53 protein-coding genes and 1 pseudogene (1 of these 54 cut by a window edge) are annotated in these 57,364 nt (G+C 71.7%); 37 read left to right on the top strand and 17 right to left on the bottom strand.

Annotated features, from left to right (window positions below):
• The 4 genes from E1264_RS00620 to E1264_RS00605 form a co-directional block, all read right to left on the bottom strand.
• Positions 1-2,953, bottom strand: partial view of a BTAD domain-containing putative transcriptional regulator gene (locus tag E1264_RS00620; RefSeq protein WP_132168401.1) — the 5' portion only. The gene continues 245 nt to the left of window position 1, outside the view; the window shows 2,953 of its 3,198 coding nt (coding positions 1-2,953); it begins with the start codon at positions 2,951-2,953; its stop codon lies beyond the left edge, outside the window.
• A gap of 39 nt (positions 2,954-2,992) precedes the next feature.
• A complete protein-coding gene (locus E1264_RS00615; protein WP_243710672.1) occupies positions 2,993-3,829 on the bottom strand; it encodes an HAD-IB family hydrolase in 837 nt (278 codons plus the stop codon).
• Positions 3,830-3,937: 108 nt separating this feature from the next.
• The gene (locus E1264_RS00610) at positions 3,938-4,126 is read right to left on the bottom strand and encodes a hypothetical protein (protein WP_132168397.1); all 189 of its coding nucleotides are present in this window, start codon (positions 4,124-4,126) and stop codon (positions 3,938-3,940) included.
• Between the two features lie 124 nt (positions 4,127-4,250).
• Positions 4,251-4,979, bottom strand: a complete 729-nt coding sequence (locus tag E1264_RS00605) for a sigma-70 family RNA polymerase sigma factor (protein WP_243710671.1) — start codon at positions 4,977-4,979, stop codon at positions 4,251-4,253.
• A 248-nt stretch (positions 4,980-5,227) separates the two neighbouring features.
• Between E1264_RS00605 and E1264_RS00600 the strand changes: the two genes are divergently transcribed.
• The 8 genes from E1264_RS00600 to E1264_RS00565 all read left to right on the top strand — a co-directional run bounded on the left by E1264_RS00600 (position 5,228) and on the right by E1264_RS00565 (position 13,951).
• Entirely contained in the window at positions 5,228-6,589 is a 1,362-nt protein-coding gene (locus E1264_RS00600; protein WP_132168395.1) for an antibiotic biosynthesis monooxygenase, read from the top strand.
• Between the two features lie 17 nt (positions 6,590-6,606).
• Positions 6,607-6,867: a glutaredoxin family protein gene (locus E1264_RS00595; protein ID WP_132168442.1), complete on the top strand. Its 261-nt coding sequence runs from the start codon at positions 6,607-6,609 to the stop codon at positions 6,865-6,867.
• A 300-nt stretch (positions 6,868-7,167) separates the two neighbouring features.
• A complete protein-coding gene (locus tag E1264_RS00590; protein WP_132168393.1) occupies positions 7,168-7,911 on the top strand; it encodes a redox-sensing transcriptional repressor Rex in 744 nt (247 codons plus the stop codon).
• Between the two features lie 52 nt (positions 7,912-7,963).
• On the top strand, positions 7,964-9,505 hold the full coding sequence (locus E1264_RS00585) for a glutamyl-tRNA reductase (RefSeq protein WP_132168391.1): 1,542 nt from the start codon (positions 7,964-7,966) through the stop codon (positions 9,503-9,505).
• Between the two features lie 50 nt (positions 9,506-9,555).
• Positions 9,556-10,476, top strand: a complete 921-nt coding sequence (hemC, locus tag E1264_RS00580; protein ID WP_132168389.1) for a hydroxymethylbilane synthase — start codon at positions 9,556-9,558, stop codon at positions 10,474-10,476.
• Positions 10,477-10,589: 113 nt separating this feature from the next.
• On the top strand, positions 10,590-12,140 hold the full coding sequence (locus E1264_RS00575) for a bifunctional uroporphyrinogen-III C-methyltransferase/uroporphyrinogen-III synthase (protein ID WP_279489378.1): 1,551 nt from the start codon (positions 10,590-10,592) through the stop codon (positions 12,138-12,140).
• A gap of 17 nt (positions 12,141-12,157) precedes the next feature.
• Positions 12,158-13,150 carry a porphobilinogen synthase gene (hemB, locus tag E1264_RS00570; protein ID WP_132168385.1) on the top strand — a complete coding sequence of 331 codons (993 nt, stop codon included), beginning with the start codon at positions 12,158-12,160 and terminating at the stop codon, positions 13,148-13,150.
• Between the two features lie 138 nt (positions 13,151-13,288).
• Complete coding sequence (locus tag E1264_RS00565; RefSeq protein WP_132168383.1) at positions 13,289-13,951, top strand: bifunctional DNA primase/polymerase; 663 nt, start codon at positions 13,289-13,291, stop codon at positions 13,949-13,951.
• A 27-nt stretch (positions 13,952-13,978) separates the two neighbouring features.
• Here E1264_RS00565 and E1264_RS00560 read toward each other — a convergent pair whose 3' ends face one another.
• Positions 13,979-15,709, bottom strand: a complete 1,731-nt coding sequence (locus E1264_RS00560; RefSeq protein ID WP_165963896.1) for a serine/threonine-protein kinase — start codon at positions 15,707-15,709, stop codon at positions 13,979-13,981.
• Between the two features lie 144 nt (positions 15,710-15,853).
• Here E1264_RS00560 and hemL point away from each other — a divergent pair, with 144 nt between their 5' ends.
• Entirely contained in the window at positions 15,854-17,152 is a 1,299-nt protein-coding gene (hemL, locus tag E1264_RS00555) for a glutamate-1-semialdehyde 2,1-aminomutase (protein ID WP_132168379.1), read from the top strand.
• On the opposite strand, the gene E1264_RS00550 is transcribed toward hemL, so the two are convergent.
• Both E1264_RS00550 and E1264_RS00545 read right to left on the bottom strand, forming a co-directional pair.
• A complete protein-coding gene (locus E1264_RS00550) occupies positions 17,149-18,015 on the bottom strand; it encodes a dihydrodipicolinate synthase family protein (protein ID WP_207935633.1) in 867 nt (288 codons plus the stop codon). The two genes, hemL and E1264_RS00550, sit on opposite strands and share 4 nt — an antisense overlap.
• A gap of 5 nt (positions 18,016-18,020) precedes the next feature.
• Positions 18,021-18,941, bottom strand: a complete 921-nt coding sequence (locus E1264_RS00545; protein ID WP_132168375.1) for an EamA family transporter — start codon at positions 18,939-18,941, stop codon at positions 18,021-18,023.
• A 75-nt stretch (positions 18,942-19,016) separates the two neighbouring features.
• Between E1264_RS00545 and E1264_RS00540 the strand changes: the two genes are divergently transcribed.
• The 8 genes from E1264_RS00540 to E1264_RS00505 all read left to right on the top strand — a co-directional run bounded on the left by E1264_RS00540 (position 19,017) and on the right by E1264_RS00505 (position 26,302).
• On the top strand, positions 19,017-19,943 hold the full coding sequence (locus tag E1264_RS00540; RefSeq protein WP_132168373.1) for a LysR family transcriptional regulator: 927 nt from the start codon (positions 19,017-19,019) through the stop codon (positions 19,941-19,943).
• Between the two features lie 101 nt (positions 19,944-20,044).
• Entirely contained in the window at positions 20,045-20,683 is a 639-nt protein-coding gene (locus tag E1264_RS00535; RefSeq protein WP_132168371.1) for a histidine phosphatase family protein, read from the top strand.
• 79 nt (positions 20,684-20,762) lie between these two features.
• Positions 20,763-21,353: a TlpA disulfide reductase family protein gene (locus tag E1264_RS00530; RefSeq protein ID WP_243710670.1), complete on the top strand. Its 591-nt coding sequence runs from the start codon at positions 20,763-20,765 to the stop codon at positions 21,351-21,353.
• Between the two features lie 33 nt (positions 21,354-21,386).
• Positions 21,387-22,130, top strand: a complete 744-nt coding sequence (locus E1264_RS00525) for a cytochrome c biogenesis protein CcdA (RefSeq protein ID WP_132168369.1) — start codon at positions 21,387-21,389, stop codon at positions 22,128-22,130.
• A gap of 1 nt (position 22,131) precedes the next feature.
• Positions 22,132-23,745 carry a cytochrome c biogenesis protein ResB gene (locus tag E1264_RS00520; protein ID WP_132168367.1) on the top strand — a complete coding sequence of 538 codons (1,614 nt, stop codon included), beginning with the start codon at positions 22,132-22,134 and terminating at the stop codon, positions 23,743-23,745.
• Between the two features lie 15 nt (positions 23,746-23,760).
• Positions 23,761-24,786 (top strand): c-type cytochrome biogenesis protein CcsB, encoded by a 1,026-nt coding sequence (ccsB, locus tag E1264_RS00515; protein ID WP_243710669.1) that lies wholly within the window; start codon positions 23,761-23,763, stop codon positions 24,784-24,786.
• Between the two features lie 128 nt (positions 24,787-24,914).
• Positions 24,915-25,949 (top strand): hypothetical protein, encoded by a 1,035-nt coding sequence (locus E1264_RS00510; protein WP_132168365.1) that lies wholly within the window; start codon positions 24,915-24,917, stop codon positions 25,947-25,949.
• Between the two features lie 50 nt (positions 25,950-25,999).
• Positions 26,000-26,302 carry a hypothetical protein gene (locus tag E1264_RS00505; protein ID WP_132168363.1) on the top strand — a complete coding sequence of 101 codons (303 nt, stop codon included), beginning with the start codon at positions 26,000-26,002 and terminating at the stop codon, positions 26,300-26,302.
• A gap of 196 nt (positions 26,303-26,498) precedes the next feature.
• On the opposite strand, the gene E1264_RS00500 is transcribed toward E1264_RS00505, so the two are convergent.
• The gene (locus E1264_RS00500) at positions 26,499-26,702 is read right to left on the bottom strand and encodes a BldC family transcriptional regulator (protein ID WP_131964461.1); all 204 of its coding nucleotides are present in this window, start codon (positions 26,700-26,702) and stop codon (positions 26,499-26,501) included.
• Positions 26,703-26,983: 281 nt separating this feature from the next.
• Between E1264_RS00500 and E1264_RS00495 the strand changes: the two genes are divergently transcribed.
• The 19 genes from E1264_RS00495 to E1264_RS00405 all read left to right on the top strand — a co-directional run bounded on the left by E1264_RS00495 (position 26,984) and on the right by E1264_RS00405 (position 47,398).
• The gene (locus tag E1264_RS00495; protein WP_132168361.1) at positions 26,984-27,958 is read left to right on the top strand and encodes a threonine/serine dehydratase; all 975 of its coding nucleotides are present in this window, start codon (positions 26,984-26,986) and stop codon (positions 27,956-27,958) included.
• 19 nt (positions 27,959-27,977) lie between these two features.
• The gene (locus E1264_RS00490; RefSeq protein WP_132168359.1) at positions 27,978-28,217 is read left to right on the top strand and encodes a DUF4229 domain-containing protein; all 240 of its coding nucleotides are present in this window, start codon (positions 27,978-27,980) and stop codon (positions 28,215-28,217) included.
• On the top strand, positions 28,214-28,915 hold the full coding sequence (locus tag E1264_RS00485; RefSeq protein ID WP_132168357.1) for a demethylmenaquinone methyltransferase: 702 nt from the start codon (positions 28,214-28,216) through the stop codon (positions 28,913-28,915). Before E1264_RS00490 ends, E1264_RS00485 begins: the two co-directional genes overlap by 4 nt.
• Before the next feature lie 145 nt (positions 28,916-29,060).
• On the top strand, positions 29,061-30,332 hold the full coding sequence (locus E1264_RS00480) for a geranylgeranyl reductase family protein (RefSeq protein WP_132168355.1): 1,272 nt from the start codon (positions 29,061-29,063) through the stop codon (positions 30,330-30,332).
• A gap of 177 nt (positions 30,333-30,509) precedes the next feature.
• Complete coding sequence (locus E1264_RS00475) at positions 30,510-30,869, top strand: NADH-quinone oxidoreductase subunit A (protein WP_131964456.1); 360 nt, start codon at positions 30,510-30,512, stop codon at positions 30,867-30,869.
• Position 30,870: 1 nt separating this feature from the next.
• On the top strand, positions 30,871-31,416 hold the full coding sequence (locus E1264_RS00470; RefSeq protein WP_132168353.1) for an NADH-quinone oxidoreductase subunit B: 546 nt from the start codon (positions 30,871-30,873) through the stop codon (positions 31,414-31,416).
• 1 nt (position 31,417) lies between these two features.
• The gene (locus E1264_RS00465; RefSeq protein ID WP_132168351.1) at positions 31,418-32,164 is read left to right on the top strand and encodes an NADH-quinone oxidoreductase subunit C; all 747 of its coding nucleotides are present in this window, start codon (positions 31,418-31,420) and stop codon (positions 32,162-32,164) included.
• Positions 32,161-33,507, top strand: coding sequence for an NADH-quinone oxidoreductase subunit D (locus E1264_RS00460; RefSeq protein ID WP_132168349.1), 1,347 nt, complete (start codon positions 32,161-32,163; stop codon positions 33,505-33,507). The genes E1264_RS00465 and E1264_RS00460 overlap by 4 nt, the downstream gene beginning before the upstream one ends.
• Entirely contained in the window at positions 33,504-34,283 is a 780-nt protein-coding gene (gene nuoE / locus E1264_RS00455; RefSeq protein ID WP_132168347.1) for an NADH-quinone oxidoreductase subunit NuoE, read from the top strand. Before E1264_RS00460 ends, nuoE begins: the two co-directional genes overlap by 4 nt.
• A complete protein-coding gene (gene nuoF, locus E1264_RS00450) occupies positions 34,280-35,578 on the top strand; it encodes an NADH-quinone oxidoreductase subunit NuoF (RefSeq protein ID WP_132168345.1) in 1,299 nt (432 codons plus the stop codon). Before nuoE ends, nuoF begins: the two co-directional genes overlap by 4 nt.
• Positions 35,575-38,109, top strand: a complete 2,535-nt coding sequence (locus E1264_RS00445; protein WP_132168343.1) for an NADH-quinone oxidoreductase subunit G — start codon at positions 35,575-35,577, stop codon at positions 38,107-38,109. The genes nuoF and E1264_RS00445 overlap by 4 nt, the downstream gene beginning before the upstream one ends.
• Complete coding sequence (gene nuoH / locus E1264_RS00440) at positions 38,106-39,443, top strand: NADH-quinone oxidoreductase subunit NuoH (protein WP_132168341.1); 1,338 nt, start codon at positions 38,106-38,108, stop codon at positions 39,441-39,443. The genes E1264_RS00445 and nuoH overlap by 4 nt, the downstream gene beginning before the upstream one ends.
• A 43-nt stretch (positions 39,444-39,486) precedes the next feature.
• On the top strand, positions 39,487-40,059 hold the full coding sequence (nuoI, locus tag E1264_RS00435) for an NADH-quinone oxidoreductase subunit NuoI (RefSeq protein WP_243710674.1): 573 nt from the start codon (positions 39,487-39,489) through the stop codon (positions 40,057-40,059).
• A complete protein-coding gene (locus E1264_RS00430; RefSeq protein ID WP_132168337.1) occupies positions 40,056-40,958 on the top strand; it encodes an NADH-quinone oxidoreductase subunit J in 903 nt (300 codons plus the stop codon). The genes nuoI and E1264_RS00430 overlap by 4 nt, the downstream gene beginning before the upstream one ends.
• A complete protein-coding gene (gene nuoK / locus E1264_RS00425; protein WP_132168335.1) occupies positions 40,955-41,254 on the top strand; it encodes an NADH-quinone oxidoreductase subunit NuoK in 300 nt (99 codons plus the stop codon). The genes E1264_RS00430 and nuoK overlap by 4 nt, the downstream gene beginning before the upstream one ends.
• 10 nt (positions 41,255-41,264) lie before the next feature.
• Complete coding sequence (gene nuoL, locus E1264_RS00420; protein WP_207935632.1) at positions 41,265-43,181, top strand: NADH-quinone oxidoreductase subunit L; 1,917 nt, start codon at positions 41,265-41,267, stop codon at positions 43,179-43,181.
• The gene (locus E1264_RS00415) at positions 43,178-44,758 is read left to right on the top strand and encodes an NADH-quinone oxidoreductase subunit M (protein WP_132168333.1); all 1,581 of its coding nucleotides are present in this window, start codon (positions 43,178-43,180) and stop codon (positions 44,756-44,758) included. The genes nuoL and E1264_RS00415 overlap by 4 nt, the downstream gene beginning before the upstream one ends.
• Positions 44,755-46,350 (top strand): NADH-quinone oxidoreductase subunit NuoN, encoded by a 1,596-nt coding sequence (gene nuoN, locus E1264_RS00410; RefSeq protein ID WP_132168332.1) that lies wholly within the window; start codon positions 44,755-44,757, stop codon positions 46,348-46,350. Before E1264_RS00415 ends, nuoN begins: the two co-directional genes overlap by 4 nt.
• Before the next feature lie 49 nt (positions 46,351-46,399).
• On the top strand, positions 46,400-47,398 hold the full coding sequence (locus E1264_RS00405) for a polyprenyl synthetase family protein (RefSeq protein WP_132168434.1): 999 nt from the start codon (positions 46,400-46,402) through the stop codon (positions 47,396-47,398).
• Between the two features lie 6 nt (positions 47,399-47,404).
• Here E1264_RS00405 and E1264_RS00400 read toward each other — a convergent pair whose 3' ends face one another.
• From E1264_RS00400 to rarD, 9 genes are all read right to left on the bottom strand, one after another.
• The gene (locus E1264_RS00400; protein ID WP_132168331.1) at positions 47,405-48,034 is read right to left on the bottom strand and encodes an ATP/GTP-binding protein; all 630 of its coding nucleotides are present in this window, start codon (positions 48,032-48,034) and stop codon (positions 47,405-47,407) included.
• Positions 48,015-48,473: a DUF742 domain-containing protein gene (locus E1264_RS00395; protein WP_132168330.1), complete on the bottom strand. Its 459-nt coding sequence runs from the start codon at positions 48,471-48,473 to the stop codon at positions 48,015-48,017. Before E1264_RS00395 ends, E1264_RS00400 begins: the two co-directional genes overlap by 20 nt.
• Positions 48,470-48,892 (bottom strand): roadblock/LC7 domain-containing protein, encoded by a 423-nt coding sequence (locus E1264_RS00390; protein WP_132168329.1) that lies wholly within the window; start codon positions 48,890-48,892, stop codon positions 48,470-48,472. Before E1264_RS00390 ends, E1264_RS00395 begins: the two co-directional genes overlap by 4 nt.
• On the bottom strand, positions 48,889-51,366 hold the full coding sequence (locus E1264_RS00385) for a nitrate- and nitrite sensing domain-containing protein (RefSeq protein ID WP_132168328.1): 2,478 nt from the start codon (positions 51,364-51,366) through the stop codon (positions 48,889-48,891). Before E1264_RS00385 ends, E1264_RS00390 begins: the two co-directional genes overlap by 4 nt.
• Before the next feature lie 206 nt (positions 51,367-51,572).
• Positions 51,573-53,288: a prenyltransferase/squalene oxidase repeat-containing protein gene (locus E1264_RS00380; protein ID WP_132168327.1), complete on the bottom strand. Its 1,716-nt coding sequence runs from the start codon at positions 53,286-53,288 to the stop codon at positions 51,573-51,575.
• The gene (locus tag E1264_RS00375) at positions 53,285-54,184 is read right to left on the bottom strand and encodes a terpene synthase family protein (protein ID WP_132168326.1); all 900 of its coding nucleotides are present in this window, start codon (positions 54,182-54,184) and stop codon (positions 53,285-53,287) included. The genes E1264_RS00380 and E1264_RS00375 overlap by 4 nt, the downstream gene beginning before the upstream one ends.
• 11 nt (positions 54,185-54,195) lie before the next feature.
• Positions 54,196-55,551, bottom strand: coding sequence for a cytochrome P450 (locus E1264_RS00370; protein ID WP_132168325.1), 1,356 nt, complete (start codon positions 55,549-55,551; stop codon positions 54,196-54,198).
• Positions 55,552-55,859: 308 nt separating this feature from the next.
• On the bottom strand, positions 55,860-56,207 hold the full coding sequence (locus E1264_RS00365; RefSeq protein ID WP_132168323.1) for a hypothetical protein: 348 nt from the start codon (positions 56,205-56,207) through the stop codon (positions 55,860-55,862).
• A 41-nt stretch (positions 56,208-56,248) separates the two neighbouring features.
• Entirely contained in the window at positions 56,249-57,133 is an 885-nt protein-coding gene (gene rarD / locus E1264_RS00360; RefSeq protein WP_243710668.1) for an EamA family transporter RarD, read from the bottom strand.
• A 75-nt stretch (positions 57,134-57,208) separates the two neighbouring features.
• Between rarD and E1264_RS45010 the strand changes: the two are divergent.
• A pseudogene (locus E1264_RS45010) lies at positions 57,209-57,364 on the top strand (peptide-methionine (S)-S-oxide reductase); the annotation flags it as partial.

Here is a 57,364-nt window from a genome sequence, read left to right as displayed (position 1 = left end):
CGGCGGCGCCGCCCCGGCGGGCGAGGTCGGCGACGGCCAGCGCGAGGAGGATGCCGCCGCAGAAGGGCAGGTCCATGAGGAAGGCCGGCATCGTGTCCTGCGGCATGGCGAGCAGGCCGGACAGCTTGCCGGGCAGCCCGGCCGCGAGGTGTTCCACGAGGTCGAGCCGCCCGTGCCGCGCGTGGGCGACGACGGTGGCGCAGTGCGCCTCCAGCGTCCACGGGTCGAGGCCGGGCGGCGCGCTCATGGGGTCGTCGGTGTCCGCGAGCCGCTCGACGGCCTGCCGCCAGAGCCGCAGGCCGGTGTCGACGTCGCCGCGCGTGAGGGCGAGCTCCGCGCGGGCACCGAGGTTGAACGCGGCGATGCCGGACGTCTCGTCCGGCCCGGACACGAGCGCCTGGTCGAGCCACCGTTCGGCCCGGTCGTACTCGCCGAGGCTCGCGTGGGCGCCGGCGAGCGCCCACAGCAGCCCGAAGTTGTCGGGCCAGCCGTGCCGCTGCACCAGGTCCAGCGAGACGTGGAGGTGGTGCACGGCCCGTCCGGCCTGGTCGAGCTGCATCAGCAGCTCACCGAGCCGCGAGTGGACGAACAGGCTCAGCCACGGGGTGCGGGTGTCGCCGACCATCGCCAGCATCTTCTCGGTGGCCGCGAGCGCCCCGGCCAGGTCCCCGTCGCGTTCCCGGATGTAGCCCGCGAAGCAGTTCGCGGCGGCGGCGAGCGCCGGTTCGTCGCTCGCGCACATCCGGTCGAGGAACTCCGCGCCGCCGTCCGGGTCGAGGATCTTCGGGCCGGACGCGGTCAGGAACGCCAGCGCCCGGGCGACGGTGGTCGGCGGGACGGGCGGCAGCCGCCGCAGCGCGACGAGGGCGCGCGTCGCCCGCGGGCCCTTCAGCATGGACGAGGTCATGACGCTGAGGGCGAGCGCCGAGCGGGTCGTCTCGACGTCGTCCGGACCGGGACGGAAGCGGCTCAGCAGCCCCGCGGTCTCCTCGGACAGGACGATCAACCTGGTGTAGGCGGACTCCAGCGTCCACAGCCCGCTGAGGACGGCCGCCACCGCCGCGACGGCCGGGCCGTCGTCCCTGGCGAGCCCGTACCGCAGCGCCTGCAGCAGGTTGTCCTGCTCGACCCGGACGCGGGCGAGCGAGCCGAACGGCTCGCCGCCGAACAGCGCCTCGTGGTGCGCGGCCCCGAACTCCCGGGCCCAGGCGAGCAGCCCGCCGACCGCCCGCTCCGTCGCGCCCTCCGCCTCGCGGTGCGCCGCGCTGAACTCCCGGACGCTCTCCAGCATCCGGAACCGCGTCCCGGCCTCCCCCTCGGTGATTTCCAGGAGCGACTGGGCGACGAGGTCGTCGATGGTCTCCAGGGCGTCGCCGTCCAGGACGCGCCGCGCCGCGTCAGCGGTGAAACCGGCGGGGAAGACCGACAGCGCCTGCATCGCGGCCCGGCCGGAGGGGCTGAGGAGGGTCCAGCTCCAGTCGACCACGGCGTGCATGGTCCGGTGCCTGGACGGCGCGTCGCGGACGTTGCCGCGCAGGAGCGCGAACCGGTCGTCCAGGCCGCGGGCGATCTCGGGCACGGACATGACGCGGACGCGCGCCGCCGCCAGCTCGATGGCCAGCGGCAGCCCGTCCAGGTGGCGGCACAGCTCCTCGACCGCGTCCGCCGGGACGTCGGCGTTCGGGCGCGCCGCGTGCGCGCGCTGCCGGAACAGCTCGGCGGCCGTCGGCGGGTCGAGCGCGGGCAGCGGGTACACCGACTCCGACGACAGGCCGAGCGGAGCGCGGCCCGTGGTGAGGATCCGCAGGTCACGCGTCCGCGACACCAGCGCACCGACCAGCGCGGCCACACCGTCGACGACGTGCTCGCAGTTGTCCAGGACGAGCAGCACCGGGCCGGGGCCGAGCGCCTCCACGATCCCGCCGACGCGGTCGGCCGCCCCGCCGAGACCGCGCGGCGCGGCCGTCCCGCGCAGGTCCGCGACGCCGAGCACGGACGCCACCTCGGCCGCCACGTCCTCGTCCCGCGTGACACCGGCCAGCGGGACGACGTGCACGGCCCGCTGCGGCGCGTCGCGCGCCACGGTGTTCGCGAGCCGGGTCTTGCCGAGCCCGCCCGTCCCGACGATCGAGGTGACGCGGGACGTGCGCAGCAGCCCGAGGACGGCGGCGATGTCGCCGTCGCGGCCGAGCAGCGGGTTCGGCTCGTGCGCGACACCGCGCCGCACGGCCGGGGCCTCGCCCCGCAGCAGCTCCTGCTGGACGGCCCGCAGCGCGTCCCCCGGATCGGTGCCGAGCTCGTCGCGCAGGGAACGCCGGTAGGACTCGAACCGGGCCAGCGCGGCGGACGGCCCCGCGGTCGCCGCCTCGCAGCGCAGCAGCCCGGCGAGGACCTCCTCGTCGCGGGGACGCTCGCGGGCCACGGCGGACAGCGCGTCGAACGCCTCCGCGTGCCGGTCGAGCCGCGCGAGGGCGAGCGCACGGGCCCGGGCCAGCGTCGAGTACGTCGAGGCCCTGGCCGCACGCAGGACCGACAACGGGTGGTCGTCGCCGTCGGGCTCCGGGGGAGCGTCCCACAGCGCGAGGCCCGCCTCGGCGTGGGCGAGCGCGCCCGCGTGGTCGCCGTCGCGGGCGCGGCGGGCGCTCGCGGACGCGGCCAGCAGCACGGCGGACGCGTCCACCTCGTCCTCGCCCAGGCCGAGCCGGTATCCGGTCGGCGTGCTGGCGATGACGTCCGCGCCGAGCTGCGACCGCGCCCGCGACACCACGACCTGCAGCGCCTTGGCGGGGTTCTCGGGACGCCCGTCCGGCCAGAGCCCCTCCACCAGCCGGACGACGGACGCGCCCGCCCGCGGTTCCTCGGCGAGCAGTGCGAGGAGGCCGCGCATCCGGGGGCTCGTGACGTCCCGCCCGCGGCAGGAGACCCGCGTCAGCAACGTCAGCTCGACGGTCACGGGGACAGGCTAATGCGGGACCGGTCCCGGACGGCCGGGTCAGTTCGCGCGGTAGTGGCGGCGCAGCGCGATCCCGGCCGCGACACCGCCCGCGAGCGCGCCCGCCCCGGCCGCCGCGGGCAGCGCGATCATCGTCACCCGGCGGCCGGTGCGGAAGTCGTGGATCGGCCAGCCGTTCTCCTTGGCGTGCTCGCGCAGCTCCGCGTCCGGGTTCACGGCGTGCGGGTGGCCGACGGCCGTCAGCATCGGCAGGTCGTTGATCGAGTCGCTGTAGGCGGCGCAGCGCGCCAGGTCGAGGCCCTCCCGGTGGGCGAGGGCGCGGACGGCCTCCGCCTTCGCGGGCCCGTGCAGCAGGTTCCCGACGAGCCGCCCGGTGTAGACGCCGTCGCTCGTCTCGGCGACCGTGCCGAGCGCGCCGGTGAGGCCGAGGCGGTGCGCGATCGTCCGGGCGACCTCGACGGGCGTGGCGGTGACGAGCCAGACCTGCTGGCCCGCGTCCAGATGCTGGAGGGCGAGGGTGCGGGTGCCGCTCCAGATCCGGTCGGCCATGACCTCGTCGTAGATCTCCTCGCTGAGCTTGACGATCCCGGCGACCTTCTGCCCGGCGACGAACGCGAGCGCGGCCTCCTTGGCGCTGCCGATGTGCTCGGAGTTCTCGCTCCCGCGCAGCCGGAACGCCGCCTGCCCCCAGGCGAACATGGCGAGGTCGCGCATGGTGAACAGCTTGCGGGCGGCGAGCCCGCGCGCGAAGTAGTAGATGGACGCGCCGCGCATCATCGTGTTGTCGACGTCGAAGAACGCCGCCGCGGCGGGGTCGGGCTCGGGCAGCGGCTCTTGCTCGGCCGCGGCCGCCGCGGCGGCCTCTCCTGCACTCACATGATCTTCGTCCTTGCCCCGCTGCCAGAACGGCCACTGCCAGAACGAGCCCCGCGAGAGCGGGCCTTGCCGAAACGACCGCTGCCGTGTCTGCCGCATGGGCCGAGCTTAATCAACCGCCTCCCCATGGCCGTCCCCTCGCCCGTGATTGGGACGGCCGTCACTCCGGTCGCCCGCGGCCGCGACGAGCCGCTCGCGCAGCACGGCACGGAACCGCGGGTCGGGCCCGGCGTCGCTCGCCCGCAACCGGGCAAGCGCGTTCCCTTGCTCGATGATCTTCCCTCGCCTGGTTCTCACTGGCTCTCCTTCTGGAGTCCAGGCGTGAACGCTCTCCTGCCCGCACAAACGATCGGACGGCGCGGCGGGTTACGGCCGTGCCGCGAATAGACGATCAATCCAATAACGGGCGGGGAACGGGCGGTTATCGGCGCAGGTCGTCGGGGAGCATCCGGCCCAGGGACCGGACGGCCCGGTACTGCAGCGCCTTGATCGCGCCCGTCTTCTTGCCCATGATCAGCGCGGTCTCGGCGACCGACAGCCCGTGCAGGAACCGCAGGACGATGCACTCCTGCTGCTCCGACCCCAGCCGCCGGACGGCCTGCAGCAGCGTCCGGTTGGTCATCGAGTCCAGGACGGCGCGCTCGGGCCCCTCCTGGTGCCGGTCGGGCTCGACCAGCTCGGCGGTGCAGACCTCCAGCCGGTAGCGGCCGGACTTGAAGTGGTCGGCGACCAGGTTCCGGGCGATCGTGACGAGCCAGGCCCCGAAGTCCTTGCCCTGCCAGTGGAAGTCGCAGATCCGGCGCAGCGCGCGCAGGAACGTCTCGCTGGTGAGGTCTTCGGTGAGCGAGTGCGACCCGACCCGGTAGTAGACGTACCGGTAGACCAGCTCGACGTAGTGGTCGTAGAGGGAGCCGAACGCCTCGGCGTCGCCGTCCCGCGCCCGCAGGACGAGCGCCTTGAGGATCTCGGCGCGTCCGGCGTCCTGCTCGGCGGCGTCCCGTCCGGCGACGTCGCGACCGGCGACATCCCGTCTGGCGGTGTCCCGCCCGGCACCGGTGCGGTCGGGGATGCGGAGACCGCCGGAGCCGAAGGGTCCTCGTGGAGACCGGGGCAGCGGGAGGGCCCCGGCATCGAGGGACAAGCTGCTCATGCAGTTCTCCTCGGGGCTTACGCGACCTCCGGCGTGATTTGCCACTCTAGATACCGGTAGATGCCAGAAGCAATGGCGTGCGCGGCGCGCAAATGGCGTACGCCGGCCAGTGGCGATGACAGGCCACTTGACCTAGCCGGACAGATCGTTTGGCGTGGCCCTCCAAGCCACCGGCGTATGGCGTACGGGTGTGTTCGGCTGGAGGCGGGTTACCCCTCTGCCGCCGCCATCGGGCACCATGGGGCGCGATGGTCGACGCTCTTCTCGCGCTGGTGGCGACCCTTGGTGCTCTGGCGGCCACGGGGTTGCTGATTTCGCGCGCCAACAAGGACCGGCTGCTCTACCTCATCGCCTGGTCGTTCACCCAGGTAGGGCTGTCGCTGGCGCTGCTGTGCATGAGCGTCGGTTTCTTGGCCGGGTTCAACGGCGCGCTGTTCCGCGTCGTGGAGCTCGGCGCCGCGCTCATCGGGCCGGTCTGGCTCGCGCTCGGCATGATCGAGCTGATCGCCCGGTACGTGCAGGTGCGCTTCGCGGGCTGGCTGTTCGCGGTCTCCTACACGGTCGTCGCGACCGTCATCCTCGTCCTGGACCCGCTCAAGGGCACGCTGAACAAGAGCCTGCCGAAGCCCGGCAAGACCTACGACGCGCTGCCGCTGCTGCTGATCGACGGCGCGCACGTCGTCGCGGTGCTCGCGCTCGCGGCGTGCACGGGCGTCACCGCGTGGCTGGCGAGCAAGCGCGACCAGGAGGCCGCCGAGCTGCTGATCCCGGTCGCGCTGGTCGCGCTCGCGGGCGTGCTGGTGGTCAGCGGCAGCCGCGGGTTCCTGCCCGCGCCGCTCGCGGTGATCGCGCTCGGCGGCGCGGCCGGGCTCGTCTGGTACGGCGCGATGCGCACGATCCCGGTGTACGAGGACGACGAAGGCTACGAGGGCTACGAGGGCAGGGACGAGTACGGCGACGGCTACCGGGACGAGCCCGCGACCGGCTACGAGGAGCAGGGCTACCCGGGTTCGCGGCGCGAGCCCGTCGGGGCGCCGACGCCGCCGCCGCCGTCCCACGACCCGCGGCGGGGGGAGCTCCGGTTCCCCGACCCCGTCCCGATGGCCGAGGCCGAAGACCTCCGCTTCTCCGGCAACCCGGCCGCGAACCCGGCCGGGCCCACCGCCGTCGACGGGATCGGCGCCGGGCACGGTGCCGCCGGGCTCGTCCCCGAGCAGGCGCGCCCCGCCGGGGGGCCGAAGGGCGTCCCGGGCGGGCTCGGCGGGCTGGGGCGGCTCGCCGGCGGGTGCGGCCAGATCACCGTGTACACGCTGCTCGACGGCCGCGAGGACGCCTTCGACCGGCTCGCCACCGACCTGGTGAAGGCCGCGCTGGCCGCCGAGCCCGACACGGTGATCTTCGCCTGCCACGAGGTGGTCGGCGCGCCGACGCAGCGGATCTTCTACCAGCTCTTCCGGGACGATGCGGCGTTCGCCGCGCACCGCAAGCAGCCGCACCTGCAGCGGTTCCTGGCGGAGTCGCGCACCCATGTGCTGGCCACCAACGTGATCGAGCTGCGGCTCGGCCCGGCCAAGGTGCCGCTCCCGGCGCCGGAGTTCCCCGGACGGTGACGGCGGTGGGCACCCCGATGGACGACGACGTCACGATCACCCTGCTCGGCAAGCCCGGCTGCCATCTGTGCGACGACGCCCGCGCGGTGATCGAGCGCGTCGCCCGCGAGCTGGGCGTCCCGTGGGAAGAGCGCGACATCACCAAGTCGGAAAGCGACACCGAGCAGTACTGGGAGCAGATCCCCGTCACGCTGATCAACGGCGTCCAGCACGACTTCTGGCGCGTCGACGAGAACCGCCTCCGCGCGGCGATCGGGGAGGCGCGCGGTTCGTCCTGACCCCTCCGGGGTGTCTGGTCGGTCACATCAGGCCGACCGTCCGGCGTGCTTTCAGTAGGCGTCCGGGCGGGCTGTCCGCGCCGGAATCCCCTGCTGGACGGGCCTCCGCGGCCCGCCCCCCTCAGCTGCGCCGATCGGCCTACCGAGGGGGGCACTTTGTGCGCGTATTCACAAGGGCATAACCTGGTGGACGGCCCCGAGGCGGTCAGGCCGCGGCCGTGCGGCCGCCCCCGACCGTACGAGACCCGGGGCCCGGGGCCGCCGCGGTCCCGATCCCAGCGTCGAGCCGAAGAGCAGGCCGTGACACCTCGACAGAACCGCCAACGCGACCGCGCCGGGCGCGGCATCCCCGAAGCCACCGTGGCGCGGCTGCCGGTATACCTGCGGGCCCTCACCGGGCTCCAGGACCGCGGCGTCGCGACCGTGTCCTCGGAGGAGCTCGCCGCGGCGGCCGGGGTCAACTCGGCCAAGCTCCGGAAGGACCTGTCCCACCTGGGCTCGTATGGCACGCGCGGCGTGGGGTACGAGGTCGAGTACCTCGTCTACCAGATCTCCCGGGAACTCGGGCTCACGCAGGACTGGGTCGTCGCGATCATCGGTGTGGGTAACCTGGGCCGTGCGCTGGCCGGCTACGGCGGTTTCGCGTCCCGCGGTTTCCGTGTGGCGGGCCTGCTGGACGCGGACGACTCCATCGTCGGCGAGGAGATCGCCGGCATGACGGTGGAGCACATCGACCGGCTGGAGGACATCATCGCGGCCCACGGCGTCTCCATCGCCGTGATCGCGACCCCCGCGGGCGCGGCCCAGGGGGTGTGCGATCGCGTCGTGGCGGCGGGCGTGACGAGCGTCCTGAACTTCGCGCCGGTCGTGCTCTCGGTGCCGGACGGCGTCGACGTCCGCAAGGTCGACCTGTCCATCGAGCTGCAGATCCTCGCGTTCCACGAGCAGCGCAAGGCCGGCGGGCCGGACGGCCTCGCCTCCCTGGCCACCGGCGAAGCGCCGCCGGGCACGAAGCAGTACGTGGAGACGGTGATCGAGGCATAAGACAGGCGGGGCAGGCGGGCATGAGGCTGGCGGGAGACACAGGAGGCAGGGCGTGAGCATTCTGGTCGTTGGGCTCAGTCACCGGAGCGCTCCAGTGGCGGTGCTGGAGCGGGCGGCGGTGGCCGGGGACGACCTGGTGAAGCTGCTGCACGCCGTGCACGGCTCCGCGAACGTCGCCGAGGCCGCGATCGTCTCGACGTGCAACCGGGTCGAGATCTACACGGTGGTCGACAAGTTCCACGGCGGCGTCTCGGCGGTCTCCGACCTTCTCGCGCAGCAGTCCGGCGTCCCGCTGGACGAGCTGTCGCGGCATCTGTACGTCCACTACGAGGAGCGGGCCGTCCAGCACGCGTTCGCGGTGGCGTGCGGGCTGGAGTCGATGGTCGTCGGCGAGGGGCAGATCCTCGGGCAGATCCGGCAGGCGTTCCGCGTCGCGCAGGAGGAGGGCACGCTCGGCCGCGAGCTGCACGACGTCCTGCAGCAGTCGCTGCGCGTCGGCAAGCGCGCCCACCACGAGACGGGCATCGACAGGGCGGGCGCCTCGCTGGTCAGCGTCGGGCTGGACGTCGCCGCCCGGCACCTCGGCCCGCTGGAGGGCGTCCGCGCGCTGGTCGTCGGCGCCGGGTCGATGAGCTCGCTCGCGGCGGCGACGCTGAGCCGCGCCGGGGCGCGCGAGATCGTGGTCGCGAACCGCACCCACGAGAAGGCGGTGCGGCTGGCCGTGTCGCTGGACGCGCCGTCCCGCGCGATCGAGCTCTCGGAGGTCGACTCCGCGGTCGCGGCGGCCGACCTGGTGGTGTCCTGCACGGGGGCGACCGGGCTGGTGCTGACGACGGCGCGGCTTGAGGCCCAGGGCGTCGGCTCCGATGGGCGGAACCGGTTCTTCCTCGACCTGGCCCTGCCGCACGACGTCGAGCGGACCGTCCGCGACCTGCCGGGCGTCGGCCTGGCCGGGCTGGACGACCTGCGGACGGCCGAGGAGGCCGCGCACGCCATCGGCCCGAAGGCGGTCGAGGCCGTCCGGCGGATCGTCTGCGACGAGGTGGAGGCGTTCCTCAGCGCCGCCCGAGCCGCGGCCGTCGCCCCGACGGTCGTCGCGCTGCGCAGCAAGGCCGCAGATGTTGTCGAGGCCGAGCTGGCCCGGCTCGCCGGGCGCGTGCCCGGGATAGACGAGCGGGCCCGCCAGGAGATCGAGCAGACCGTCCGGCGCGTGGTGGACAAGCTGCTCCACGCGCCGACCGTCCGTGTCAAGGAGCTGGCGTCGTCGCCGGGCGGCGACTCCTACGCCGACGCGCTGCGCGAGCTGTTCGACCTCGACCCGAAGGCGCCGGAGGCGGTGGCCCGCGCCGACATGCGCGACACCGAGGATCATGAATGGGCGGGCGGTTCCGCCCGTACGGTGGACCCGGAGTGCGCCGAGGCCGACTGCGTGAGCACCATTCACGGGGTGACCGGGCACGCGTTGGGCGGGCACGGGTTGGGTGAGCTGGCTGAGCAGGGCTTGAGCGCGGAGACGGTGAACGCGCAGGCGGCGAACGTCCGGGCGGTGAGCGCCCGCGGCACCGTGGCCGGGCGTGGAGGAGACGAAAGATGAGCGGTAGCGAACCGGGGGGTGTGGGGGGTCGCCCCCCACGGGGCACGGGGATGAGCGTGCCGGGCGGGCGCCCGCTGCGGCTCGGCACCCGCAAGAGCCTGATGGCCATGACGCAGTCGCAGCAGGTCGCGGACGAGGTCACGCGGCTGACCGGGCATGCCGTGGAGCTGGTCGGGGTAACCACGCAGGGTGATGTCTCCAAGGCCCTGCTCGCCCAGATCGGCGGGACGGGTGTCTTCGTCAACGCGCTTCGCGACAAGATCCTGTCCGGCGAGGTGGACTTCGCCGTGCACTCGCTGAAGGACCTGCCGACGTCGGAGACGCCGGGGATCGTCCTCGCCGCGACCCCGCACCGCGACGACCCCCGCGACGCGCTCTGCGGCCCGGCGAAGCTCGCCGATCTGCCGCGCGGGGCGCGCATCGGCACCGGTTCGCCGCGGCGGGTGGCGCAGCTGCGCGCGATGCGTCCCGACCTGGAGATCGTCCCGATCCGCGGCAACGCCGACACCCGGCTCCGCAAGGTCGCCGACGGAGAGCTGGACGCCGTCGTCCTCGCGCACGCGGGCCTGAAGCGGATCAACCGCCTGGACGCCGTCGCCGAGGTCTTCGACCAGAGCCTGATGCTGCCCGCCCCAGGGCAGGGCGCACTCGCGCTCGAATGCAGCGCCGACCGCGCCGACCTCCGGACCCTGCTTGGAACGGTCGATGACGTCCCGACCAGGCGTGCCGTCACCGCCGAGCGGACGGTCCTGGCCGTGCTGGAGGCGGGTTGCTCCGCGCCCGTGGGGACGTACGCTGCCGAAGTAGATGAAAAGCTCCATCTGACGGCGACCGTCGTTTCGTACGACGGCGGCCGGCAGGTGCGGCTGTCCGCAAGCGGCCACCCGGACGACGCGGAACGGCTCGGACGCGATCTCGCGGACCGGCTGCTCGCGCAGGGGGCCGACCAGTTGATGGGGGAGCGCGATTGAGCCCCGCCGCGAAGAGCACCACCGCAGAGACCCCGGTCTCGAAGACCCGAACCGAGGACGCCGCGCCTGAAAGCGCTGCCACGCAGGCCGAGGACGGCCCGGCGGACCGCGCGATCGGTCCCGCCGGCGTCGTGATCGTCGGGATGGGGCCGGGCGACCCCGGCCTGCTGACGCTGCGCGCCGCCGCCGAGCTGGAGCGCGCCGACACGGTGATCGTCGGCCGCGAGCACTGCCCGCCGGAGATCCTGTCCCACTGCCGCCGGGACGTGGAGATCATCGACTCGGCGGACGGCGACCCCGTGAAGATCGCCGCCCAGGCCGTGCGGGCGGGCCGCCGCGTCGTGCGCCTGCTGCAGGGCGACCCCGGGCTGGCCTGCGGGCTCGCCGCCGAGGGCGGAGCGCTGGCGAAGGCCGGGGTCCCGTTCGAGGTCGTGCCCGGCGTGTCCGCCGTGACGGGCGTGCCCGGCTACGCGGGCATCCCGCTGACCGACGACGGGCACCGCGAGGTCAGGGTCATCGACGCCGCCGCGGGCGGCGTCGACTGGGAGCGCTTCTCCGACCCCGGCGCCACCCTCGTGATCCTCGGCGCGGAGGGCGCGGTCGCGGAGGTCTGCAAGGGCCTGGTCGCCACCGGGCGCCCCGACTCCACCCCGGCCGCGATGACGAGCCTCGGCACGACCACCGAGCAGGAGACCGTCGTGTCGACGCTGCAGAAGCTGGCGTCCGACACCAAGGGCATGGAGGCGCCCGCGATGATCATCGTCGGGGACGTGGTCTCCCGGCGCGACGAGCTGTCCTGGTTCGAGACGAAGCCGCTGTTCGGATGGCGCGTCCTGGTGCCGCGGACGAAGGAGCAGGCCGCCTCGCTGTCGGACCAGCTGCGCGGGTACGGGGCCGTCCCCGTCGAGGTCCCGACGATCTCCGTCGAGCCGCCGCGCACGCCGCAGCAGATGGAGCGCGCCGTCAAGGGCCTGGTCACCGGACGGTACGAATGGGTGGTGTTCACCTCCACCAACGCGGTCAAGGCCGTCCGGGAGAAGTTCGTCGACTACGGGCTCGACGCCCGCGCGTTCGCGGGGCTGAAGGTCGCCGCCGTCGGCGAGCAGACGGCCAAGGCCCTGGTCGAGTTCGGCATCCAGCCCGACCTGGTGCCGTCGGGCGAGCAGTCGGGCGAGGGCCTGGCGCGCGAGTGGCCGCCCTACGACGAGGACCTCGACCCGATCAACCGGGTGCTGCTGCCGCGCGCCGACATCGCGACCGACGTGCTCATCGCCCGCCTGACCGAGCTCGGCTGGGAGTGCGAGGACGTGACCGCGTACCGGACGGTCCGCGCCGCCCCGCCGCACGAGGACATCCGCAACGCGATCAAGGGCGGCGGGTTCGACGCGGTGCTGTTCACCTCGTCGTCCACGGTGAAGAACCTGATCGGGATCGCCGGCAAGCCGCACAAGGTGACGGCCATCGCGGTGATCGGCCCGCAGACGGCGAAGACGGCCGAGGAGTACGGGCTGCGCGTCGACGTCATGGCGGACAAACCATCCGTATCCGCCCTCGCGGAGGCCCTCGCCGAGTACGGTGCGAGATGGCGGACGTCCCGGGCCGAGGCCGGGGAGCCGCCCCGCAAGCCCAGCCAGATGCGCCGCGGCGCGCGCCGCCGCAGGTAACGGGGAGTTCGGTTCACATGTCCGCAAGGTTTCCGGTGGCACGGCCGCGCCGGCTGCGCCGCACGCCCGCGCTGCGCCGGATGGTGGCCGAGACGCGGCTCAGCCCGGCCGACCTGGTGCTGCCGATGTTCGTCAAGGAGGGCATCGCCGAGGCGCAGCCCGTCTCGTCCATGCCGGGGGTCGTCCAGCACACCCGCGACAGCCTCCGCAAGGCCGCGCACGAGGCGGTCGAGGCGGGCGTCGGCGGGCTGATCCTGTTCGGCATCCCGGCGGTGAAGGACGGCACCGGCTCCGCCGCCGACGACCCGGACGGGATCGTCCAGCTCGCGCTGCGCGACCTCGGCTCCGACCTCGGCGACGCGACCGTGATCATGACGGACCTGTGCCTGGACGAGTACACCGACCACGGGCACTGCGGCATCGTCACCGCGTCCGGCGAGATCGACAACGACGCGACGCTGGAGCGGTACGCGTCCATCGCGGTCGCGCAGGCGGAGGCGGGCACCGCGGTCATCGGCCCGAGCGGCATGATGGACGGCCAGGTCGCCGCGATCCGCGCCGCGCTCGACGGCGCCGGATACCCCGAGCTCCCGATCATGGGGTACTCGGCGAAGTACGCGTCCGCGTACTACGGTCCGTTCCGGGAGGCCGCCGAGTGCGCGCCGCGGTTCGGCGACCGGTCCACCCACCAGCAGGACCCGGCCAACGCCGACGAGGCGGTCCGCGAGGTGCTCCTCGACATCGACGAGGGCGCCGACATGGTCATGGTGAAGCCGGCCGGGGCGTACCTCGACGTCATCCGCCGCGTCCGCGACACCGTGGCCGTGCCCGTCGTCGCCTACCAGGTCAGCGGCGAGTACGCGATGATCGAGGCCGCCGCCGAGAAGGGCTGGATCGACCGCGACCGCACGATCATGGAGTCGCTGCTGTCCATCCGCCGCGCCGGCGCCGACATCGCCCTGACCTATTGGGCTACCGAAGTGGCGCGCCGGCTGGCCCGAGCGGACTGACCCGCCGTCCCGCCGTTCTGGGACGGCCCCTAGTTACTTAGGGTCGTTTTCCGGGGGTTGCCGTGCCCGCGGTTTCGCCCGCCGGGCATCATCGGTAACCAGGAACCCACGTTCGACCTTGGGGTATTGGGGGCGGAAATGCTGGCGGTCTCGGGGAACAGACGGCTGAAAGCGGCACGCGACCGGATGGCCTCGGCGGCGCGGGACTACGCCGCCCTCGGCTGGCCGACCTTCCCCGGCGCCCACCCCCCGAACGCCATCGACCGCAAGGGCGGTGGCCGAGCGTGCTCGTGCGACCGGATCGGCTGTCCCGACCCGGGCGCGCATCCGGTGTCGGCGGCCTGGGCGCACCAGGCCAGCGTGGACACCGCCGTCATCGACCGCTGGTGGGCCGAGCGCCCGCAGGCCAACATCATCCTGCCGACCGGCCGCGTCTTCGACGTGTTCGACGTCCCCGCCGCCGCGGGCACCCTCGCGCTCGACCGGATCTCCCGCGAGGACCTGCCCGTCGGGCCGGTCGCGTCCGTCGGCGGCGACCGGAGCCTGTTCTTCGTCGCGACCCGCGGCGCGCCCGTCGACGAGGACGAATGGTGGTCCTGCCACCTCGACTGCTCCCCTGAGGACGTCGCCGAGACGCCCGGGATGCGGTGGCACTGCCGCGACAGCTACGTCGTCGCGCCGCCGTCGGTCCTGCCGTCAGGGCGGGAGGTCAGCTGGCTGCGGCCGCCGTCCAGCGACCCGCTCCCCGACCCGCTGCGGCTCCTCGAAGTCCTCTCCGACAGCTGCGACGTCGCCGGATAGCCCGTCGCGGAACGGCCTGCGGAGGCGTCAGCTCGGCGCCTTGATGGCGGGCTTGCGGCCCCACTTGGTGTAGGAGCCGCGCATGGTCTGGTTGCGGCCCTTCTCCGGCCCGGCGCGGACCCAGAACTTGGTCGGGCGGAACCCCGCGTCGAACTTGATCGCGAACGCGATCTGCTGGGCGCCGGTCGCCTCGGCCATCCGCGCGTACATGGGCCCGAGGTCGGGGACCTGCGCCAGCGCCGCCGCCGGGGCCTCGCCCTCGTAGATCGCGCCGGTCTTGGTGAGCTTCGTCGACGACCGGAGCAGCGCCGTCAGGTTCGCGACCGCGCTGCCCTGCCGCACCTGGTCGGCCGCCGCCGGGTAGCCGCGCCCGGTCAGCGGTGACGACCGCCACTTCTTGCCGACGCGCACGTAGAACCGGTCCTCGACGATGAGCGCGCGGACGGGCTTGCGGGCCGCGCCCGTCCCCGACAGCGTCAGCGAGTACGACGGCAGCGCGCTGGACGCCTGCCCGCCCGGCGCCAGCCCGAGCGTTCCCTTGCCGGCGGCGGGGAAGCCGCAGCAGCCCGTCTGCCGGTAGCTGAACAGGGCGCCGGGCGCTTGCGCGACGGCCTGGTCGATCCGCGCGACGAGCTGGTTCGCGTCGATGCCCCCGGCGGCGGGCGGCGTCGGCTGCGGGGTGCTGCTCTGCGCCGTCGTCGGCGCGGCGGGCTGCTTCTTGTCGCCCTTCAGCAGCGTCGCGGCGCTCGCCCCGGCGCCCGCGACGACGAGCACGGCGACGGCGGCGAGGACCCAGCGCGTCCGGGAACCGCCACCGCCCGGCTGCTTCGCCGCGACGATCGGGTTGCGCCCGCTGCTCCGGGCCGGCTTGGGTTTCGGCGGCTCGGGCTGGAGGGCGGCCTGCGCGGCCAGCTCGGTGAGCCGCCCGCGGCCCTGCGCCTCCCAGGACGGCCCGTACGCCGACACGGCCGCCTCCTCCAGCGCGGCGAGGTAGTCGACGGCGGACGCGGGACGCCGGGCCGGGTCCTTCGCGAGGCCCTGGTGGACGAGATCGCGCAGCGGCCCCGGAACCCCGTCGGCCGGGATCGGCGCCTCGCGGTGCTGCCGCGCCAGGTTCCGCCCGGTGAAGGGCGGACGGCCGGTGAGGCACTCGTAGAAGACGGCGGTGGCCGCGTACAGGTCGGTGGCGACGGTGGCGGGCGAGCCGTCCCACAGCTCGGGCGCCGCGTACGCGGCGCCGGACTGCGCCTCGGTGCCCGGGCGCGCCGTCGCGAAGTCGGTGAGCCGCGCGTTGCCGTCGGCGTCGATCATGATGTTCGCCGGGCGCAGCGCGCCGTGCAGCGTCAGCCCGTGCTCGCCCGCCGACGCGAGCCCGAGCAGCGTCCCGCCGAGCATGGACAGGGCGGCGAGCGGGCCGGCGGGGCCCTGCGCGGCGAGGACGTGCCGCAGGCTGACGCCGTCGACGCACTGCATCACGATCGCGGCGCCGTCCGGGGTCTCCACGAAGTCGTACAGGTCGACCACGTTGGGGTCCTCGAGCTGGGACAGGATGCGCGCGGCCGCGCGGAACCGCGTCAGGAAGGCCTCGTCGGCGAGCAGCCCGCCGTCGAGGTACTTGATCGCGACCTTCGTGCTGGTCAGGTCGTCGACCGCCAGCACCACCCGGCCCTCGGCGCCGCCACCCAGCTCCCGTTCGTGGGTGAAGCCCGGGACCGTCCAGCCGTTGACCACGGTGAAAGCCTTCCCTCCGATGCGCATGTCCCGGTGAGCCGGCCGGGGAGTTGAAGGGGCGCCGTGAGACCGCATGCAGAGACAGGGCGCCATGTCGTACTTGGTGGAATATCGGCCCGTACCCGGCGAGGTCAAGGCAAGTTCCCGAACTGCAACTGAGAGACTGAAGTAATGACAGGTTTCGATCGCTCCCAGGACTTGTTCGATCGTGCCACGCGGGTGGTGCCCGGTGGGGTGAACTCGCCGGTGCGGGCGTTCGGCGCCGTCGGCGGGACGCCCCGGTTCATGGCGTCGGCGCGCGGCCCCTACCTTACGGACGCCGACGGAAACGAGTACGTCGATCTGGTGTGCTCGTGGGGTCCGCTGATCCTCGGGCACGCGCATCCGGCCGTGGTCGAGGCGGTGCGGGAGGCGGCCGGGCGCGGCACCTCCTACGGGGCGCCGACGCCCGGCGAGGTCGAGCTCGCCGAGGAGATCGCGTCGCGGACCCCGGCGGAGAAGGTGCGGCTCGTCAACTCCGGCACTGAGGCGACGATGTCGGCGATCCGGCTCGCGCGCGGCTTCACCGGACGCACCAAGATCGTGAAGTTCGCGGGCTGCTACCACGGGCACGTCGACGCGCTGCTCGCCGCGGCCGGGTCCGGCGTCGCCACCTTCGGCCTCCCCGACACCCCCGGCGTGACCGGCGCGACCACCGGCGACACGCTCATCCTGACGTACAACGACGTCCCGGCGCTGGAGACGGTGTTCGACGAGCACGGCACCGACATCGCCTGCGTGATCACCGAGGCGGTGCCGTGCAACATGGGCGTGGTGCCGCCGCTGCCGGGCTTCAACGCGCTGCTGAAGCGGCTCTGCGAGCGGTACGGCGCTCTGCTGGTGATGGACGAGGTGCTCACCGGGTTCCGCGCGTCGCCGTCCGGCTGGTTCGGGATCGAGGGCGTCCCGGGCGACCTGATGACGTTCGGGAAGGTGATGGGCGGCGGGCTGCCCGCCGCCGCGTTCGGCGGGCGCGCCGACATCATGGACCAGCTCGCCCCCGCGGGCCCCGTCTACCAGGCGGGCACCCTGTCGGGGAACCCGCTCGCCACCGCCGCCGGGCTCGCCACGCTCCGGCACGCCACCGCCGAGGTGTACGCGACGGTCGACCGCGCGGCGGAGACCGTGTCGAAGGCCGCGTCGGACGAGCTGGCGCGGGCGGGCGTCGCGCATTCGATGCAGAACGCCGGGAACCTCTTCTCGATCTTCTTCACCGAGGGGAAGGTCGGCGACTTCGCCGCCGCGCAGCGCCAGGACGCCAAGGCGTACGCCGCGTTCTTCCACGCCATGCTGGAGCGCGGCGTGTACCTGCCGCCGTCCGCCTACGAGGTGTGGTTCCTGTCGGCCGCGCACGACGAGGAGGCGCTCGGACGCATCCTGGACGCCCTACCGCACGCCGCCCGAGCAGCAGCCCAGGCGTCGTCCTCCTAGACGGCCCTGAACGCCCTCAGCGCCGCCGCGACCGACTCCGGCCGCGGCGCGTGCAGCGGAGCGCGCACGGCGGGCTCGTCGATCAGCCCTTCGTCCACCAGGCACGCCTTCAGGACGCTCGGCGACGGCTCGCCGAACAGCGCGTCCGCCATCGGGAGCAGCGCGTTGTGCAGCGCGAGCGCGCGCGGCGCGTTGCCGTCGCGGGTCGCGGCGGCCATCGCGGCGTAGGCGGCGGGCGCGAGGCAGGCGGACGCGGTGACGCCCCCGGACGCGCCGAGCTGGAGCATCGGATACAGGTACGCGTCGTCCCCGCACAGGACCGCCTTGCGGGTGTGCGCGGCGAGCACGGCGAGGGTGTCGTGGTCGACGGCGCCCGCGCACTGCTTGATCCCGGCGACGCAGTCGAGCGCGAGGATCCGCAGGAGCGTCCCGGCGGGCAGCGGCTTCCCCGTCCGGTAGGGGACGTGGTAGGCGATGAGCGGCACATCCACGGCGGAGCCGATGGCGGCGAAATGGTCGATGACGCCGTCGTCCGACGGGCGCAGGTAGTAGGGGACGACGACCAGCAGCGCGTCGGCCAGCGGCGCCCGTTCGCGGGCCTGCCGGATCGAGTCCTCGGTGCCGATCGTCCCGGCGCCGACGGTCAGCGGCGTCCCGTGCTCGATCGAGACGGCGCGGCAGACCTCCAGGACCGTCCGCTGCTCGGCGGGGCTCAGCATGGCCGCCTCGCCGGTCGTGCCGAGCGCGACCAGGCCGTCGGCTCCGCCGTCCAGGCAGTGGACGGCGAGCCGTTCGAGCGACTTGACGTCCACCTCGCCGGACCGGGTGAACGGCGTCACGAGCGACGCGTGGATTCCGTGCACGGCTCTCACCTTGTCTCAGCCGGTTGCGGTTCGGGTCGGGGCAGTTCGACACGGGTGCGCGGGCGGACGCTGCCCGCCGCGACGCCCGCGATGACCAGGGCGGCGGCGGTGAGCCGGACCGCGTCCACGCGCTCGCCGAGCAGCAGGCCGGCCGAGACCAGCCCGAACGGCGGGACGAGCAGCGAGTACATGGCGACCGTGCTGGCCTCGTAGCGGCGGATCAGCCAGCCCCACACGCCGAATCCGAACAGCGTGGAGATGTAGGCGATGTACGCCATCGAGCCGAGCCCGGCCAGGGACAGCTCGCGCGCCGCGTCGGGCACGGCGCCCGGCCCCTCGAAGGTCAACGACAGGGCGATGAACGGGAGCGGCGGCACCAGCGACACCCAGACCATGAAGCCCAGCGGGTCCACCGGCCCGGTCGCCGCCTGGCCCATCTTCCGTATGGCGACGTTCGCCAGCCCCCAGCTCGCCGCCGCGAGGAGGCAGACGACGAACGCGCCGACCGGGCTGCCGCCCTCGGCCTGCGCCACGCCGAGCAGCGCGATCCCGCCGAACGCGACGGCCATGCCCGCGACCTGCCGGGCGCCGAGCCGCTCGCGCAGCAGCAGCCCCGCGAACAGCGCCGTGAAGATCGCCTGGACCTGGAGGACGACCGATGCCAGGCCCGCGGGCATGCCCATGTCCATGCCGATGAACAGCAGCCCGAACTGCCCCACGCCCAGCGGGAGGCCGACCAGCACGAGCCAGCGCACCGGGACGGGCGGCCGCCGGACGAGGAACACCGCGGGCACCGCCGCGAGGATGAACCGCAGCGCGGCCATCAGCAGCGGCGACAGATCGTCGAGGGCCCAGTGGATGGGGACGAAGTTGAAGCCCCACAGTGCGGCGACCAGCGTGGCCAGCAGGACGTGGCGCGATTTCATGGGTTTGATCGTCAGACAGAAACTCGCTTTAGGACAAGCGAGAACTTCTTGACACATCGCTTTAGTATTACTTACATGCTTGATCTAGAGCGGCTGCGGGCCCTGCACTCCGTCGCGACGTACGGCTCGGTCAGCGCCGCCGCCGACGTCCTGCACGTGACCACCTCGGCGGTCTCCCAGCAGCTCGCCAAGCTGGAGCGGGAGACCGGCCAGAAGCTGCTCGAACGCAACGGCCGCGGCGTCCGGCTCACCGACGCCGCCGAGCTGCTCGTCGCCCACGCCGGGCGGATCCTGTCGCTCGTCGAGCAGGCGCAGGCCGACCTGGAGGCCCACCGCGGCTCCGTCGTCGGGCAGCTCACCGTCGCCGCGTTCCCGACCGCGATCCGCGGGCTGATGCCCGCCGCGCTGCGCGCCCTCCGCGCCGACCATCCCGACCTGCGCGTCCAGCTCCTCGAAGAGGACCCGATGCGCAGCATGCCGCTCGTCTCGCGCGGCGACTTCGACATGGCCGTCGTCCAGGACTGGAACAACGAGCCGCTCCCGATGGCCGAGGGCCTGTGCAAGGGCGTGATCTGCGAGGACGTCGCCGACGTGGCGGTGCCGTCCGGCCACCCGCTCGCCGGGCGCGACACTATCGACCTCAAGGAGCTGGCGGGCGACCCGTGGATCAGCTCGTCGCCCGACAGCATCTGCTGCGACTGGCTGCTGCGGACGCTCCGCGCCGTCGACAGCGAACCCAGCATCGACCACATGGCCTACGAGTTCGCCACGCAGCTGTCCCTGGTCGAGGCGGGGCTCGGCAACGCGATACTGCCGCGGCTCGGGCGCTGCGACGTCCCGCCGGGCGTGGTGATCGTCCCGCTGTCGGACCCGCTGTCGCGCCGCGTGTACGCGGTCTGGCGCGAGGAGGCCGCCCGCCGCCCCGCCATCCGCGCCGCGCTCGGCGCCCTGCGCGCCGCCGTCCCGGCGGACCTTCCCGCCGTCTCCGCGATCACCGGGTGACGCGCCCCCCTGCCGTCTCCGCCATCTCCGGCTGACCACCGCGGGCCAAGGCCCTGGCCGGTGGACGGAAGCCCGAACGCGCCTAGGTAATCTTGCTGGCGATGACCGAGAAAACGACCGTTCACCTGTTGCGGCATGGTGAGGTGCACAATCCCGACGGGATCCTGTACGGGCGGCTGCCCGGCTACCGTCTGAGCGAGGACGGCGTCCTCATGGCGAAGGCCGTCGCCAAGTGGTTCGCCGACCGGGACGTGACCGCCATCCTCTCCTCGCCGATGCAGCGGGCGCTGGAGACGGCCGCGCCGCTGGCCGACGCGTTCGACCTGCCCGTCACGGTGGACGATCGTCTGATCGAGGCCGGCAACCACTTCGAGGGGCTGACGTTCGGGGCCGGGGCCGGGTCGCTGCGCCGTCCCGAGCACTGGCGGCATCTGGTCAACCCGTTCAAGCCGTCCTGGGGCGAGCCCTACAAGGAGCTCGCCGCCCGGATGCGCGCGGCCGTGGTCAGGGCGCGGGAGGCGGCGAAGGGCCACGAGGCCGTGTGCGTCAGCCACCAGCTGCCGATCTACGTGCTGCGCCTGCACGCCGAGCGCCGCCGCCTCTGGCACCACCCCCAGCGGCGCGAATGCGGCCTGGCCAGCCTGACGAGCCTGACGTTCGCGGGCACCCGGCTGGTGGAGGTCGCCTACTGCGAGCCCGCGGCGGGGATCGCCAAGGGCCCCAGTGTCGCGGGTGCCTGACCGCACCGCTAAGTTTGTGTACTACGTCTTGTAGTAGCTCGCCTGAACTCGTCCTGAACGTCCTGAATTGGAGGGTCCGTTGAGCCCCCGAGTCTCCCCCGTGCGCGCCGCCGCCGCTGCGGTCGCGCTGTGCGGGCTGCTGGCCGGGTGCGCCGGGACGAGCGCCTCGGGGAACGGTCCGGACAGCGGCGACAACCGCTTCATCTCGGGCAACGGCAACATCACCGAGTACAAGCCCGCCGACCGCAAGAGCGTCCAGGACGTCGGCGGCGAGCGCCTCGACGGCGAGCGGTTCACGCTCGCCGAACTCAAGGGCAAGGTCGTCGTCGTCAACTTCTGGGCGTCGTGGTGCGCGCCGTGCCGCGGCGAGGCGCCGTCGCTCCAGCAGGTCTACGACGAGAACAAGGCCAAGGGCGTCGAGTTCCTCGGCGTCAACTTCAAGGACTCCAAGGCCAACGCGCAGGCGTTCGAGCGCAAGTTCAAGGTCACCTACCCGAGCCTGTTCGACGACGGCGGGCAGGTCACGCTGGCGTTCCGGGAGGTCCCGCCGAGCGCGATCCCGAGCACGCTCGTCCTCGACCGGCAGGGCCGCGTCGCCGCCCGGATCATCGGCGCGACGACGTACTCCAAGCTGAACCCGCTGGTCGCCAAGGTCCTCGCGGGGACGTGAGCCGATGGCCCCCGGAAGAATGAGCGCGGCGGGATGAGCACGGTCGGCGAGACCGTCGTCAGCGGGTCGCTGGTCGCGGCGGCGCCGCTGGCCGCCCTCGCCGGGCTCGTGTCGTTCGCCTCGCCGTGCGTGCTGCCGCTCGTCCCGGGCTACCTGTCCTACGTGACGGGCATGAGCGGCGCCGACCTCGCCGACCAGCGGCGCGGCCGGCTCCTCGCGGGCGCCGTGCTGTTCATCGCCGGGTTCAGCGTCGTGTTCGTCAGCTACGGCGTGATCTTCGGAGGGCTCGGCCGGTGGCTGCTGGAGTACCAGGACCCGATCACCCGCGTCCTCGGCGCCGTGACGATCGTGTTCGGCCTCGCGTTCATGGGCTTCATCCCCGGCCTGCAGCGGACCATGAAGTCGGGGCGCCTCCCGGCCGCCGGCCTCGCGGGCGCGCCGCTGCTCGGCGTCCTGTTCGGGCTCGGCTGGACGCCCTGCATCGGCCCCACGCTCGGCGCGGTGCAGGGCCTCGCGATCACCGAGGCGAGCGCCGGACGGGGCGCACTGCTGTCCCTGGCGTACTGTGTGGGGCTCGGCCTGCCGTTCGTGGCCACCGCGGTCGCCTACCGCCGGGCGCTGGGCGCGTTCGGTGCCGTGAAACGCCACTACCCCCTGGTCATGCGCGCCGGAGGCGGCATGCTCGTGCTCATCGGGGTGCTGCTGGTGAGCGGCCTGTGGGGGCACCTGACCATCGAGCTGAGGTCGTGGATCAGCGGCTTCGAACCGGTTATTTGAGATGACTGAAACCAGGAACGACGTTGAGGACGCGGGCACGCGCGCGCCCGCCGCGCGCCAGGCGCCGGAGGAGGTGCCGCGCCCGAAGGGCCTCGGCCCGCTCGGCTGGCTGCGCTGGGGCTGGCGGCAGCTCACCACGATGCGCACCGCGCTGATCCTGCTGTTCCTGGTGGCGCTTGGCTCGGTGCCGGGGTCGATCCTGCCGCAGCGGGGCCAGGCGCCCGAGAAGGTCGTCGCCTACCTCGACGAGCACAGGACGCTCGGCCCGTGGCTCGACCGGTTCTCCATGTTCGACGTGTTCGCCGCGCCCTGGTTCGCGGCGATCTACATCCTGCTGTTCGTGTCGCTGGCCGGGTGCGTGATCCCGCGCGCGATGCAGCACTACCGGTCGATGCGGGCCCGCCCGCCTGCGGCGCCCCGGAACCTGGGACGGCTGCCGCAGTCCGCGACGTACGAGACGGACACGTCCCCCGACGACGTCCTCGCAGAGGCCCGCAAGGTGCTCCGCGGGCGCCGGTTCCGGGTGGACATCTCCGGCGGCGCCGCGTCCGCCGAGAAGGGCTACCTCGGCGAGACGGGCAACCTGCTGTTCCACCTGGCGCTGCTGGCGCTGCTGTTCGCGCTCGGCCTCGGGAACCTGTTCGGCTACCGCGGCGACGTCCTGCTGATGGAGGGCCGGACGTTCGCGAACTCGCTGAGCCAGTACGACCAGTTCACCCCCGGGCGCGCGTTCAACGACGGCGAGCTCGCCCCCTTCACCGTCAGCCTCGACGACTTCAAGGCCGAGTTCGAGACCGGCGGCGACAAGCGCGGCCAGGCCACGCGGTTCAACGCCGACGTGCGCTTCCGCGCCACGCCCGGCGGCAAGGAGGAGCGCTACGACCTGCGGATGAACCATCCGCTGAAGGTCGGCGGCGCGAAGGTGTACCTGCTCGGCCACGGGTACGCGCCGGTGTTCACCGTCCGGGACGCCAAGGGCAACGTCGCCTTCCAGGATTCGGTGCCGTTCATCGTGATGGAGGGGCGGAACCTGACGTCCGAGGGCGTCATCAAGGCCCCCGACGCCGAGCCGGACCAGCTCGCCTTCTACGGGATCCTGTGGCCGACCGCCATGGCCAGCGAGGACGGCAAGCAGATCGTCTCGGGGTTCCCGGCGCCGCTGCGTCCCGTCGTCACGATCACGTCCTTCAAGGGCGACATCGGCCTCGACTCCGGCACCCCGCAGTCGGTCTACAAGCTGGAGGGCATCGGCAAGACGCTCCAGCCCGTCAAGGACGGCCAGAAGCTTCTGGAGCCGGGGGAGACGTTCACGCTGCCCGGCGGCGCCGGGTCGATCACGTTCGACGGCCTCAAGGAGTACGCGACCCTGTCGGTCAACCACGACCCGGGACGCATCCCCGCGCTGGTCGCGGCCATCCTGGCGGTGCTGGGCGTGGCGACGTCGTTCATGGTCAGGCGGCGCAGGGTGTGGGTCCGTGCGAGCGCCGCGGAGGGCGGGCGTACGGTGGTCGAGGTCGGCGGTCTCACGCTGGGGAGCGCGACCTCGGAGTTCGACGACATCGTGACCGCCCTGCGCGGTGAGCCGGACGGCCCGGCGACCGAATCGAAGGAGTGACGAGGTGAGCACCAGGTGAGCAACGCCGACCTCGCGAACCTGAGCGACAAGCTCATGCTGACCACCGTGATGATGTACATCATCGCGCTGGTCGCCTACGCCGCCGACATGGGCTTCGGCCGCCGCGGCGCCGCCACGGCCGCCGCCGCCAAGGCGTCGGTCCAGCAGAAGTCCGAGGCCAAGGTCCTGGTCGGCACCGGTGGCGGCGCGGACGTCGACGCCCCCGAAGCCGCCAAGGCCGCTGACGCCGACGACGACGCGGACGGCGACGCGGACGGCGACCGTCCCCAGGTCGACTGGGCCCGCCTCGCGATCCTGCTGAGCGTGCTCGGCGTGGGCGCGCACCTCGGCGTCCTGGTGTCCCGCGGGCTGGCCGCGAGCCGGTGGCCGTGGGGCAACATGTACGAGTTCCTCACCGCCATCTCGTTCGCCGCCGTCGCCGCGTTCATGGTCGTGATGGTCCGCTACCGGGCGCGCTTCCTCGGCGCGCTCGTCATGTTCGCCGCCGTCGTCGCGCTGGGCGTGGCGAACATCTGGCTGTACGACTCGGTGGGCCCGGTCACCCCGGCGCTCAACTCGTACTGGATCGCCATCCACGTGTCCGCCGCGATCATCGCGACCGGTGCGTTCACCGTCGCGGGCGCGGCCACGGTCCTGTACTTCCTGAAGTCCCGCGAGGAGGCCCGCGCCGGGGACCGGCCGAAGGCCGGGGGCGGTGCGCTGGCCCACGTCCCGTCCGCCGAGAGCCTCGACCGGCTCGCGATGCGCGTGACGATGTTCGCGTTCCCGATCTGGACGGCCGCGATCATCATGGGCGCGATCTGGGCCGACCAGGCGTGGGGCCGCTACTGGGGCTGGGACCCGAAGGAGATCTGGTCCTTCGTCACCTGGATCATCTACGCGGCCTACCTGCACGCCCGCGCGACGGCGGGCTGGAAGGGCCGCAAGGCGGCGTTCCTCTCGCTCATCGCGTTCGCCGCGCTGCTGTTCAACTTCTTCGGCGTGAACTACATGTTCTCCGGCCTGCACTCCTACGCGTGAAAGATTTCCGGGACGCGTGACTCCTGGGGATGACGGCGTGTCGGGTTCCGGCTTACCCTTCCTCCGGGACCCGGTCGCGCGGCGGACGCCGCTCGCTACCCCCGCGGGTCCGCTGACAGAGGAGCCCGATGCGCTTCAAAGGCGTCCATCGCAAGCCCCGTCCCCGGGAGCTGTGGCATCGCGAACCGTTCCGCGGCGGGCGCGTGCGCGCGGACGGCGCGGCCCAGGACCGCACGCTCCGCCGCGACGACGGCGCCTACTCCCCGTCGCCGCCCGACTCGGGGCAGGTGCGCCCGCGCAGCAACCAGCCGCGTGACCGGTTCGGCCGGTTCCGCAAGGCGGGCCGCGACGACGACTACGCGCTGGGTCCCGGCGGCGTGCCGGACGGCGGGGACGCCGGCCGCGACCGCCCCGAGAGCGACGACGCGTCGGGCCTGCTCGCCGGCAGGTTCGGCCGCCGCAGGCGGGGGCGTCCGCGGGCGGGCGACTACTCGTGGAGCGACTTCGAGCTCGACGACGACCGGCTGCGCGTGGCGCCGCACCCGCCGGGCGTGCCGCACGTCACCGACGGCCGGCGGCACTGCGGCGTCCTGGAGAACGTGCTGTACCGGCAGTGGGACGTCAGGGACGGGCCTCCGGGCCCCGAGGTCATCGGGGCGATCGACAGCCTGGCGGCGCTGCCGGACGGGCTCAAGGAGAAGCTCGCGTCCGGGCTCGACGGCATCTACGTCGGCCCCGGCGGCGTCCCGCAGCTGGACGACATGGGCCACCTGCGGGACCGCCCGCTGCCGTCGGGCCGCGCCACGTGGGACATCTGCGCGGGCGCGTACGGCGACCGCAAGATCGTCGTCGGGGACCGGCCGTCGCCGACGCCGGACGTGATGCTGCACGAGGTCGGGCACGCGCTCGACGACATCGACGGCGACGACGGCGAGTGGACCTCCGACAGCCCGGCCTTCCAGCGCCTGTACGAGGAGTGCCTGCCGCATCTGGCGAGCGACTTCCATCGCCAGCCGAACGCGCTCGGCCGCCGCGAGTTCTTCGCGGACGCGTTCGCCGCGATCTCCTCCCGGCAGCGCCCGGCCCTCGTCGATATGCTCGCCGGCAACATCCGGATGGCGCTGGAGGTCATGCTCTTCTTCAACCGCAGGTACGGGATCTAGGAGATCCTGATGTCAGGGCGCGCTTTGACGAATCGCGAGGGTGGACGACGATGTACGTGATCCGGCTCCCGGACGGCACGCTCCGGGTTCCGCACAGCGTTCTCGCCGACGGCGCCGAGGGCGGGTCCGGGACCGGTCCGCGCGAGGGACGGATCATCGCCGACGCCTACGTCGAGATCGGGCCCGGCGATCCCGACTACGACCGGCTCCTGCGCGAGTCGCTGACCGAGGACGAGCTGGAGGACCGGCGCCGCCGCTGGCGGGAGGAGGACGCCGACCTGCTCCGCCGTTTCGAGGAATGGAAGTCCGACGCCCCGGGAGAGCCGGACGGCCCCGCCGAGAACGGCGACTGACTCCGGAAACTCCGCCCCCGGGGAAATGCGAAATTCTTTCGGGGAATGGCGCCGTGCCGGGGAAACGGAACGGCCCCGGCCGCCCGGGCGGGTGTCTCCCCCGGGGGACTACCACGACGCGGCGGTCCGGGCGGCTGAGGCCGGTGACGGGCCCGAAGGGCGGGACGGGCCCGGAAATCAGCGAGGTTCGGGCAGGTCAGCGGGCCGAATGCTCGGCGATCGGCTCATCGCCGCGCAGCAGCGCGTGCACCTCGGACTCGCGGAAGCGCCGGTGGCCTCCCGGAGTGCGGATGCTGCTGATCCGCCCCGCGGCGGCCCACCGGGTGACCGTCTTCGGGTCGACCCGGAAGAGGGCGGCGACCTCTCCTGGGGTCAGCAGGCGCTCGCTCGTGCTCTCCACGTTTTCTCTCCCCCTTTGTCCCGCTCTCGGCGCGGGTGGACTGTTTAACAGTGTGGCGGGTCAAGACCGATTTCTCCCTTGTTTTCGGAAAAGATCACGGACCGTAGTTTTTCGAGCAGCACCGATCACCCTCGGTGCGTGCGGCCTTCGGAGAGTGTTCGGAGGACGTTCCCCGCTGACCCCGGTTGACCTGCCAAACCACGGCTGAACGGGGTGTGGACATGTTCTGTCCGCCCCGCAGCGGCCGCCGTGCCCGGCCCCGTGGAAGTAGTCTCCGGTCCATGTCCGATCTTGTTTCGCTCCCGGAGATCGAACGGGCCGCCGAGCGCATCGCGGGCGTCGCCGTCCGGACGCCCCTGGTGCCGTTCCCGTCCGGCGCCGGAGCCACCGGGGAGCCGTCGCTGCTGGTAAAGGCCGAGTCGCTGCAGCCGATCGGCGCCTTCAAGGTGCGCGGCGCCTACTCCGCCATCGCCTCCCTCCCGCCGGAGCAGCGGGCGCGCGGCGTCGTGACCCACTCCAGCGGCAACCACGCGCAGGCCGTCGCGTACGCGGCCCGCGCGCTCGGCATCAAGGCCGTCCTGGTCATGCCGCACACCACGCCCGGCGTGAAGGTGGACGCGTGCATCGCGCTCGGCGCCGAGGTCGTGTACGTGGAGCCGACCTCGCAGGCCCGTGCCGAGACCGCCGAGAAGCTCGCCGCCGCGCACGGCTTCACGATGATCCCGCCCTACGACGACGCGCGGGTGATCGCGGGGCAGGGCACCGTGGGGCTGGAGATCGTCCGGGACCGCCCGGACGTGGACGTCGTGCTCGTCCCGATCAGCGGCGGCGGGCTCATCGCGGGCGTCTCCGCCGCCGTCAAAGCGCTGCGGCCCGAAGCCCGGATCATCGGCGTCGAGCCGGAGCTCGCCGCCGACGCCCGCGACTCGATGGCGGCGGGACGCCCCGTCGCGTGGGGCGCGGAGGAGACCGGCCGCACCATCGCCGACGGGCTCCGCGTCCAGCAGGTCGGCGACCTGCCGTTCGCCCACATGCGCGCGCACGTGGACGGCGTCGTCACCGTCACCGAGGACGAGATCCGCGTGACGATGCGCCGCCTCGCCCGCGAGGCCCGCCTGATCGCCGAGCCGAGCGGCGCCGTCGCCACCGCCGCCTACCTCTATCACCACGCCGAGCTCCCCGAGGGCCGCACCTACGTCTCCGTTCTCTCCGGCGGCAACGTAGACCCGGCCCTCTTCTTGGACGTTCTGAGGTAGGCGTTACGCTCGGAGAGTCATGCGTTCCGTCATCCTGTACTCCGTCGCGCGGCTCGCGATCTTCGCGGTGACCGTGGGCGTGCTGGCGCTGCTCGGGGCCCGCGGGTTCCTGCTCCTGCTGCTGGCGCTGCTGATCAGCGGCGTCGTGAGCTACGTCCTGCTGTCCGCGCAGCGCGACCGGATGTCGGCCGCCGTCGCCCGCGGCGCCCGCGCGCAGCGGGAGAGGTTCGAGAAGTCCGTCACCCGCGAGGACGCATGAGCCGCGCCTCCCTGGAGAAGAAGCCCGCCGACGTCGCGGCGATGTTCGACGGCACCGCCGAGCGGTACGACCTGCTGAACACGCTGATGACCGGCGGGCGCGACCGGCGGTGGCGGCGCGAGGTCGTGCGGGCGCTGGCGGCGCGGCCGGGCGAGCGGGTGCTGGACCTCGCGGCCGGGACGGGCACGTCGTCGGTGCCGTTCGCCGAGGCGGGCGCCGAGACGGTGGCGTGCGACTTCTCGCTCGGAATGCTCTGCGTCGGGGCACGCCGCCAGGCGGGCGTCCAAGGGCTGAGCTTCGTCGCGGGGGACGCGCTGCGCCTGCCCTTCGCCGACGGGTCGTTCGACGCGGTGACAATCTCGTTCGGCCTCCGCAACGTGGCTGACACCGGCAGGGCACTGCGCGAGCTGCGGCGGGTCGCCAAGCCCGGCGGGCGGCTGGTGGTCTGCGAGGTGAGCCACCCGCCGAACCCGCTGCTGGCGTTCGGGCACCGGACGCACCTGCGGTACGGGCTGCCGCTGCTGGCGCGGGTCAGCTCCAACCCCGACTCCTACCGCTACCTCGCCGAGTCGACGCTGGCCTGGCCCGACCAGGCGGCCCTGGCCCGGCTGATCCAGGACGCGGGCTGGAAGAACGTGCGCTGGCGCGACCTGACGTTCGGGGTCGCCGCGCTGCACCACGCCGTCAATCCGGGATGATCCCGGACGGGATCGGCTCCGAGGTTCGGGACCGGTCCATGCTCGACCGGCCCCGAATTACGCACCGGTCGTGATAAAGGAATAGACTCCCCACCGGACCCTTGTGAAGTGCTTCACAAGCGAACGAGCTGAATGAGGAAGCGCCGTGACCGACTCCGCCCGGCACGCAGACGTCCGACACGCAGATGTGGTCGTCGTCGGGGCAGGCCCCGCCGGTTCGTCGACCGCCTACTGGTTGGCGCAAGCCGGCATGGACGTGTTCCTGCTGGAGAAGGCCACCTTCCCGCGCGACAAGATCTGCGGCGACGGCCTCACCCCGCGCGCCGTCCGCGCGCTCATCGGCATGGGCGTCGACGTCAACGACCCCGGCTGGGGACGCAACCGCGGCCTGCGCATCTACGGCGGCGGCGTCAAGGTCGAGCTGCCGTGGCCGGAGCTCGCGAGCTTCCCCGACTTCGGGCTCGTCCGAAAGCGCACCGACTTCGACCAGTTCCTCGCCGAGCACGCCGCCAAGGCGGGCGCGCAGCTGTTGCAGGGCTGCAACGTCACCGGCCCGATCCTGGACGAGCGCACCGACCGCATCACCGGCGTCACCGCCCAGTACGAGGGCGAGGAGGTCGAGTTCCACGCGCCGCTGGTCGTCGCGGCCGACGGGAACTCGACCCGGCTCTCCCTCGCGATGGGGCTGCGGCGGCGCGAGGACCGGCCGATGGGCGTCGCCGTCCGCCGCTACTTCCAGACCCCGCGCCACGACGACGACTTCATGGAGGCGTGGCTGGAACTGTGGGACGGCGAGCGCCTCCTGCCCGGCTACGGCTGGGTCTTCGGCGTCGGGGACGGGACGTCCAACGTCGGGCTCGGGCTCCTCAACACCAGCAAGCAGTTCCAGAGCGTCGACTACCGCGCCATGCTGAAGCGCTGGTGCGCGCAGATGCCGGAGGAGTGGCAGTTCGACGAGGACCACGCCACCTCCAAGATCCGCGGCGCGGCGCTGCCGATGGGCTTCAACCGGCAGCCGCACTACACCCGCGGGATGCTGCTCGTCGGCGACGCGGGCGGCATGGTCAACCCGTTCAACGGGGAGGGCATCGACTACGCGCTGGAGTCCGGGCGGCTCGCCGCCGACATCATGGTGCAGGCCCTCGCCCGCCGCACCCCGGCGCAGCGCGAGCGGACGCTCTACGAGTACCCGCGCATCCTGAAGGACGAGCACGGCGGCTACTTCACCCTCGCGCGGCTGTTCGTCCAGGCCATCGGGGACCCGCGGATCATGAAGTTCCTCACCGCGCACGGCCTGCCGCACCCGACGCTGATGCGGTTCACGCTCAAGCTCCTCGCCAACCTGACCGACCCCAAGGGCGGGGACGCCATGGACCGCGTCATCAACGCGATGCAGAAGGTGGCTCCGGCGGCATGAGCACAGGCCCAGAGAACCAAGCTTCCGCAGGTGAGCGGACTAGTGTGCCTTACCAGACCCCCTGGAGGGGAGTGCTATTGATCGCCTTGGCTAGGGTGGCGGCGGCTCGCGGAGGGCCCGACGCGTACAACCCTGTCCCGTACACCGCCGTACGTCGCGAGGAGAGGCTGTAGAGACATGGATCTCTATATTCCGGTCATCGTACTGGGGGTGCTCGCCTTCGGCTTCGCCGCGTTCTCCGTGGTCATGGCCTCGCTCACCGGGCCGAAGCGATGGAACCGGGCCCGGCTCGACGCCTACGAGTGCGGAATCGAGCCGACCCCGCAGCCGGTCGGCGGCGGGCGTTTCCCGGTGAAGTACTACCTGACGGCGATGCTGTTCATCGTCTTCGACATTGAGATCATCTTCCTTTACCCGTGGGCGGTCGCATTCGACCGTATGGGGATCTTCGGACTTGTGGAGATGGTCCTTTTCATCGTCACCGTCCTCGTCGCGTACGCCTACATCTGGCGGCGCGGCGGTCTGGAGTGGGACTGACATGGGTCTTGAGGAGAAACTCCCCAGCGGCTTCCTGCTGACCACGGTCGAGCAGGTCGCGGGATGGGCGCGGAAGAGCTCGGTGTGGCCGGCGACGTTCGGCCTGGCGTGCTGCGCGATCGAGATGATGGCGACCGGCGACCCCCGGCACGACTTCTCCCGATGGGGCATGGAGCGCGCCTCGGCGACGCCCCGGCAGGCCGACCTGATGATCGTCGCGGGCCGGGTGAGCCAGAAGATGGCGCCGGTGCTGCGGCAGATCTACGACCAGATGACCGAGCCCAAGTGGGTCATTGCCATGGGCGTCTGCGCGTCGTCTGGCGGAATGTTCAACAATTACGCGATCGTGCAGGGCGTCGATCACATCGTTCCGGTGGACATCTATCTGCCCGGCTGCCCGCCGCGGCCGGAGATGCTGCTGGACTCGATCCTGAAACTGCACGACAAGATCCAGAACACCAAGCTCGGGCCGCAGCGCGCGAAGCAGATCACGGAGCTGGAAGTGGCGAAGCGCCGCCAGCTCCCGTTGCTGGGACAGGGGGCCTGACATGAGTTCCGAGCACCCCGAGCAGCAGGCCGAGCAGGGGGCCGACAAGCTCCCGGCGCACACCGAGGAGGAGCGCCGGGAGCAGCCGATCGTCCGCAAGGGCATGTTCGGCGCCAACACGACGGGCGACACCTCCGGGTACGGCGGGCTCGTCGTCCGGCAGAGCCCGAAGGTGTCGGCCGCCCGCCCGTACGGCGGGCCCGGCGGCGCCGCCGAGCCCGGCGAGTTCGACGAGATCGCGGACGAGCTGGAGCGCGCCTACCCCGACTTCGGTGACGCCATCGAGCGCGTCGTGGTCGACCGCGGCGAGCTGACGTTCTTCGTCAAGCGCGAGCACCTGCGCGAGGTCGCGAAGACCATGCGGGACGAGCCGTCCCTCCGCTTCGAGCTGTGCTCCGGCACGTCCGGCGTGCACTACCCGAAGGACGAGGGCGCCGAGCTGCACGCCGTCACGCACCTGCTGTCGATCACGCACAACCGGCGCGTGCGGCTGGAGACGACCTGCCCGGACGCCGACCCGCACATCCCGTCGCTGGTGCCCGTCTACCCGACGAGCGACTGGCACGAGCGCGAGACCTACGACTTCTTCGGGATCATCTTCGACGGTCATCCCGCGCTCACGCGCATCGAGATGCCGGACGACTGGGTCGGCCATCCGCAGCGCAAGGACTACCCTCTCGGCGGCATCCCCGTCGAGTACCGCGGGGCGGAGATCCCACCGCCCGACGAAAGGCGGTCGTACGTATGAGCTCGGCCAAGTACACCGAGTACGACGCCTACGCGGCCGACGAGGCCGCCGAGGGCAAGGTGTTCGACGTCGGCGGGCAGGACTGGGACAAGGTCGTCGCCGGCGCGGAGGACCTCGGCGACGAGCGGCTCGTCGTCAACATGGGGCCGCAGCACCCGTCCACGCACGGGGTGCTCCGGCTGATCCTCACGCTCGACGGCGAGACGGTGAACGAGGCCCGGGTGGGCATCGGATACCTGCACACCGGCATCGAGAAGAACATGGAGTACCGCACCTGGGTGCAGGGCACCACGTTCTGCACCCGGATGGACTACCTCGCGCCGATCTTCAACGAGACGGCGTACTCCATGAGCGTGGAGAAGCTGCTCGGCATCACCGACCAGATCCCGGAGCGCGCCCAGATCATCCGCGTGATGATGATGGAGCTGAACCGGATCTCCTCGCACCTCGTCGCGATCGCGACGTTCGGTCTCGAACTCGGCGCGACGACCGTGATGCTCAACGGGTTCATCGAGCGCGAGTACACCCTCGACCTGTTCGAGGAGATCACGGGCCTGCGGATGAACATGGCCTACGTCCGCCCAGGCGGGGTCGCGCAGGACCTCCCGAGCGGCGCGACCAGCAAGATCCGCGACTACCTCGACCGGATGCCGAAGCGCATCCAGGCGCTGCGGAAGCTGATGGACGCCAACCCGGTGTTCCTGGCCCGCACGAAGGACATCGCCTACCTCGACCTCACCGGCTGCATGGCGCTCGGCGTCACCGGCCCCGTCCTGCGCGCGACGGGCCTGCCGTGGGACCTGCGCAAGTCGCAGCCCTACTGCGGCTACGAGACCTACGACTTCGAGGTCGCGACGCAGGACACCTGCGACGTGTACGGCCGCTACCTCGTCCGGATGGACGAGATGGAGGAGTCGCTGAAGATCGTCGAGCAGTGCCTGGACCGGCTGCAGACCGTCAAGGGCCCGGTGATGATCGAGGACAAGAAGATCGGCTGGCCCGCGCAGCTCGCGATCGGCGCGGACGGCATGGGCAACTCGCCCCGGCACATCGCGCACATCATGGGCACCTCGATGGAGGCGCTGATCCACCACTTCAAGCTGGTGACGGAGGGCTTCCGGGTGCCGGCGGGGCAGGCGTACGCGCCGATCGAGTCGCCGCGCGGCGAGCTCGGCGCCCACGTGGTCAGCGACGGCGGCACCCGCCCCTACCGGGTCCACTTCCGCGAGCCGTCCTTCGTCAACCTGCAGGCCACCCCGGCGATGTCGGAGGGCGGCATGGTCGCCGACATCATCGCCGCCGTGGCCAGCCTCGACCCGGTCATGGGGGGAGTGGACCGATGACGTACGAACCCGACGTTCGCGAGCGCCTGGAGCGGGACGCGAAGGAGATCATCGGCCGGTACCCCCGGCCGCGGTCGGCCCTGCTGCCGATGCTGCACCTGGTGCAGTCGGTGGAGGGGCACGTCACGCAGGACGGCATCGAGTTCTGCGCCGAGCAGCTCGGCATCACGCCCGCGCAGGTCGTCGGCGTCGTGACGTTCTACACGCAGTACAAGCAGAAGCCCGTCGGCGAGTACCACGTCGGCGTGTGCATCAACACGCTGTGCGCGGTGATGGGCGGCGACCAGATCTGGGACGAGCTGAGCGAGCACACCGGCGTCGGCCACGACGAGGCCACCCCGGACGGCAAGGTCAGCCTGGAGCGGATCGAGTGCAACGCCGCCTGCGACTTCGCGCCGGTGATGATGGTCAACTGGGAGTTCTTCGACAACATGACTCCCGAGAAGGCGAAGAAGCTCGTCGACGACCTGCGCTCGGGTGAGCGCGTGCTTCCGACGCGCGGGCCGGAGAGCCTGGCCACGTGGAAGGAGGCGTCCCGCGTCCTCGCCGGGTTCCCGGACGGGCGCGCGGGCGAGGGCGTCCAGGCCGGTCCGGAGTCGCTGCGCGGCCTGAAGCTCGCGCAGGAGCGCGGCTGGGCCGCCCCGTCCACGGACGTCGACCGGGACCGCCCGGACGAGCCGGTGCGGCCGGAGGAGATCAGCGCGCCGCCGCACGAGCCGGGCAAGCCCGTCCCCGGCGACGCGAAGCCCGGCAGCCAGGAAGGCCGGAACAAGTGACCACGCTCACCCCTGTCCTCACCAAGAACTGGGACCAGGCCGACTCGTTCACCCGCGCGGGCTACGAGCGCGACGGCGGCTACAAGGCGCTGCGCAAGGCGTTCCGGATGGAGCCGGACGAGATCGTCCAGGCGGTCAAGGACTCCGGGCTCCGCGGCCGCGGCGGCGCGGGCTTCCCCACCGGCATGAAGTGGGGGTTCCTTCCGCCGACCAGCCCGAACCCGCGGTACCTGGTCGTCAACGCCGACGAGTCCGAGCCGGGCACGTGCAAGGACATCCCGCTGATGATGGCCAACCCACATGTTCTTATCGAGGGCGTTGTCATCAGCTCGTACGCGATCAGGTCGAACGTCGCGTTCATCTACGTGCGCGGCGAGGTGCTCCACGTGATCCGGCGGCTGCACCAGGCGGTCGCGGAGGCGTACGAGGCCGGCTACCTCGGCAAGGACATCCTCGGCTCCGGCTACGACCTGGACGTCGTCGTCCACAGCGGCGCCGGCGCCTACATCTGCGGCGAGGAGACGGCGCTGCTGGACTCCCTCGAAGGGTTCCGCGGCCAGCCCCGGCTGAAGCCCCCCTTCCCCGCGGTGGCGGGCCTGTACAGCGGGCCCACTGTCATCAACAACGTCGAGTCGATCGCGTCGGTTCCCTCGATCGTCGGGAACGGGCCGGACTGGTTCGCCTCGATGGGCACGGAGAAGTCGCAGGGCTTCGGGATCTTCTCGCTGTCCGGGCACGTGACGCGGCCCGGCCAGTACGAGGCGCCGCTCGGCATCACGCTGCGGGAGCTGCTCGACATGGCGGGCGGCATTCGCGAGGGGCACCGGCTGAAGTTCTGGACGCCCGGCGGCTCGTCAACGCCGATCTTCACCGACGAGCATCTGGACGTCCCGCTGGACTTCGAGTCCGTCGGCGCCGCCGGGTCCATGCTCGGCACCCGGGCCTTGCAGATATTCGACGAGACGACGTGCGTCGTCCGGGCGGTGCTGCGCTGGTCGGAGTTCTACGCGCACGAGTCGTGCGGCAAGTGCACGCCGTGCCGCGAGGGCACCTACTGGTACAAGCTCATGCTGAAGCGGCTGGAGTCGGGCCAGGGCACCGACGAGGACCTGGAGACCCTCCTCGACATCTCCGACAACATCCTCGGCCGCTCGTTCTGCGCCCTCGGCGACGGCGCGACGAGCCCGGTCGTCTCGTCCATCAAGCTGTTCCGCGACGAGTACGTGCGGCACTTCGAGCAGGGCGCCTGCCCGTTCGACCCGGCCAAGTCCACCCTCTGGGGAGGTGCCAAGTGACCGTCACCGACGACAAGTCGGCGGTGGAGAAGGTCGAGATGGTCTCGTGCACCATCGACGGCTTCGAGATCGAGGTGCCGAAGGGCACGCTGATCATCCGGGCCGCCGAGCTGCTCGGCATCCAGATCCCCCGGTTCTGCGACCATCCGCTGCTCGACCCGGTCGGGGCGTGCCGGCAGTGCCTGGTGGAGATCCCCGACGCCGGGAACGGCCGCGGGATGCCGAAGCCGCAGGCGTCGTGCACCACCGCCGTGATGCCGGGCATGGTCGTCAAGACCCAGCTCACCTCGCCGGTGGCCGACAAGGCCCAGCACGGGATCATGGAGTTCCTGCTCATCAACCATCCGCTGGACTGCCCGATCTGCGACAAGGGCGGCGAGTGCCCGCTGCAGAACCAGGCGATGTCCAACGGGCGCGGCGAGACCCGGTTCGTCGAGGTCAAGCGGACGTTCCCGAAGCCGATCCCGCTGTCCAGCCAGGTGCTGCTCGACCGCGAGCGCTGCATCCAGTGCGCCCGCTGCACCCGGTTCTCCGACCAGATCGCCGGGGACGCGTTCATCGACCTGTTCGAGCGCGGCGCGAAGGAACAGGTCGGCGCGGCGGACGGCAAGCCGTTCCAGTCCTACTTCTCCGGCAACACCGTGCAGATATGCCCGGTCGGCGCGCTGACCGGGACCGCGTACCGGTTCCGGTCGCGGCCGTTCGACCTGGTGTCGACGCCGAGCGTGTGCGAGCACTGCGCGTCCGGCTGCTCGATGCGCACCGACCACCGGCGCGGGAAGGTCACGCGGCGGCTGGCCGGGGACGACCCGCAGGTCAACGAGGAATGGAACTGCGACAAGGGCCGCTGGGCGTTCACCTACGCGACGCAGCCGGAGCGGCTGACGCACCCGCTCGTCCGCAACGAGGACGGCGTGCTGGAGCCGGCGTCGTGGCCGGAGGCGCTGACCGTCGCGGCCGAGGGCCTCGCGGCGGCGCGCGGCTCCGCCGGGGTGCTGACCGGCGGCCGCGTGACGCTTGAGGACGCCTACGCCTACGCCAAGTTCGCCCGCATCGCGCTCGGCACCAACGACGTCGACTTCCGGGCCCGCCCGCTGTCGGACGAGGAGACGCAGTTCCTGGCCTCGTCGGTCGCGGGACGCTCCATCGAGGTGTCGTACGCCGATCTGGAGAAGGCGCCCGCGGTGCTCCTCGCCGGTTTCGAGCCGGAGGAGGAGTCGCCGATCGTGTTCCTGCGGCTCCGCAAGGCGTTCCGCAAGAACCGGCTGAAGGTGCTCGGCATCGCGCCGTTCGCGACGCGCGGGCTCGGCAAGGTCGGCGGGACGCTCCTGCAGACGGCGCCCGGTGCCGAGGCTGAGGCGCTCGGCTCCATCATCGGCGACGCGGCCCGCTCCGACGTCCGGACGCTGCTGGAGGCGCCCGGCGCCGTGATACTCGTCGGCGAGCGGCTCGCGACCAGCGCGGGCGCGCTGACGGCGGCGGTGCGGCTGGCGCAGGTGACGGGCGCGAAGCTGGCGTGGGTGCCGCGCCGGGCCGGGGAGCGCGGCGCGATCGAGGCCGGGGCGCTGCCCGGGCTGCTGCCGATCGGCCGCCCGGTCACCGACCCGGAGGCGCGGGCCGAGGTCGCCCGCCGGTGGGGCGTCGCGGAACTCCCCGCCGCGCCCGGCCAGGACGCCGACGGCATCATCGCCGCCGCGGCCGACGGGCGCCGGGGCGCGCTGCTCGTCGGCGGCGTCGACCCCTACGACCTCGCCGACCCGGACGCGATGCTCCGCGCGCTCGACGCCACCGGGTTCGTGGTCAGCCTGGAGCAGCGGCCGAGCGCGGTCACCGACCGCGCCGACGTGGTGTTCCCGGTCGCGGCCGTCGCGGAGAAGTCCGGGACGTTCGTCGACTGGGAGGGCCGGGGCCGCCAGTTCGACATCGTGCTGAAGGCCGCCGGGAAGATGTCCGACCTGCGGGTCCTGGACGCGCTCGCCGACGAGATGGACGTCCACCTGGGCCTGCCGGGACCGGACATGGCCCGCCGCGAGCTCGCCGAGCTCGGCGCCTACCGCGGCGACCGCCCGGACGCGCCGAACGTCGCGCAGCCGCTGCCGCCGCACCCGGACGCCGGTGAGGCCGTGCTCGCGACCTGGCGGCTGCTGCTCGACCGGGGCCGCCTCCAGGACGGCGAGCCGTTCCTCGCGGGCACCGCCAAGGGCGCGATCGCCCGGCTGTCGCCCGCGACCGCCGAGGAGATCGGCGCGACCGGCGCGGTGAAGGTGACGGCGGCGCGCGGCGAGGTCACCCTCCCGCTGGAGATCACCGCCGACCTGCCCGACCGGGTCGTGTGGCTGCCGACGAACTCGGCGGGCTGCGCGGTGCACCGGGACCTGGGCGCGGCCGCCGGAGGCGTCGTCAAGATCGCGAGCGCGACGCTCCCGGACGCGACCGCCGCGTCCGGCGGTACCGCGGCGTCCGGCGGTACCGCGGCGTCCGGCGCGACCGCGGCGACCGCCGCGACGGAGAATGCCGGAGGCGTGAAATGAACCCGACCCCGACGGCGCCCGCGCAGGAGCCGCTGCAGGGTTTCGGCAACGACCCGTGGTGGCTGATCGGCGGCAAGGTCGTCGTCGTCTTCGCGTTCCTGGTCGTGACCGTGCTGCTGACGATGTGGATCGAGCGGCGCGTCATCGGCCGGATGCAGCTGCGCGTCGGCCCGAACCGCGCCGGGCCCTTCGGCCTGCTGCAGGGCCTCGCGGACGGCGTGAAGCTCGCCCTGAAGGAGGACATCGTCCCCCGCCAGGTCGACAAGGTCGTGTTCGTCCTGGCGCCGGTCATGGCGGCGGTGCCGGCGTTCATCTCGTTCGCCATCATCCCGTTCGGCCCGCAGGTGTCGATCTTCGGGCATGAGACGGCGCTGCAGCTCACCGACCTTCCGGTGGCGGTGCTGCTCGTCCTCGCGATGTCGTCGCTGGGGATCTACGGGGTCGTGCTGGCCGGCTGGTCGTCGATGTCGCCGTACTCGCTGCTCGGCGGGCTCCGCTCCTCCGCGCAGATGATCTCCTACGAGATCGCGATGGCCCTGTCGTTCGTCGCCGTGTTCATGTTCGCGGGCTCGATGTCCACCTCGGAGATCGTCGCGGCGCAGCACGACAAGTGGTTCGTGATCCTGCTGCTGCCGTCCTTCATCGTCTTCGTGATCACGATGATGGGCGAGTCGAACCGCATTCCGTTCGACCTGCCCGAGGGCGAGGGCGAGCTGGTCGGCGGCTTCCACACCGAGTACTCGTCGCTGAAGTTCGCGATGTTCTTCCTCGCGGAGTACATCAACCTCACGACGCTGTCCGCGCTCGCCACCACGCTGTTCCTCGGCGGCTGGCGCGCTCCCTTCCCGATCTCCACGGTGTGGGCGGGCGCCAACTCCGGCTGGTGGCCGATCCTGTGGTTCCTGGCCAAGGTGTTCCTGTTCATCTTCTTCTTCATCTGGCTGCGCGGGACGCTCCCGCGCGTCCGCTACGACCAGCTGATGAAGCTCGGCTGGAAGGTGCTGATGCCCTTCTCGCTCGGCTGGATCCTGCTGGTCGGCACCATCCGCGCGCTCCGCAACGACGGCTACGACATGCGGCAGATCGTGATCTACGCCGCGGTGGCCGCGGCGGTGGTGCTGCTCGCGACGGTGGTCTGGGAGATGGTCCGCGGCGGCGAGGACGAGAAGGAGATCGTGCCGGGTGCGGCGGAGCCGGGCGGCGCGCCCGATCCGTCCGCCGGCGGGTTCCCGGTGCCGCCCATGGACGCTCCCCACTACCACGGGCGGGGCGGGAAGCCGGCCGGGGCATCCATCGAAACCCCTCCTGAGGAGGTCACCAGTGGGACTCACTGATTTCCTGAACCCGGTCAAGGGGTTCGGGGTCTCGTTCCACCAGATGTTCATGAAGAGCGAGACCGTTCAGTACCCCGAGGTGAAGAAGCCGACCGCCCCGCGCTTCCACGGGCGGCACCAGCTCAACCGGTGGCCGGACGGTCTGGAGAAGTGCATCGGATGCGAGCTGTGCGCCTGGGCGTGCCCCGCCGACGCGATCTTCGTCGAGGGCGCGGACAACACCGCGGACGAGCGGTACTCGCCCGGCGAACGGTACGGCCGCATCTACCAGATCAACTATCTGCGCTGCATCCTCTGCGGGCTGTGCATCGAGGCGTGCCCGACCCGGGCGCTCACGATGACCAACGAGTACGAGCTCGCCGACGACAGCCGCGAGAGCCTGATCTACACCAAGGAGATGCTGCTGGCGCCGCTGCGCGAGGGCATGGAGGCGCCGCCGCACGAGATGCGGCTCGGCGACACCGAGGAGGACTACTACCGCCTCGGACTCCAGCCGTCCGACGACGCCCCCACCGTCCCGTCCGAGGGCGGCGGCCGGGCGAGCGTCGACGAGGCGGTCAAGCAGGAGAAGGCCGCCAAGCGCGGCAGGTCCCGCAAGGGCGGTGAAGGCAAATGACCTCCGCCGCCCACGTGCTCGCCGCGGAGGTCGCGGACAAGCACGCCGCCGAGCCGTTCTTCTTCTGGGTGCTCGCCGTGGTCTCGGTCTGCGCCGCGCTCGGCATGATCCTCGTGCGGAAGGCCGTCCACTCGGCGCTGCTGCTGGCGACCGTGATGCTGTCGCTCGCCGCGCTGTACGCGATCCAGAACGCGCCGTTCCTGGCGTTCGTCCAGGTCATCGTGTACACCGGCGCGGTGCTGATGCTGTTCCTGTTCGTGCTGATGCTCGTCGGGGTCAGCTCCACCGACTCGCTGGTGGAGACGATCCGCGGGCAGCGGTTCTGGGCCGTGATCGCCGCGGTCGGGTTCATCGTCCTGCTGACGGTCGGGCTCGGGAACGCGGCGCTGGGCGGCGCGGCGGGCCTCGAGCAGGCCAACGCGGAGGGCAACGTCGTCGGCCTGGCCCGGCTGCTGTTCTCCAAGTACGTGTTCGCGTTCGAGGTGACCAGCGCGCTGCTGATCACCGCGGCGCTGGGCGCGATGGTGCTGACGCACCGGGAGCGCACCGAGCCGAAGCCGACGCAGAAGGACCTGTCCAAGGGACGGTTCCTGTCCGGCGACCACCCGGGCCCGCTGCCCGGGCCCGGCACCTACGCCCGGCACAACGCCGTCGACATGCCGGCGCTGCTGCCCGACGGGACGCCGTCCGAGCTGTCGGTCAACCCGGTCATCGCCGCCCGCACCGACACCGCGGAGCGGCATCCCGACCTGTACGGCGGGACCGAGGAGGAGGCCGTCGAGCGGGACGTCCGCGCGGTGCGGGCCGTCACCGAGGACGCGCGCGACGCCGACGCCGAGGGCCGCGCCGTCAAGTCCGGGTCTCCCGCGTCCGGTAACGAAGGCGAGGCTGGTCAATGAGTCCGGGACACTACCTGGCGCTCGCGACGATCCTGTTCACCATCGGAGCGCTCGGCGTCCTCGTGCGCCGCAACGCGATCGTGGTGTTCATGTGCGTCGAGCTCATGCTGAACGCGACGAACCTGGCGTTCGTGTCGTTCTCCCGCATGCACGGCAACCTGGACGGCCAGATCATCGCCTTCTTCGTGATGGTGGTGGCCGCGGCGGAGGTCGTGGTCGGCCTGGCGATCATCATGACCGTCTTCCGGACCCGCAGGTCGTCGTCGGTGGACGACGTGAACCTGCTGAAGTACTGAGAGGCCGGAAATGAAAGCGGAAGGCATCCAGGCCGCGTCCTGGCTCCTCATCGCGCTCCCGCTCGCCGGCGCCGCGATCCTCCTGCTCGGGGGTCGCCGCACCGACAGGTGGGGGCATCTGCTCGGCGTCACCATGTCGGTGGCGTCGTTCGCGGTGGGCGCGGCGATGTTCGTCCAGATGCTCGGGTACGAGGCCGAGGAACGGCGCCGCACCCTGCACCTGTGGGACTTCATCGACGTCGGCTCGTTCAAGGTCGGCATGGACCTGCTGGTGGACCCGCTGTCCATCAGCTTCGTGCTGCTGATCACCGGCGTCGGCTCCCTGATCCACATCTACTCCATCGGCTACATGGCCGAGGACCCCGAGCGCCGCAAGTTCTTCGCCTACCTGAACCTGTTCGTCGCGGCGATGCTGCTCCTGGTGCTCGGTGACAACTTCCTGGTCATGTTCCTCGGCTGGGAGGGCGTCGGTCTCGCCTCGTACCTGCTGATCGGGTTCTGGCAGTACAAGCCGACCGCCGCGACCGCCGCGAAGAAGGCGTTCGTCGTCAACCGCGTCGGCGACATGGGGCTGATCATCGCGATCGCGCTGATGTTCGCCACGTTCGGGACGGTCGGCTACGGCCCGATCCTGGGCGAGGGCGCCGAGCACGCGGGCCTCGCGTCCGAGCTCGGCACCGGCACCGCCACCGCGATCGGGCTGCTGCTCCTGCTCGGCGCGTGCGGCAAGTCGGCGCAGCTCCCGCTCCAGTCCTGGCTGCTGGACGCGATGGAGGGCCCGACCCCCGTGTCGGCCCTCATCCACGCCGCGACGATGGTGACCGCGGGCGTGTACCTGATCGTCCGGGCCGGGCCGATCTTCGAGATGTCCGACACGGCGCAGCTCGTCGTGACGATCGTCGGCGCGGCCACGCTGCTGTTCGGTGCGATCATCGGGTGCGGCAAGGACGACATCAAGAAGGCCCTCGCCGGGTCGACGATGTCGCAGATCGGCTACATGCACCTCGCCGCCGGGCTCGGCAAGGCCGGCTACGTCTTCGCCATCGCGCACCTCATCGCGCACGGCTTCTTCAAGGCGGGCCTGTTCCTCGGTGCCGGATCCGTCATGCACGGCATGAAGGACGACGTGAACATGCGCCACTACGGCGCGCTCCGCTCGGTGATGGTCATCACCTACGCGACGTTCGGGCTCGGCTACCTCGCCATCATCGGCTTCCCTGGCCTGTCCGGCTGGTTCACCAAGGACGGCATCATCGAGGTCGCGTTCGACAAGGGCGGCACGTCCGGCATGATCCTCGGGTCCTGCGCGCTGATCGGTGCCGGGATCACCGCGTACTACATGTCGCGGGTCATGTTCATGACGTTCTTCGGCGAGAAGCGCTGGGACGACGACGCCCACCCGCACGAGTCCCCGGCCGTCATGACCTGGCCGCTGATCCTGCTCGCGGTCGGCTCGGTCGGCGCGGGCGGGTTCCTCGTCCTCGGCGGGTTCGCCGACTTCCTCGAACCGGTCGTCGGGGCGCCCGAGCACCACCACGAGTTCAAGCCGCTCGCCGTGCCCGGCATCGCCACCTTCGTGCTGATGATCATCGGTGCGGCGATCGCGTGGCGGCAGTACGGCAGCCGGAAGGTGCCGCGCGAGGCGCCGAAGGGCTCGTTCGTCACCGTCGCGGCCCGCAAGGACCTGTACGGCGACGCGCTGAACGAGTCGCTGCTGATGCGGCCCGGCCAGTGGCTGACCCGGCTCGCGGTCTGGTTCGACGGCCGCGGCGTCGACGGCGCCGTCAACGGCACCGCCGCCGGGATCGGCGGGACGTCCGGCCGGTTCCGCCGCGTCCAGACCGGCTTCGCCCGCTCCTACGCCCTTTCGATGTTCCTCGGCGCCGCCCTCGTGGTGGCCGCCCTGCTGGCGGTGAATGTCTCGTGAACGACTTTCCCTGGCTGAGCGTCCTCATCGCGCTGCCACTGGTGGGCGCGGTTCTGCTCAGCGTCATCCCGCGCGAGCGGGAGACGCTGGTCAAGCGGTTCGCGCTCGGCGTCTCCCTCGTCGTCGCGGTCCTCGCCGGTGTCATGGCGGCCGGGTTCGACCCCGACGGCGCACGCTTCCAGTACGACGAGAAGTACTGGTGGATCAAGGAGTTCGGCGTCCACTGGGCGGTCGGCGTCGACGGGGTCGCGCTCGTGCTGATCCTGCTGTCGGTGATCCTCGTCCCGCTGGTGATGCTGGCGTCCTGGACGGAGGCCGACCGGTCCGGCGGCGTCGACGTCCCCGCCAAGCGTTCGGTGAAGACGTACTTCGCGCTGCTGCTGTCCCTCGAAGCGGCCATGATCGGCGTGTTCGCCGCGACCGACGTGTTCCTGTTCTACGTCTTCTTCGAGGCGATGCTCATCCCGGTGTACTTCATCATCGGGTACTACGGCGGCGCGCAGCGCTCCTACGCCGCGGTGAAGTTCCTGCTGTACTCGCTGCTCGGCGGGCTGCTGATGCTCGTCGCGGTGATCTGGCTGTACCCGCTGTCGAGCAAGCCGGTCTCCGAGGGCGGCGTCGGGCACGGCACGTTCATGTTCGACGAGCTGTCGAAGATGAACCTCGACCCGACCACCGCGAAGTGGCTGTTCCTCGGCTTCTTCATCGCGTTCGCGATCAAGGCGCCGATGGTGCCGGTGCACACCTGGCTCCCGGACGCGGCGCAGCAGTCCCCGCCCGGCGCGCTGGTGCTGATCGTCGGCGTCCTCGACAAGGTCGGCACGTACGGGATGCTGCGGTTCTGCCTGGAGCTGTTCCCCGGCGCGTCCAAGTGGGCGACGCCGGTCGTGCTCGGGTTCGCGGTGCTCAGCATCATCTACGGCGCGATCCTCGCGATCGGGCAGGTCGACCTGAAGCGGCTCATCGCCTACACGTCGGTGTCGCACTTCGGGTTCATCGTGCTCGGCATCTTCGCGATGACGTCGCAGGGCCAGTCCGGCGCGACGCTGTACATGGTGAACCACGGGTTCTCCACCGGCGCGCTGTTCCTGGTCATCGGCTTCATGATCGTCCGGCGCCGGTCGGCGAGGATATCCGACTACGGCGGCGTTCAGAAGGCGGCGCCGGTCCTCGCCGGGACGTTCCTCGTCGCGGGCCTGTCCGGCCTGTCGCTGCCCGGACTGTCCACGTTCGTCTCGGAGTTCCTGGTCATCGTCGGGACGTTCGAGCGCTACAAGTGGGCCGGTGCACTCGCCGTCAGCGGCGTCGTCCTCGCCGCGATCTACATCCTGTGGATGTACCAGCGGACCATGGGCGGTCCGAAGGCGCCCGCCGTCGAGGGCATGAAGGACCTGAACGCCCGCGAGAAATGGGCCGTCGCCCCGATCATCGCGATCATCATCGCGATGGGCGTCTTCCCCCAGCCGGTGCTGAACGTGATCAACCCTTCGGTGAAGGAGACGCTGGTGCGGGTCGACAAGCAGGACCCCGCGCCGGACATCACCGGTAACGTCGCCGAGAACGGAGCCCGTCCATGAACACCGGCGGTCAAGCGACCATGGTTCTGGCGCAGGGGGGTGACATCCCCGCGCCGCACATCGAGTACGGGCAGCTCGCCCCGATGCTGCTGGTCTTCGGCGTCGCCGTGGCAGGGGTTCTGGTCGAGGCGTTCGTCGGCCGCACGTGGCGCTACTACCTCCAGGTGCCGCTCGCGTTCCTCGGCCTCGCCGGCGGCTTCGCCTGGACGGTGGCGCTGGCATGGCGCGACGACCCGCACCACGTCGCCGCCGAAGGCGCGCTCGGCGTGGACGGCCCGACCCTGTTCCTCCAGGGCACCATCCTGGTGCTGGCGCTGGTCAGCCTCCTGCTGATCGCCGAGCGCGGCGACGGCCGCGCCGGGGCGGTCGGCGGGCACTTCGCCGCGCAGGCGTCCGCGCTGCCGGGCAGCGAGGCCGAGCAGCGCGTCACCCAGGCGGGCGTCATCCAGACCGAGGTCTTCCCGCTGATGATGTTCGCCGTCGGCGGCATGATGATGTTCCCGGCGGCGAACGACCTGCTCACGATGTTCGTGGCGCTGGAGGTCCTGTCGCTGCCGCTGTACCTGCTGTGCGGGCTCGCCCGCCGCAGGCGCCTCCTCTCCCAGGAGGCGGCCGTCAAGTACTTCCTGCTCGGCGCGTTCTCCTCGGCGTTCTTCCTGTACGGCGCCGCGCTCCTGTACGGCTACGCCGGGTCGGTGCGGCTGTCGGAGATCTCCGCGCAGATCGGCAAGGACGCCGGCAACGAGACGCTGCTCCTCGCCGGGGTCGCGCTGCTGTCGGTCGGGCTGCTGTTCAAGCTCGGCGGCGTCCCGTTCCACATGTGGAAGCCGGACGTGTACCAGGGCGCCCCGACCCCGATCACGGCGCTGATGGCGTCCTGCACGGTCGTGTCCGCGTTCGGCGCGATCCTGCGCGTCTACTACGTCGTGTTCGAGACCCTCGAATGGGACTGGCGCCCGTTCATGTGGGGTGTGGCCATTCTCACCATGGCCATCGGGTCGATCATCGCGATCACACAGACCGACATCAAGCGGATGCTGGCGTACTCGTCGATCGCGCACGCGGGCTTCCTGCTCATGGGCGTGATCGCGGCGTCCCCGGACGGCCTGTCGAGCACCCTGTTCTACCTGCTCGCCTACGGGTTCACCTCCGTCGGCGCGTTCGCCGTCGTCACGATGGTGCGGGACGCGGGCGGCGAGGCGGGCCACCTGTCGCGGTGGGCGGGGCTCGGGAAGCGGTCCCCGGTCGTCGCGGGCGTGTTCGCCTTCTTCCTGCTGGCGTTCGCGGGCATCCCGCTGACCAGCGGGTTCACCGGGAAGTTCGCGGTGTTCAAGGCGGCCGTGGAGGAGGGCGCGACACCGCTGGTGATCGTCGCGGTCGTCTCGTCCGCCGTGGCGGCGTTCTTCTACGTCCGTGTGATCGTCGTCATGTTCTTCAGCGAGCCGGACGCGGACGGGCCGGTCGTGGTGGCCGGGCCGGCGACCGCGGTCGCGGTGGCGCTCGGCGCGACGGCTACTGTGGTACTCGGCGTGCTCCCACAGCCCATTCTGGACCTTGCGGGACAAGCCACGACCCACATGTTCGTCCGGTAGGGAGTCCTGGGTGAGCAACCCTTCCAGCGAGAAACCCGGCGGGCCGGGCATCGAGTCCGGCCCGTTCGGGCTTTCCATCGACGCGGCGCTCGCCGCCGACGCCAAGGAGCGCCTCGCCGCCGTCGAGGCCCTCCTCCTCGACCGCGTCCGCGGCGAGGACCCGCTGCTCTCCGACGCCTCCAAGCACCTCCTGGAGGCGGGCGGCAAGCGGTTCCGGCCGATGCTGGTGCTGCTCGCCTCCCACTTCGGCGACCCGTCCGCGCCCGGCATCATCCCGGCCGCCGTCGTCGTCGAGCTGACCCACCTCGGCACCCTCTACCACGACGACGTGATGGACGAGGCGACCGTCCGCCGCGGCCAGCAGTCCGCGAACTCCCGCTGGACGAACACCGTCGCGATCCTGACCGGCGACTACCTGTTCGCCCGCGCGTCCGACCTGCTCGCCGACCTCGGTCCGGACGCCGTCCGCATCCAGGCCCGCGCGTTCGGGCGGCTCGTCCGCGGCCAGATCCAGGAGACCGTCGGCCCGCGTCCCGAGGCCGACCATCTGGAGCACTACCTCCAGGTCGTCGCCGACAAGACCGGCTCGCTGATCGCCGTCTCCGGCCACTTCGGCGCGCTCCTCGCGGGCGCGCCGCCCGAGATCGTCCGGACGGTCACGTCCGCGTGCGAGAAGATCGGCATCGCGTTCCAGCTGTCCGACGACATCCTGGACGTCGCGTCCGAGACGGAGGAGTCGGGCAAGACCCCCGGCACCGACCTCCGCGAGGGCATCCGCACGCTGCCGATGCACCACGTCCTCGCCGGGATCGGCTCGGGCCCGGACGACGCCCGCCTCCGCGAACTCCTCGTCCAGGACCTCTCCGACGACGCGCTCCACGCCGAGGCCCTCGCGCTGCTGCGCGCGCACCCCGCCATGGACCGCGCCCGCGCCGACCTGGGCCGCTGGGCCGAGGACGCCCGCAAGGAACTCCTCACCCTCCCGGCCATCCCGGCGCGCGACGCCCTCACCCACCTCTGCGACTACGTGGTCTCAAGGACGGGCTGACGTCGCCTAGACGTTCTGCGGCTGGGCTTCCTCAGAAAGCCCCCGGTACTTCATGGCGTGCAGGACGAGGTCGATGAGGACCTCCTTGCACGAGTCGAGCCGGCGGGCGTCGCAGAGCATCACCGGAACCTTCGGCCCCAGGTTGAGGGCCATCTGGATCTCCGCGAGGTCGTACCGCTTGGCGCCCTCGAAGCAGTTGACGGCGACGACGAACGGCGTCTTGCGGCGCTCGAAGTAGTCGACCGACGGGAAGCAGTCGGACAGGCGCCGCGTGTCGGCGAGGACGACCGCGCCGAGCGCCCCGAGCGCGACCTCGTCCCACATGAACCAGAAGCGCTTCTGGCCGGGGGTGCCGAACAGGTAGAGGACGTACTCGTCCCGCATCGTGATGCGGCCGAAGTCCATCGCGACCGTGGTGGTGTCCTTGCGTTCGACGCCCGCGATGTCGTCCACGCCGACGCCGCGGTCGGTGAGGAGTTCCTCGGTGCGCAGCGGCTGGGTCTCCGAGACCGTGCCCACCATGGTGGTCTTGCCGACCCCGAAGCCGCCCGCGATCACGATCTTGACCGCGGTGGGGAGCCGGCGGGCGCGCACACCCCCTGCCGGGGTGCTGCGCCTAGAGGGCCCGGAGACCATCGATCACCGCCTTGTAGATCCTGATGTCGTGCATGTCCGCCTCCGGTTCGGGTTCCTGCAGGGAGACGAACCCCTTGTCGAGCAGATCGCCGAGCAGCACCCGCACCGTCGCGACGGGAAGGTCGAGATGGCCGGTGATCTCGGCGACCGACATCACGGTCTGGCAGAGCCGGATGATGGCCAGATGCTCGGGCCCGAGCCCGACCGTGGTGTCGGGTTCCACGCCGACCGCGACCACCATCGTGATCAGGTCGAAGCTGCCGCGGGACGGCTCGGTGCGGCCGCTCGTCATCACGTACGGGCGCACCATCGGCCCGGCGCTCTCGTCGAGCCAGCGTTCCGCGGCGTCCTGCTCTGACGGCGGGGCCGGCGGGGCCGGCTCGGGGGGCGCCGGATCCTCCGCCCAGAAATCGAGCGAGGGGTCGTCCGGGGGGATCATGCGGGACGCCCCTCCGCGCCCTCCGCACGGGCCGGCGAGGTGAGGTGGTGGCCCATCGCCGTGACGAGCATCGCCATCTCGTAGGCGGTGAGGCCCACGTCGGCGTCCTCCTCGGCCAGCACCGCGAGGCAGGCGCCCTTGCCGGCGACCGTCACCAGCAGGTACGCGGACTGCATCTCGACGATCGTCTGCCGGACGGGCCCGCCGCCGAACCGGGTCCCGGCCCCCTTGGCGAGGCTCTGGATCCCGGCGGCGACGGCGGCGAGGTGCTCGCCGTCGTCCTGCGTCACGCCCTCGGAGGAGGCCATGAGCAGGCCGTCCGCCGACAGCACGACGGCGCTCCTGGCGTGCGGCAGCCGGTGGACGAGATCGTCCAGCAACCAGCCCAGATCGGATGCGGAACCGGTCTTCTGCGTCACTGATCTTCCTCGCCTTCCGCTGCGTTGGTGCCGAGGATCTTGCCGCTCTCTCCGGCCTCGCCCGCCTGCTCGGCTCGGGCGGCGTCGGAGCGGCCCTGCCGGGTGCCGCGCTGGTAGGAGCCCATGATCCGCTGGATCTCCTCGGGGGAGCGGCCGGGGTCGTCGTGCTCGTCCGGCTCGCCGGCCGCGACCGGTTCGTCGGTACGGAGCGGCTCGGCCAGGTTCGCCTGCGGAACCCGGACGGGCAGGCCGGACGGTGTGGTGGAGATGTCGGGCACGGGTGGCTGGTCCTCTGGCCGGGGATGGGAGTCCTCCGCCTCGGGCCGCGGACCGGCGTCGGCCTCGTCATGCCCGGCGGGCTCGTCCGCCCGGGGTTCGCCGGTGGCGGGGTGCCCGCCGGGTTCGCCCGCACCGTCGGAGCCGGACGGGGACGGAGCCGTTTCGCGCTCGGACGCAGCCGGTTCGCGCTCGGGCGGCGGCACCGCCATCAGCGCGGGCTGCGGCCCGGTTCCCCCACCGGGCCCGGAGGCGGCGCCGATCGCGGCGGGCCGGCGCACCTCCAGGCCGTTCTTGGTGGTGGCGGCCGGGAGGGGCGCCGGAGCCTGCTCGACGACGAGTTCCCGGGGGATGACGACGACGGCGGTGGTCCCGCCGTAGGCGGAGCGTTTGAGCGAGACCTGCACGTTGTAGCGCTCGGCGAGCCTGCTGACCACGAACAGGCCGAGCTGCACGGAGCTCTGCAGGTTGAAGTCGGGCGGGTCGGCGATCCGCGCGTTGATCTCGTCGAGCTTGTCGTCGGTCATGCCGAGCCCGCGGTCCTCGATGTCGATGGCGTAGCCGCTGGCCACCATGTGCCCGCCGACCTGCACGACGGTCTCGGGCGGGGAGAACGACACCGCGTTCTCGATCAGCTCGGCGAGCAGGTGGGTGAGGTCGCCGACGGCGCGTCCGGCCAGCTCGACCGGCCCGAACGGCAGCACGGTGACGCGGGTGTAGTCCTCGACCTCGCCGACCGCGGCGCGCACGACGTCCACCATCGGGACGGAGTTGCGCCACCCGCGGGCGGGCAGCGCGCCGGACAGCACGATGAGGTTCTCGGCGTTGCGCCGCATCCGGGTCGCGAGGTGGTCGAGCTTGAACAGCTCCTCCAGCTCCTTGACCTCGATGTCGCGGCGGCGCTCCATGGTGTCGAGCATGGTCAGCTGCCGGTGCACGAGCGTCTGGGTGCGGCGGGCCAGGCTGAGCAGGACGTCCCGGACGCCGCGCCGCAGCTCGGCCTGCTCGACGGCGGTGCGGATCGCGGTCTCCTGGACGGCGTTGAACGCGCGCCCCACCTGCCCGATCTCGTCGGTGCCGAACTCCAGCGGCGGCGCCTCGGCGGCGACGTCCACCGTCTCGCCATGCCCGAGCCGCTCCACGACCCCGGGCAGCCGCTTCTCCGCCAGCTCCCACGCCGCGCTCCGCAGCCGCTCCAGCTGCCGCACCAGCGCCCGCGCCGTGGTGATCGACACGATGACGGACGCGATGACCGCCAGCAACCCGAGCCCCCCGGCCAGCGCCAACCGCACGAACACCCCGACCGCGACCGGTTTGGCGCGTTCGACCAGCCGCTCGCCGCCGTTCAGGACGACGTCCTCGAGTCCCGTCTGGACGACCTCCATCGACCTCCGCCAGTCCTCGGCCTTGAGGCGCAGCGGTGTGCCGGGCCGACTCTGGAACACGCGGTCCTCCATGGCACGGACCTGCCGGTAGGCGGCGCTTTCCGTCACCCGCCGGTAGTCCGCGAGGTCGGCGGCGGGCAGTTCGGCCGCCGCCTCCTGGTGGAGATGGCGCTGCGTGCCGACGAGGGCGATGAACTGCGCGTGATCGGCGCTCGAGAGGCGGCCGGCGGCCAGCGCGCCGGCGAGCACGGCGTCCTCCCGGGAGAGGATCTCCTTGGCCCGGGTCAGCGAGTTCAGGGCCCGGCTGTCCTTGGCGATCCCCTCGTCGTTGACGCCGCCCGCGGCGTTGTAGATGCGGAACGCCGAGTCGATGAGCGCGTTGAAGGGCCGCATCGCCGACTCGCGGTCGGCCCTCCGGGCGTCGATCGCGTTCCGTCCGGCCGTGATGCCGTCGAGGAGGCCGAAGGACTCCTTGATGCGCCGTTCGAGGAAGTCACCGCCCGCGCCGGACGCGTCGCCCGCGCGCTGGCGGTAGATCGTCCGGGCGGCGTCCACCTCGGCGCGCTGCGTGTCGAGCGCCTGCCGCTGCTGGAGGCCGGGGCTGTTGAGATAGACGAGCGACAGCCTGCGTTCCTTCTGCAGGCTCGTCACGAGGTCGACCATCGGCCGGGTGACGTTCTGGTCGATCGTGTTGGCCGAGACGAGGGTCAGTCCCTCCCGGAGGGTGACCCAAGCGGCGAAGGCCCACAGTGCGATCAGGGACGCGATCAGGGCCGTGATCTTGGTCCGCAGACGCGTGTTGCGGATGCGCATCAACCTGTCCTCAACGAGTTCCGGATGACTCGCGGTCCGTTACCGGGGGGTTGCCGCCTTCGAGCCGCTGCTGTCGCTGGGTGCATTGCGAGAGAGGTCGCCGCCGTGCACCCGCTGTACCTTAGCAACATAGACGGTGCAATTGGCGCAGTTTGTCTACATCGGAAAGAAAGTCGCCCGAGGAGAGCCGCGAACTGTGACCTACGTTACATGTGCGAACGGCGGACAGCCCCACCGTGCGCTTGCCGTGCGGTGTCCGCCAGGTGAAGCGCGGACAACACCGCGCCTTTCACAATCGCCCTCGGATGGTAGAGATCCTTGTCATGCCAAAGCGCCGGGCCGGAAATCCCGCAATCGTCCCGGCCGTTCGCCGTCCGGTGGAGAAAATCGCACCCGCGGTTGAAGGATTCTTCTACTTCCGGTGCCATGGGCCCGGTCAGCGCCAGAGTTTGCAACGCATAAGCGGTCTCCTCCGCCGTGCCCTCCCACCGGCCCCATGAGCCGTCCGAACGCTGCGTCGTGAGGACCCACTCGTGCGCCCACCGGACGCTCGTCCCGACGTCCCGGTTTCCGGCGTCGTCGCCGAACTGACTCAGCGCGAGCGCACAGCACATCGTCGAATAGTAGGGCGAGGCGTGCCAGCGGTCGGACCAGCTTCCGTCGTACCGCTGCCGCTCGCTCAGCAGGCGCGTGAGCTTTCGCACGGCCTCCCGGTAACGCGCCATCCCGGCGTTCGCGGGGACGCCATGCGGTGGCGGCGTACCGCCCATGGACGCGGTGCGCAGATACTGGCCGAAGGCGTCGAGGACATGCGCGTTGACGGTGACCGAGAAGCCTTGTTCGCCGGGCCACGTGCAGAAGTGCGTTTCCGTTTCGAACTCCCACAGCGCGTCCGGGGCGTGCGGCTTACCGAGCAATGCGAGCGTGTACAGGGTCACGGACGTGGTGTCCGCGTCCGCGGGCAGCCCCAGAGCGGCGGCGGCCCCGCCCGGCCCGAGCGCGGCGGCCAGCTCGGACACGATCTGCGCCGGCACGCGGACGGCCAGACCCGACCGGATCAGGCCGCTCACCACCCACGACCGTTCGAAGACGGTGATCGGTATGCCGCAGGGCGCCAGGCCGCCGTGGCCGTCCACCACGCGTTCGAGGAAACGCCTGGCCCTGCCCCGGGCCGCGGCGTCACCGGACCGGCCCGTCTCGTCCAGCCAGGCGGCGGTGGCCGCGGCGGACGCTCCCACCGTCCCGGTCGGCTCTGGCTTGATCGCGTGATGCCCGCGCGCGGCGGTGCCTACGACCTCCAGGGCATGCAGGACCTTCAGCGGCAGGCCCGTGCCGTTGCGGACGGCCGCCCGAACCATCTCCAGCCGCGCGCCGTCCACCCCCGCCGGGAGGGCCAGCCGCCCGGCGAAGGAGAGTGGGGAGAGCGCCGTGCCCGCGCGCCCGGTCACGTCGCCGAGACGGTCGTTGATCGACCGGATCAGGGCGGCGATGATCAGGTCGTTCGCGGGCGTGTCGGGAATGGCTCGCGCGTCCATGCAGGGCAGCATCCGCGCCAGCTGCTGGAGCCCGCGCTCGGCGGGCCGGAGCTGGGCCGCCGTGCCCGCGGTGCCGTCCGGCGTCCGGCGCAGCGCCTCGAGGAGCGCCTCGACCGCGCTCAGCGTGGGGACGATCGAGTAGCCGCCGAACCCGCCCCAGCCGCCGTCGGGACGCTGCGTGGCGACCAGGTGCTCCAGCCGCCGGCGATGCCCCCTGAGCCAGGGGGCGAGGGTCACCAGCCGCCCAGTCTCGTAGACGGACGGGGACACCTGCCCCCATGGCTCGTCCAGCAGCCCGGCGACCAGCTCCCGCGCGGCCGCGTGGAGATCGGCGCCGCCATCCGCTTCGGTCGTGCCCGTCTGGGGGGCGTTGTCCTCGACGCTCACAGCGTCCCCCAGTAGTCGGTGACGCCGTAGAAGCCGACGCTGAAACCGATCTGCCGTTCGAGGTAGGCGGCGGCCTCGGGGCAGTCGTCCTTGAGCGGGTCGATCAGCTTCCGGCTGTGCTCGACCATCTCCTCGATCCGTCCCCGCACGTCGCCGCGCTCCACGCCGAGCATCAGGGCGTTGAGATCACCCCACTCGACGTCGCGCCGGTAGGTGGCGAGGTCGTTGAGGAGCCTCAGGATGCGCTGCACCTCCTGGCTCGCCGCCCACAGCTCGTCGACGCGGGCGACGGTCGCCGCGTCCCCGGTGTGGATCCAGTGGGCGAGGTTGACCCAGGTGGTGCCGAAGTTGTCGGCGTTCGCCAGATAGTCCTCGAAAGTCGGCGGTGCGGCGCGGCCGGCGGCCAGGTCCGCCTTCCACTCCCATTCGCGGGCCATGGCGGCCAGCCAGCGGCCGAGCTGGTCACGCCAGACCGGGAGGATGCCGGACGCGGGCCCGCCGCGAAGATCCTCCACGATCTCCGCCAGGAAGGTCGTGATCGCGCTGCCACCGGCGGGCTTCGTGCCGTCCGCGACCGCGAGGCATCCCGTGATCAGGCGCTGGACCTCGTCCCGCGTCCCGGCGAGGTAGTCGATCTGCCAGTCGGCCGCGAAGTTCCACATCGACGTCTTGATGGCGATCCGGAGATCGGCCGCGGTCGCCCAGGGAGAGCCGAACGCGTTGGCGAGCGCCACGGCCGAGAAGAGCCGCCCGTCGAAGGGCTTGCTGGGAAAGAGATCGGGATAGGCGTCGACGCACTCTTGCAAGTCGCGCTGGCATTCCATCGCCAGGGCGCAGATCCGTCCGTGCTCCGCCGCGGCAGACGTCTCCCCGCCGCCGAACGGAACCGGATCCATTCCGGGCGCCATCACCGCTTGACCGGGACGAGGCGGATCCGGATCGGTTCGCGGGGCTTCAACGTGATGTCGACCCGCGGCTCGACCGGCGCCGTGTTCTGCAGCACCGGACGGAACCGGCTCAGCAGTGTCGCCAGGATGAGCGGCGCCTCGAGGAAGAAGAACACGCGTCCGGCGCACTGGTTGGGGCCGCCGCCGAAGGCCATGTAGGCGAACCGGTGACGCGAGACGTCCGGCGCGAAGCGCTCGGGGTCGAAGACCTCGGGCTCCGGCCAGAACTCCGGCAGCCGGTGGGTCAGGAAGGGAGAAATGATCACGGTGGATCCGGCGCGGATCCGCACCCCGTCGATGACGTCGTCGGCCCGGACGGTCCGGGGGGTGATCCACGCGACGGAGTACCAGCGCAGGACTTCGTGCAGGAGCTTCTTGGTGTAGACGAGGTCTGGCACGTGGTCGAAGCCGGGGGTGTCCGTCCCCACCACCGTGTCGATCTCGTCGTAGAGCCTGGCGCGGATCTCGGGGTGGGCGTCCAGCGCCGCCCAGATGAAGGAGAGCGCCGACACGGTGGTGTCGGTGCTCGCGACGAACAGGCCGACGATGCCGTCGCGCACCGCCTGGTCGTCGACGCCCCTGCCCTCGCCGTCCCGCGCCCGGATCATCATGGAGACGACGTCCTGCCCGTCCGCGCCGGTGCGCCGCGCCTCCCGGACGATGGGGAGGATGAGATCGTCGACGGCCTGGACGCAGCGGTTGAAGGCCCGGTCGCCGGGAAGCGGGATCGACAGGGGCATGAAGGGCATCAGCATCCGGGACCGGAACGACGACGTGGTGGCCGTGACCATCACGCGGCCGAGCTCGTCGATCTCCGACAGCGAGATGCGGTCGCCGACCAGGACCCGGATGATCGTCCGGTACACGACGCGGGTCATCTCCGCGAAGGCGTCCACCGGCCCGCCGTGCTCGGCGCGCGCGCCGAGATCGTCGACGGCCTCGGCGATGGTGGCGGTCATCTCGTCGGAGAAGGCCGCGATGCTCGGGCCGGACAGCAGCGTCTGGAAGACCTTGCGCTTGACCGGCCAGCTCGGATCGACGTCGGAGCCCTCGCCGGTGAGCCGGCTGAGCGGCTTCCACATCATGCCTTCGCGGCGGTAGTTGGCCACGTGGTCGCGCAGGACGTACTGCAGGTGCTCAGGGTGGGTGATCAGGTACGGGCGGAAGGGGCCGAGGTTCACCCGCGCGATCCGGCCGCCGGCCTCCCGGCCGATCGCGGCGAATGCCTTCAACGGGTCCCGCAACAGCGCCGGCAGATGCCCGAGGGACAGGACGGGAGCATCGTGAACGGATCGCGGACCAGCATCGACGGACATTCTCGACCCCTATGACGGCGGGCGCGGTGGTCGGGCGGCGGGGACCCTGAGAGACTTCGGTCGCTGGGGCTGATTTACGTACTTTGTTGATGGTTGTGCACTGTTGACGGTTTCGAGTGGAGTATCACATGATCATTTAACGAAAACAAGCATCCTCTCGGTAGGAGTTTCACCAATCCCAGGTGACGTGGATCACTTTGCAAGCAATTTGTCACGAAGTCAGACTCGCTTCACTGGCAGTCGCTAACATTCGACTCGACCTAAATCGAATTCAGGTTCGAAATAGGTGAAGCGTGTCGAATGATCTTCTAGCGGTCGGCCAGCGGGAGCGTGGGCCAGGGCCGCCGCCGGGATACCGCGATCTCGCCCATCAGCCGGTGGCCGCCGCAGCTCGCCACCACCGTGTAGGTGCCCGGCTTTATGTCGCGCCCGATCGTCGCGGTTCCGTTCTTCGCCGGCCTGGTGAACGCCTCGGACATCACCTGTTGCCCATGGCTCACGCACTGCGGGACCGAGACGTCGACCCGCTGGCCCGGATGCGCCACGTCGGGGTCGACCAGGACGGCGCCGTCGTCCGTCGCGTCGCCGGTCCCCGGGGCCAGCATGCCTGCGGCGATGAGGCCCGTTCCTAGGACGATGACGCTGACCAGCCGCAACGGGGGCTCCTTGGATCCGGGCGCGTGTGACGTCCGGCACTTTAGCCGCCCCGGGCGCTCCCGGGGAGCGGTTCCCGGCGGGCGACGCGCAGTCCGTTCCACGTCAGCATCACCAGCGCGAGCCACACCAGCAGGAAGCCCGCCCAGCGGCTCGGCGGCATCTCCTCATGCTGGACGAACACCCCGATGGCGAACTGCAGCACAGGGGCCAGGTACTGCAACATGCCGATGACCGTCAGCGGCAGCCGGATCGCCGCCGCGTTGAAGAACATCATCGGCACAGCGGTCACAACGCCCGCCGTGGCCAGCAGCAGGGCCTGCCCGACACCCTGATGCCCGAACGTCCCGTCGCCCTGCCCCTCCAGCAAGACCACGAACCCCAGAGCAGGCAGGAACAGCACAGCCGTCTCGACCGCCAGGCCCTCCGCCGAAGGCATGTCGGCGAACTTCTTGATCAGCCCATAAGTCCCGAAAGCGAACGCCAGTACCAGTGCGATCCAGGGAGGGCGCCCGTAGTCGACGGTCAACACGACCACGGCCACCGCACCCATCCCAACCGCGCACCACTGCCACCCCCGGAGCCGCTCCCGGAACACGACGACCCCGAACAGCACACTGATCAGCGGATTGATGAAGTACCCCAGCGCCGCCTCGATCGTCTGCCCGCTGTTGACGGCGTAGATATACGTCCCCCAGTTGACGGTGACGACCACGGCCGCCAGCGCCAGCAGCCCACCCTGCCGGACGCTCAACGCCCTCACCCACCGCCGCTGCACCGCGAGCACCGCACCCACCGCGACCAGCGACCACATGATCCGGTGCGCGAGGATCTCGACCGCGCCCGCAGGCTTCAGCAGCGGCCAGTACAGCGGGAACAGCCCCCACAGCCCGTACGCCGCGACCCCGAACGCGATGCCCCGCCTCACGAAGGCAACCTACCAGGACGTAATCAGCCATAAGGAACAACACTCATGACCCCTCGTGAGAGCTAACCTGGAGGCATGTTCGGCTTCGCGAAGACCCAGATGGTCACCCCGGAGAAGGCGCTCCCAGGCAGGGACGAGCCCATCCCGGTCCCACCGCGCCACGAGGTCCTCAACGCCCCGCTCGCCCCGCCCTACCCGGACGGCGCCGAGATCGCCGAGTTCGCCCTCGGC

This window comes from Actinomadura sp. KC216, assembly GCF_004348535.1.
Taxonomy (GTDB): domain Bacteria; phylum Actinomycetota; class Actinomycetes; order Streptosporangiales; family Streptosporangiaceae; genus Spirillospora.
Note: the sequence above shows the minus strand (reverse complement) of the source record. Positions and strands in the feature narration are given on the sequence as shown.

Excerpts from the sequence above, each read along its gene's own strand:
- E1264_RS00605 (WP_243710671.1), bottom strand. The coding sequence starts at position 4,979 with ATGAGCAGCTTGTCCCTCGATGCCGGGGCCCTCCCGCTGCCCCGGTCT.
- E1264_RS00600 (WP_132168395.1), top strand. The coding sequence starts at position 5,228 with ATGGTCGACGCTCTTCTCGCGCTGGTGGCGACCCTTGGTGCTCTGGCG.
- E1264_RS00595 (WP_132168442.1), top strand. The coding sequence starts at position 6,607 with ATGGACGACGACGTCACGATCACCCTGCTCGGCAAGCCCGGCTGCCAT.
- hemC (WP_132168389.1), top strand. The coding sequence starts at position 9,556 with ATGAGCGTGCCGGGCGGGCGCCCGCTGCGGCTCGGCACCCGCAAGAGC.
- hemB (WP_132168385.1), top strand. The coding sequence starts at position 12,158 with ATGTCCGCAAGGTTTCCGGTGGCACGGCCGCGCCGGCTGCGCCGCACG.
- E1264_RS00565 (WP_132168383.1), top strand. The coding sequence starts at position 13,289 with ATGCTGGCGGTCTCGGGGAACAGACGGCTGAAAGCGGCACGCGACCGG.
- E1264_RS00560 (WP_165963896.1), bottom strand. The coding sequence starts at position 15,709 with ATGCGCATCGGAGGGAAGGCTTTCACCGTGGTCAACGGCTGGACGGTC.
- hemL (WP_132168379.1), top strand. The coding sequence starts at position 15,854 with ATGACAGGTTTCGATCGCTCCCAGGACTTGTTCGATCGTGCCACGCGG.
- E1264_RS00545 (WP_132168375.1), bottom strand. The coding sequence starts at position 18,941 with ATGAAATCGCGCCACGTCCTGCTGGCCACGCTGGTCGCCGCACTGTGG.
- E1264_RS00540 (WP_132168373.1), top strand. The coding sequence starts at position 19,017 with ATGCTTGATCTAGAGCGGCTGCGGGCCCTGCACTCCGTCGCGACGTAC.
- E1264_RS00535 (WP_132168371.1), top strand. The coding sequence starts at position 20,045 with ATGACCGAGAAAACGACCGTTCACCTGTTGCGGCATGGTGAGGTGCAC.
- E1264_RS00525 (WP_132168369.1), top strand. The coding sequence starts at position 21,387 with ATGAGCACGGTCGGCGAGACCGTCGTCAGCGGGTCGCTGGTCGCGGCG.
- E1264_RS00520 (WP_132168367.1), top strand. The coding sequence starts at position 22,132 with ATGACTGAAACCAGGAACGACGTTGAGGACGCGGGCACGCGCGCGCCC.
- E1264_RS00510 (WP_132168365.1), top strand. The coding sequence starts at position 24,915 with ATGCGCTTCAAAGGCGTCCATCGCAAGCCCCGTCCCCGGGAGCTGTGG.
- E1264_RS00505 (WP_132168363.1), top strand. The coding sequence starts at position 26,000 with ATGTACGTGATCCGGCTCCCGGACGGCACGCTCCGGGTTCCGCACAGC.
- E1264_RS00495 (WP_132168361.1), top strand. The coding sequence starts at position 26,984 with ATGTCCGATCTTGTTTCGCTCCCGGAGATCGAACGGGCCGCCGAGCGC.
- E1264_RS00490 (WP_132168359.1), top strand. The coding sequence starts at position 27,978 with ATGCGTTCCGTCATCCTGTACTCCGTCGCGCGGCTCGCGATCTTCGCG.
- E1264_RS00485 (WP_132168357.1), top strand. The coding sequence starts at position 28,214 with ATGAGCCGCGCCTCCCTGGAGAAGAAGCCCGCCGACGTCGCGGCGATG.
- E1264_RS00475 (WP_131964456.1), top strand. The coding sequence starts at position 30,510 with ATGGATCTCTATATTCCGGTCATCGTACTGGGGGTGCTCGCCTTCGGC.
- E1264_RS00470 (WP_132168353.1), top strand. The coding sequence starts at position 30,871 with ATGGGTCTTGAGGAGAAACTCCCCAGCGGCTTCCTGCTGACCACGGTC.
- E1264_RS00465 (WP_132168351.1), top strand. The coding sequence starts at position 31,418 with ATGAGTTCCGAGCACCCCGAGCAGCAGGCCGAGCAGGGGGCCGACAAG.
- E1264_RS00460 (WP_132168349.1), top strand. The coding sequence starts at position 32,161 with ATGAGCTCGGCCAAGTACACCGAGTACGACGCCTACGCGGCCGACGAG.
- nuoE (WP_132168347.1), top strand. The coding sequence starts at position 33,504 with ATGACGTACGAACCCGACGTTCGCGAGCGCCTGGAGCGGGACGCGAAG.
- nuoH (WP_132168341.1), top strand. The coding sequence starts at position 38,106 with ATGAACCCGACCCCGACGGCGCCCGCGCAGGAGCCGCTGCAGGGTTTC.
- nuoI (WP_243710674.1), top strand. The coding sequence starts at position 39,487 with ATGTTCATGAAGAGCGAGACCGTTCAGTACCCCGAGGTGAAGAAGCCG.
- E1264_RS00430 (WP_132168337.1), top strand. The coding sequence starts at position 40,056 with ATGACCTCCGCCGCCCACGTGCTCGCCGCGGAGGTCGCGGACAAGCAC.
- nuoK (WP_132168335.1), top strand. The coding sequence starts at position 40,955 with ATGAGTCCGGGACACTACCTGGCGCTCGCGACGATCCTGTTCACCATC.
- nuoL (WP_207935632.1), top strand. The coding sequence starts at position 41,265 with ATGAAAGCGGAAGGCATCCAGGCCGCGTCCTGGCTCCTCATCGCGCTC.
- nuoN (WP_132168332.1), top strand. The coding sequence starts at position 44,755 with ATGAACACCGGCGGTCAAGCGACCATGGTTCTGGCGCAGGGGGGTGAC.
- E1264_RS00400 (WP_132168331.1), bottom strand. The coding sequence starts at position 48,034 with ATGGTCTCCGGGCCCTCTAGGCGCAGCACCCCGGCAGGGGGTGTGCGC.
- E1264_RS00395 (WP_132168330.1), bottom strand. The coding sequence starts at position 48,473 with ATGATCCCCCCGGACGACCCCTCGCTCGATTTCTGGGCGGAGGATCCG.
- E1264_RS00385 (WP_132168328.1), bottom strand. The coding sequence starts at position 51,366 with ATGCGCATCCGCAACACGCGTCTGCGGACCAAGATCACGGCCCTGATC.
- E1264_RS00375 (WP_132168326.1), bottom strand. The coding sequence starts at position 54,184 with ATGGATCCGGTTCCGTTCGGCGGCGGGGAGACGTCTGCCGCGGCGGAG.
- E1264_RS00370 (WP_132168325.1), bottom strand. The coding sequence starts at position 55,551 with ATGTCCGTCGATGCTGGTCCGCGATCCGTTCACGATGCTCCCGTCCTG.